Below are 57,212 nucleotides of genomic sequence, written 5' to 3' on the forward strand. Positions count from 1 at the left end.
TGAACTTTTGCCTTGGAACGGGTAAGCTCTGTCCCTCGCTGAGGCAGCGTGGCCAGCCGCGCATCGTCCAGAGTGTCGAATATCTCCTCATTCAGCAGCTCATCGCGCAGGCTGCCGTTGAACGACCCGATTGAAGGATTGCCTTGAGCAGGACGGCGCCTACGATCTGGCCCCATGTATGTAACCGGGAAACCTCATATCCAGTGCTATAGCCACTTTGCCCGGAAAAGAGAAATACTGATACCTATGTACTTTAGAGGGTCGACGTTAATGCCTATTGATACATATATGGGGCGTATCTGAAATAGAGGCTGGTATGTTTACGAAAAATGACCTGAAGGCAATGTCGCGAAAAGAGCTCGAGAGGCTTCTGTCTGATGTTAAAAAGGCATTGCAGGCGGCTCGAAACAGAGATCAGCGAGAGGCAAGAAAAGCTGCTACTAAAGCGGCCGCAGAATTTGGATTTTCCTTAGGCGAAATTTCAGAGACGCAACCCTCAGCTCCTGCGCAAAAGCGGGCCAAGATTAAGAAAACTTCGAAGCCCTCAAAACCAATGTATGCCAACCCAGACGATAAGAAACAGACCTGGACAGGTAAGGGCCGACAGCCAAATTGGTTCCGTAGTCAGGTCGAGAGCGGCACTGCACCCGATGCTATGCGTATCTGACCGGTGGAAACCTAGAATTTCAACTATCTCGGGACCGAAAAGTAACTAGACATCCGGGGAGCGAGACTGATGGTTAGCTGCGCATTTCAGATTGGTTTTTCCCTAATGCGCAGCTACCTGCATTTCGACCACCCCGTCTATACCGATAGGCATAAGGTCTCGGGAGAGAAATCCTCCTTCAGCGTCACGTCTACAAGGCGCCTACAGAATGACCTCATTAGGCCTACAGGACAGCTACAGACGGGCCACAACAAGTACCTCTAAAAAGCAGAGATATGGGCAAAAGTTGGTGATGCCTGATCAGGCGGCAGTTTGAAGCTGGCGGATCCCATCGCGGAACTCAACCCCTTGGATGATCTCGGGCAGACGGTTCTGTCCATCGAGTTTGCGCCATTTCTTCTGCGCTGACATCATTAGCTTGAAGGCCATGGCCAACCCGGTCGTGCGGCTGAGGCATCCTTTGGTGCGTTTCGTGCGGTGCCGGACAGTGGCGAAGGTGCTCTCGATCGGGTTTGACGTCCGGATGTGCTTCCAGTGTTCCGCCGGATAGTCGTAGAAGGTCAGCAGCGCATCCCGGTCCTTGACCAGCTTGGTGACCGCCTTGTCCCATTTCACGCCGTAGGTTTCGACGAAGAAATCGAAGGCGACGTTGGCTTCGGCTTTTGTCTCGGCCTGCCAGATGTCGTGCAGATGACCCTTGGCCTTGGCTTGCACAGATTTCGGCATCGCGTTCAGCACGTTCATGGTCTTGTGGACCCAACAGCGTTGCTCCCGCGTCGTGGCGAACACCTCGCGCAGGGCTGTCCAGAACCCCAGGGCACCGTCCCCGATGGCGAGCTTGGGGTCCTGTTTCAGGCCACGCCGCTTGAGATCAAGCAGCACCTCGCGCCAGCTTTGGGTGCTTTCACGGAAGCCATCGGTCATGGCCAGAAGTTCCTTGCGGCCATATTCATCAGCACCCACGATTACCAGAACGCATTGTTTTTCCTCAGCCATTCGCGGCTTGAAGTAGACACCGTCTGCCCAGATGTAGAGAAAGCGCCGCGAGCCAAGATCGCGTTTCTGCCAAGCCTCGTAGTCCTGCCACCAATCGGCTTTCAGGCGCGTGACGGTCTTAGCGGATAGACCCTTGGCATTCGGGCCCAGCAGCGCTTCAAGCGCCTCGGTAAAATCGCCCGTAGACACGCCCTTGAGGTAAAGCCACGGCAGGAGTTCTTCGATAGATTTCGCTTTGCGCAGGTAACGCGGCAGGATGCTGGGCGTGAAGGTGATCTTGTCTTCGTAAGCACCCCGATCCCGAACCCGCGGCACCTTCACGGGCACCGGACCAATGCCGGTCATCACATCGCGTTCCGGTAGGTGACCATGACGGACAAGACGTGCCCGCCCATCCTGAAGCTTTTCATTGGAAAAGGCCGCCATGAGGGTGGCCAGCTCGGCCTGGACCGCCTGTTCGATCAGCTTGCGCGCGCCATCGCGGATGACATCCGTGAACGGATCAGCGCTAAATCCCGATGGATCGGGCAGTTGGGTGATGGTAGACTCTGACATGTGGCATATCCTTTTCTCAGCAGAGAATCGACGGCGTCTGAACACCGCCATGATATGCCGCCCCTCAGGGCATCACCAACTTTCGCACGTTTCTCTAAAAAGCAATCTCGTTAACGGTCTGCTCTGAGCTTTTAGGTGATCATAGAGCTTTTCAGGTCATCGGAGTGCCCGCTCATGTTCCCAAACTTTCTTTGAATACTGAGTGGCGCTTGTAAGGCTGTTACCCTAGCTGATTACTGCGCAGGGTGTTCTGAGGCGCCCTGGTGTTGTTGCACCTCGGCCGAGGTTGCGCTGAATAAGGATTAAACCCGTGTGGCAAGAAGTCTGGGCAACCATCATCAACGAATTTTCCGATATTCCCGATTTGTCCACCATGACGCGTATAACGCTGCGTTTGGTATTGGCCGCGTTTTTGGGCGGGCTGCTTGGCTATGAACGAGAACTCAAAGCGCGAAGCGCCGGGGTGCGCACCCATATGCTGGTGGCTGTTGGGGCGGCACTCTTCGTGATCGGCCCATTACAGAGTGGCATGCCCACTCCAGACATGTCACGGGTTCTGCAAGGTATCATTCAGGGTATTGGCTTTTTAGGGGCAGGAGCGATCATTATACGCGCAGCAGAACAAAAGGTCCAAGGGCTGACGACTGCTGCAAACATTTGGGCTACCGCTGGGATTGGTATCGTCGCGGGGCTCGGTCTCGAGGCAACTGCGGTCCTAGCGACGGTGATCGTGCTGATCATCCTCGCCGTTATCCCGCGCATCCTACCATCTTCTGCTATTCACAGCGGGGTCCAAGAAGGACGGTAACCCTGTTAACGTTCGGCTTTGCCATGCTCGGTGGGCTAATGCTCCAAAGGACAGTACCCGACGTAATAGGTATTGGGTCTAAATTTGCATAGGACACCCTCAATGCATAATGGCATCCGCCCCGGCTGCAACTGACAACGCGACGAGAACCGTCAGGACTATCGAAGCCAGCCCCATGCCGATACCAGCAAGTACAACAAGTCCATCGCGCTCAACAAAACCAATACCTGAGACGAAAAGTGAAATAGCAGGAAACCACCCGCTGAGCGGTAAAGGAACAAACAGTGCCAAGGCAATTGCTAAGAGAAGCAATCCGATTAGACGCTCAGTTTTGGTTTGGAATACGCCTTGCAGGCGCGGTCGAGTCAGGCGCTCAACGCGTCGGGAAATCGGCCGTAGACGCAGCACAGTATTTCTCAGAGCGGAACGGGACAATGACCGTTTGGCAATCCAAGGCGGCAGCCAAATATAAGAACGCCCGAGCACCAATTGAACACTAAAGAACACCAGGGGGATGGCCGTTACAAGCGTGGCGCCCGGAGGCAGCGGCAACAGGTTAATTAGGGATGAGAGCAGAATGGCCCAACCGAATGACCGCTCCCCCAACTGTTCTAAGAGATGACCAAGGGGTATCGCGTTGCGCGGGCGCTCACTCCGAAGCACGCAAAGCAAATTGAACGATAGAGAACGACTTTTGACGGTCCTTTGCCTTTTCGACAGTGGATAACTGAAGTCGATTGTCACGATTTTCCCAAGCCCCGATGGGGAGGAGTATAGAAAAGTGTCTCTCGGATGGTGGTCATTGGTCTGCCTTTAACTTGGGGGCCCATCTGCCTGGGGTATTGATTGGCAGGTCCCTTCGGAATGCGCCCTGTTCCACTCTTGTAGGGAGCTGAATGGAACTCTATTTGGGTATGAACCTGAGGGAACCAAGAGCCTATGCAATATTCTTATGAACTGAGACCGCATGGGCATTGATCTGATCTACATCGCAGCCGGCCTCGTTTTGCTCTTCGCAGGGGGCGAAGGTCTTGTTCGCGGTAGCGTTGCGATTGCCGAACGGGCCGGACTCTCCAAAATGGTCATTGGCTTGACGATCGTTGGGTTTGGCACATCAGCACCAGAGCTGCTGGTCTCCTTGAAGGCCGCTTTCAGCGGATCCCCCGAAATTGCTCTGGGCAATGTGGTCGGAAGCAATATCGCCAATATCCTACTTATCATCGGGGCTGGGGCCTTGATCATGCCGATCGCCGGTTGGGATAGGTCTGCTGTACGGGAAGCGATGGTAGCGGCCTTGGTCGCTTTCGCGCTGTTTGGCCTGCTCAAAGGAGCGTTTCTAAACCGCCTCGAGGGCGCACTTTTGCTCGCGGTTCTAGCTGTCTACCTCGGTGCGACGTTCTGGATGGAAAAACGCAGCCGGGACTCCCAGATGTTCGAGCATGAGACCGAGGAGTTTGAAAGTTCCGGCATCACCAAAACGAGCGTTGCCACCGTCTTTGTTCTAGGCGGCATCATAGCGCTCGTGGCGGGTGCTAATCTGCTGGTGTCCGGGGCCGGGTCCATCGCGAAAACGTTCGGGGTTTCCGATGCTGTGATTGGTCTGTCCCTCGTAGCCATCGGCACCTCCCTGCCTGAACTGGCCACATCTATCTCTGCGGCCCTCAAAAAACAGTCTGACGTGGTCATAGGCAATGTGATTGGGAGTAATATTTTCAACGTCCTAGCGATCCTTGGGATCACATCCGCAATCGTTCCGATTGAAGTCAGTGAACGGTTCCAGGGGCTTGATATGGTGCTCATGCTACTACTGTCCTGCGGCCTGGCTGTGATCTTGTTTGCAGCCAAGCGCATCGGTCGAGTAGCAGGCTTCCTGTTCATAGCGGGTTATGCAGTTTACATTGGATACCTGTTCCAAAGCGGCGCGATCAGCTAGCCTTCCTGAATATTCCCGGCCGAGGCCGCATGAAGATGTAGCTCAAGCCAGACCGATTAGATGGCCGCTCAATCGCATTCGGTGCTGACCATCGTCTCATCTGGCACCTGCGTGTTGCAGTAGATCCCAGCATCAAGATCAGTGTCGATGAGAATGGCATCTTCGAAGACGGCTGCTTTGAGAACCGCGTTCTCGAATGTTACGTTGATGAGCTTGGCACCGGTAAAACTGGCGCCCGTCAAATCGGCAGAGGCAAACGAAACATTCTCGAGGGTAGCCTGGTCAAACAGCGAAAGGTTGAGACCTGCTTCCGAGAAGTCGACGTCCCTTAATTGAGCTTCGGTCAGGTCAATTCCGGTCAACTTCCGACCTGTGAGGTCCATCTGCTCGAAGGTACAACCGGAACATCTGCCGAGCATGCGCAATTGCTTCTCCTGCTCCGGTTCCTGCCCGATCGCGGAAGTGCCAAAGAGAGAAGCGACAGTCAGAAGCACGCCAAGGCAGCTCGTCGGAAACGCATGATTTTTCAAGAAGTACCACCTAAGCCCATCAGGCCTTTCAAAAGTCAAAAAGCTCGCTCAAAAAGCCTTCGCGACGCTTCTTTTTATAAGGCTTGCCGTGGTCGCGATCTTGTCCCGAACTGCGCAGGGAGGCGACCTCACGGGGGGCAGGTTCGGGATCCGACCGTTCAATGATCTTGTCCAGCTCGCCTCGGTCTAACCAAACCCCACGACATTGAGGGCAGTAGTCAATTTCTACACCGGAGCGGTCTGTCATCACCAGTTGGGTTCCATCGATCGGACATTGCATAGGTAGCCTCCTGCGTTTTAGCTGAATTGGGGATACTAGCGGCAAATTGCAATCTATCTGCGCTCAAACATTCATGTCATCTGGAGCAACGGTGTCACAAAGGGCTCGATGTCGGAGCTTTCCTTGCCAGGTCAGCTTGCCGTATCCATCTGATCCAACTGCAGCCCTATTGTCATCGTCTCAATTGTATGCGGCGTCCACGCCCCATTGTGAATCTACTTGCGGTCGGGTTTTCGCTTTCGTGAGTGCTCAGAATGAGCTCACTGGGGACTACCGGATGAGCTCATTATGAGGGGATGAGGCCGCAGCGTAGGCCCATGGCATTAAAGCATCGATGTCTTGGTCGAGATGACCGTTGGCGAGCTTGGTGAAGAGGTCGCGCAAGTAGGCATAGGGCTCCACGCCGTTCATCTTGCAGCTGCCGATCAGGCTTGCGAAGCGCGCCCAAGAACGGCCGCCCTCATCGTGGCCAGCAAAAAGCGCGTTGCGGCGGTTCATGGCCGGGCTGCGGATAGCGTTCTCGACAAGGTTGGAGTCCATGTCGACATGGCCATCTTCGAGGAAGAGCTGGAAGCCGTCTTGTCGCCGCAGCATGTAGGCAAGCGCCACACCGAGGTCGGATTTGCGCGAGACGCGCGCGGCCTGAGCGGCCAACCAGGCGAAGAACTGATCCACCAGAGGGCGAGACAATTCTTGGCGGACCGCCCGACGATGCTCAGGCGCTGACCCGCGGATGGCATCCTCGATCTTGTACAGCGCCGCGATGCGCACCAACGCCTCATCGACGATGGGCGAGCCTTTCTGCGGCGTGGCCTTGATCAGCTTGCGCCGCCCATGGGCCCAGCAGAATGCCAGCTTCAATGGCTCACCCCCCTTGCGGTTTGGCTTAGCCAGATGGGTATAGCCGCCATAGGCGTCGACTTGGATCGTGCCATTGAAGCCAGTCAGGAGTTCATTGGCGTATTCGCCCTTTCGGCCGGGCCGATAGTGGAACACCACGCCCGGTGGCGCCGGGCCGTTCCAGCCGCGATCGTCGCGCAGCACCGCCCAAAGATAGCCGGTCTTGGTCTTGCCACGTCCGGGGTCCAAAACGGGGGCGGTCGTCTCATCGACATAAAGCCGGGTGCTGCCCTGTTTCAGCAGCACCGCCATTCGGTCCACCACCGGCGCGATCAGCGCACCGGTCCGACCCATCCAGTCGGCGAGGACCGATCGGTCGATCGGCACACCGTGCCGCGCCATGACCACAGCTTGGCGGTTCAGCGGCATGTGCTCGGAATGCTTGGACACGGCGATCTGCGCCAGCAGCGCCTCGGTGGGCCAACTGCCCTCCAGAAGATGCGCCGGAGCTTTCGCCTGCACCACGCCTGCGCGACCTTTGGGACAGGCGTATTTAGGGCGGATTGTGACGATCACCTGATACCGCGCCGGGATGTAATCCAGCCGGTCGACCCGATCCTCGCCGATCTTGACCATGTCGCCACAACCGCAAGGGCAGACGATGCTGTCTGGCTCAATGATGCGCTCGACGCGCGTCAGGTGTTCCGGCAAGGCGCGCGCTTTGCGCTTCTTGCGCGGCGCCTTCTTCTCGGGATTGGCCTCACTGGCCGCAATCTTCGCCTCGACAGCGTCAATCTGTTGCTGGGTCTCGGCGATGGCGGCTTCCAGATCCTCCAGCGCCAGTTCGAGCTGCGCAGTGTCCAACTTCTCGGATTTAGGCCCAAACTTCGCATGTCGGTATTGTCCGACTTGACCTTGCAGCTTCTCGATCAGGGCCTTCAACTCGGTGATGAAGGTGTCCTTTTCGGCGACGACCGCCTGCTCATGCTGGCGGGCCGCACGCTCAACCGCCAGCTCAAACTGCGCGGCCTCGAACGCCTTCACAACTTCGGGCGGAAGGTCTGGAAATAGGCTGAGATCGAAGGGCTGCGACATGTGGATTTATAGCTGTTCCCGCAAGGAAAGCCAATAAAACAAAGCCAAAACAGCCTAATAAATCAACCCGCAGCAACGGGGGCAGCGACCCGCTGCGCAATGATCCGGCGCCAGTCCAAACCTTCAAACAGAGCTTCGTGCTGGGCGCGCGACAGCCGCATTGTCCCGTCCTGAACCTTCGGCCAAGCAAAGCTGCCTTGCTCCAGAACTTTGTAAACCATCACAAGACCTGTTCCATCCCAAACCAAAATCTTCAGCCTGTCACCGCGTTTCGAACGGAACACGATCGTTACCCCCGAATGAGGATCGAGCTTCAGCTCAGTTTGTACGATCAACGCCAACGCCCGATGGCCGCAGCGGAAGTCTACCGGCCGCGTCGCGATCAAGATAGGCTGGCGCTGCCCCGCGACAATCATGTCGATCCTCGCAACGCATGCGCCACCGCTGCTGCTCGCTCCGCCGGAACATCGCCCGGCACCCGCAACACCACATCGGCCCCAATTTCGATCTGTGAGCGATACCTGAACTGCGACTCTTATCGAGCTCAGGGTAGGGGCGTCATCGCATTTCCTCCAACATCTTTTCGCGGAAGACCTCGGCTGGCGTCTTCCATCCGAGGCACTTGCGCGGCGTGTTGTTGAGGCGATCACAGATCACCTTCATATCGTGATCTGTGCATTGCCGGAGGTCGCGTTTGCGGGGCAACCACCTTCGAAGGCGTCGATTTGTGTTCTCGACTGTGCCTTTCTGCCAGGGGCTGGAGGGGTCGCAGAACCACGTCTGGGTTCCGATCTCAGCTTGTAGGTGTGGCCAACTGACAAACTCAGTTCCGCGATCAAAAGTGATGGACCGACGGGCGACGAGGGGAAGATCTTTGAGAGACCTTATGATCTTTCCCATGACCGGCTTGGTGCGCCTGTTCGGGTTTTTCAGGATCACGGTGAAGCGGCTGACGCGCTCAACCAATGAGGTAACGTTGGACTGGCCAAGCTTCTGTTTGAACAGCATTAAATCAGCTTCCCAGTGGCCAAACTGACGGCGATGAGCGACATCATCGGGTCGGAACAGGATACTGACATCGCGGTGGAATTTGGGTTCTCTGCGCCTTCTGGTGCGACGCGGTCTGCGGGCGACACGGTGGGTCGGTAGATACCACCACAGGTCTTCGCGCTGACCTTCCTTGGAATAGATGTAGCGATAGATGGTTTCCTGGCAGACCCTGAGGGAAGCGCGCTCGTGGATCATGCGGTTACTGATCTGCTCTGGTGTCCAACCGTTCTTGATACGCTCAATCACGCGCTTTCGAAGCTCAGGATGTTTGATCAGTTTGCGCTCCCGAGCACGGCGTTCCGCTTGTATCAGGTGCGCAGCTGCACCGTAATAGCCATCGCATCCGGGCATGTTTTCATCCGAGAAATGGTTGCGCTTCAGCTCACGGAATATCGTGGATCTGCAGCGCTTCAGAACGCGCGCCATCTCATCGACGGGGACCTTTGCGTGTCTCCAGCGTTCTATCTTGCGTCGTTCTGTGATACTCAGTTGGCTGTAAACGGCTCCCATACCGATTCCTCTCACTAGATAAACTACTGTTTTCTAACAAGAGTCGTACTTGAGGGTAGCGCGCGCCCCTGGAATCTCAAGACACGTTGCGACGCGTTCCTCTATCTCATTTTCATCAGTTCTTCTCTGAAGGCTTCCGTTGGCGTGCGCCAGCCCAGGCACTTTCTTGGCGTGCCGTTCAAGCGATCGCAAATCGATTTCATGTCTCGATTTGAGAGCGCGGCCACGGGTGCATCGCGTGGTAGATACCGCCGTGCGCGCTTATTCAGATTCTCGACTGCACCCTTTTGCCACGGAGCCTGCGGATCGCAGAACCACGCCTCGGTTCCGATACCGGGCTTCAGCTTGCGCCAGTCGCGGAATTCGATCCCTCGATCAAAGGTGATCGATTTTCGCGCCGGCTGGGGCAGGGGTTCCATCACACTCATCAGCTTGTTCATCAGGTGCGTCGTACTGCGGTCGTTGTTGCGGAACAGAACGGCAAAGCGCGTTTTGCGTTCCACCAGAGAAGCAACATTGGTTTTACCGTGCGCTCTCTCAAAAATCATGAGGTCGCCTTCCCATTCACCAAATGTTTCGCGGGTTTTAACATAGTCAGGCCGCTGGTGAATCGACCGATCTGGTGGGAAAGCAAGACCTCGAGGTGTTCGCCTGCGTCTTGGTTGCCGCTTCTTACGGCGATGCGGTAGATACCGCGCCAATTCTTCGGACTGGCCATCGGGTCCGTAAATGTAGGCATAGATCGTCTCGTGGCTGACACGAAGTTTCTGGCCGTCCAACTGAAGTCGACCCGCGATCTGTTCCGGAGACCAGCCAACTTTGAGCTGTTTAATCACGGCATCTCGCAATTCAATAAACCGCACCAGCTTGCGCCGACGCGCGCGCCGGTCGACGGCGGACCTCTGCGCGGTCACACCGTAATAACCACTAAGATTGGGGAGCTCTTTATCAATGTATCTGTTCCGCTTGATCTCACGAAACCCGGTCGAACGATGTCTCCCAATCTCAACTGCAATCTTGTTCACTGACATCTTCGCGTTCAACATGTCTTCAATCGTGCGTCTTTCACGCAATCCTAACTCTGTGTGGGCCGTGTCCGTTCTTCTTGCTTTCCAGCAAGATAGGGGATTTGTCGCAACCCACGTGTGGATGCCCCGGTTTATGTGGGTGATTGTTTCGACGTTTAGATAGCATGATCGGGTGCAGTCACGTGTCCGGCCTGTTTGTGCAGCACACTTGGCTGCTGGCCCTTATGGAGATGCGCGAACTTGGCTCCAAATCAGTTTATCGGGCTCGAAGCCGCGAAGGGTTGCACTGGTTTTTCCATGTTCGTTCTCGTCGATCCGCTTTCCTTAGTCGATCCTTTCGTCCTCACATACCTGCCGGTATCCGTGGGTCTGCCGCTAAGCGACGGCCCCGCGAATGCGATAAATCTGGCCCGTCATCAACATGGCCCAAAGCCTCCGAGCCATGCGGTTTGCCAAAGCAACAGCAACAACCATACGGGGGCGTGTTTCAAGCATACGCGCTAACCATGGTTCGGCACAACGCTTCCATCGTTCGATGGAATTGATGACGGACATTGCACCGATGATCAGCAACCGCCTCACATCTTTCTGGCCCATTTTTGTAATTCGCCCCAACCGTTCCTTACCACCTGTCGAATGCTGTCGAGGTACAAGACCAAGCCATGCTGCAAAATCCCGCCCCGTGCGAAAGTTTTTGGCGGGAGGACAGAAGGCCGAAATTGCGATGGCGGACATCGGGCCGACGCCAGGCATCGTTTGCATAAGCCGCGTTTCCTCTGACGTTTTTGCATGCATCTTGATGGAATGATCCAGACCTTCGACTTCTGCGCTGATAGTCTCGATCTGCGCTAGGAGCCGTTCCGCCAAGCCTTTGGCTTCGTCGGGCAGTTTATGTGCCTGTTCCTCTACTTCTCGTTTGAGAATATCAGCGTTCCGAATGCGTAGCCGCAGCACAATCCCAAACTCCGCCAAGTATCCGCGAAGCGAATTGATAAGCTGGGTGCGCTGCCGCACGAACAATTCGCGCGTCCGAAACAACATCGCCTGTGCTTGCTGTTCCGGGGCTTTCACTGGGACGAAGCGCATTGAGGGACGCATCGCGGCTTCTGCAATGGCCTCTGCATCGACAACATCACTCTTGTGGCGTTTGACAAACGGTTTCACATATCGTGCCGGTACCAATCGAACCTCATGACCTGCAGCAAGCGCTTCACGCCCCCAATGATGGGCGGACGCGCACGCTTCCATCGCAAAAATGCAACTTGGGTGCTCATTTAGAAACTTATTGAACTGAGGCCGGCTCAGCTTTCTACGGTATAAGACTTTACCTGCGGCATCAGCGCCGTGTATTTGAAAAACGCGCTTCGCCAGGTCGATACCGATGATAAATGCTTCTGACATTTGTTCCTCCTGCAAGACGTCCGCACCACCATGGCTCGGACGGTTCTATAATGAACCAGCAGGAGGGGCATCCAATCCATCAGTTTAGAATGTGCCCGAAACAAAATATAAAGGCGCATAATGAAGTTTATGTTAATTATGAAAGTGCTCCTTCAAAAATCCGAGAGTCCATCTTATGTTAAATCTTTAATAAAATCGGCGCTGTTTGAATAGGCAACAAATTTAGAATCAAGTATTCTTCGCACCCACGCCATGGATGATTAGTTCCAGCATTTCATCTGCAATACTCTCTGGGTTAAGCGGCCCTTTCGGATTATACCAGATCGGCATCTGGTTGAAGGCCGAAAAAAGCACATGTGCGAGGCGCTTTGAGTCGCAATCGCGGATAGAACCGTCTTTGATCCCTTCTGCGATAATACTTTCAAGAAAATTCTGACCGTGTATCAGTGTCTGACGCAAATTCTTCTGATTTTCTCCGGTCAGATTGCGCCGCGCTTCGCGCATCAAGGCAGAGCCGAATTCGCTCACAACCATGTTCGCATAGACTCTAAAGAATACGCGGATACGATCAAGCCCGTTACCCTGAACTTCCTGTGCCGATGTGAAGCATAGCTCGACCCGCTCCAGCGAGATGCGGGCGCATTGCATCAGGATATCTTCTTTGCTTTTGGCGTAATAATAAAGCGCGGGCTTGGTGACTGCGAGTGCCGCTGCGATGTCATCCATCGATGTCTGTTTGTATCCGACTGTTGAAAACGAATGCGCGGCCAGATTGAGCATGGCCCGCCGTTTCAGCTTTTGCTGGCCTTTGGCATCTTTGGTTTTTTTGTGCCAATGGATTCTAGTCAAAGCTACTCTTTCAAAACCAACGGGCGGAACCGAAGCACCGCCCGCATTTATCACTGACAGATTAGTAGTCGAGCCCGCGGGCCGCAATAGTCCATTTACCGTCTTCGACTTTTGCCATAATCAGACTTTCGATGCCCTGATGGTCTTCCGGGCCAAAGCTGACCGACTGGCCGCCGATCGGATCAACATAGCTAGTGATCGCGTCGGTTGCGGCCAGAAATCCTTCGGTCGTCAGATCGCGACCAGCAGCTTCGAGCGCCACGGCAATCAGGTCGATGAAAACGTAACCAAGCTGCGCTTGTGGGGCCATCTTTTCACCGTAAATTTCGCTGTAACTCTCCAGGATACGTTTTGCTTCCCCTTCGGAGTCTCCTGCGTTCGCAAAAACAAAAGGCGATACCAGATATAGACCATCCATCGCGCCATCAGCGGCAGTCGCAACTGCATCCATATAGGACACCATTCCAGTCACGAAAGTCGGTTCAAAACCAAGCTTTTTAGATGTTGCAACAACTAGAATTGTATCGCGCACCCCACCCGCCAGAAACACGATATCGCAACCGGCGTTTTTCAATGTGGTTACAGACGAGAGCATATCGGATTCGGTTGCCGAATGCTCCGTTTTGGCCGCGACTTTCATGTCATACTCTGCCAATTGCTGCGTGACGCCAAGCGCCATTGATTCACCAGCTTCATTTGCGAGTTGCGCAATGCAGGGTGTTGAGAAATCACCATTTTCCTTGAAGTATGCAACGCCCGCGCGAAACTGGTCTGTATAGCTGCGAAAAAATGCGTATTTCATCGGATCCAATGGTTCATACATCTCGACCTCGGCCGACATCGGGAACATGTTGGGAATTCCCGCTTCAATTTGTTGCGGCATGATCGCTAGGTTCATCGGTGTGCCAAGCGCGCCAACCATCGCAAAAATCTGGTCGCGGCGCATCAGTTTGTTTGCAACCTGAATCGCGCGGGGCACCTGATATTGCGTGTCCTCGATTATAATCTCAAGCTGGCGACCGTGAATGCCGCCCGCCGCATTGATCTCGTCCACGCGCATGCGCAGGCCATTCGCCTCGGGCACACCCCAGACTGCCAACGGCCCGCTTAGGTCCGTATAGGTGCCAAGCGTGATCATGTCGTCGGTCACGCCCTGCAGCCCCTCGGCCATCGCGCCGGTGGCTGTCATTGCGGTAAACGCAAGTGCTGTTGCTAGTTTCTTCATTGGTCTCTCCCTTTGGTGTTTCAATACATCGTTTCGATCAGGTCTTTGTATTTGCGCTCGATCTCGTTGCGCTTAAGCTTCATCGTCGGAGTCAGCTCGTCGTCTTCGGCTGTCAAAAGTACGTCGATCAGCCGGAATTTCTTTACCTGCTCGACCGGCGCGAAACCGCTGTTCGCCTGTTCCACCTCGCCTTCGATCAAGTCCTGGATTTGGGTGTTTGCGCACAGGGATTTGTAGTTGGAAAACGGGATACGCTTTTCCTGCGCGTATTTTTCAACGTTTTCGTGGTCGATCATGATCAGCACGCTCAGGTATTTGCGCTTGTCCCCGATGATCACCGCATCAGAAATATAGGGCGAGAATTTGAGCTCGTTTTCCAACTGCGAAGGCGTAATGTTCTTGCCGCCTGCGGTGATGATGATGTCCTTCTTGCGGTCCAGAATAGTTAGGTCACCATTGGCATCCATCGTCCCAACATCACCCGTATAGACCCAGCCATCGACCACGGTTTCCGCCGTCTTTTCAGGCTGGTTCAGATAACCCGAAAAATTGCTGGATGAGCGAATGAGGATTTCACCGTCATCGGCCAGTTTCGCTTCGACATTGCGCATTGCCCGGCCGATGGAACCGATCGGTGATCTGCCCGGTATGGTTGCAGTCACAATGCCGGTTTCGGTCTGGCCATATGCCTCTTGTACTGTCACCCCAAGGGCATTGAACCAGCTGAGCAGTCGGGCTGAAATCGGTGCCGCACCCGATACGATCGTATGCGCGCGCGCCAGTCCCAGTTCGACCCTGATATTTCGAAGCACCAGAAAGTCCAGCACCTTATGCCTAAGCCTAAGCATCGTCGGCACAGATTTTCCCGCAGCAATCAATGCCTCCCTGCGTCCAGCCGTTTTCAGGGCTTGGTCATAGGCAAACCGGCCAAATGCGGTGGCATCATTCATCACAAAATTGATACGGGAATAGAATTTTTCCCACACGCGCGGCACCGCAAAGATGAATGTTGGCGCGACTTCCTGAATGTCAGCGGCAAATGTATCGCCGCTTTCCGCGATGTTGATGGTTATGCCGTGACGGATCGGCACGCAGACAGACAGGATCCGTTCGGCCGCGTGACACAGCGGCAGGAACGTCAAAACTTCATCGCCCGGTCCGAGCGGCAATTCGGGGTAATTATCCGATTGCGCTAGAAAGAAGCGGTGCGACATCGCGGCACCTTTGGGAGCACCGGTTGTGCCGGACGTATAGATCAGCGTTGCGATATCTTCGGGATCGCCCGCATCAACGCGGCGCTCAAATTCAACGCTCAGTTCTTCGATTTTAGCGTCCGACAGTGCGAGAAATTCTTCCCAGCCTATGACTTTGTCATGCTGGAAACTGCGCAACCCTTCCATATCAAATACGATAACTTTTTCGAGATGATCAAGCTGGTCCTCCACACCCAGATACTTATCTAGCTGCTCTTCATCCTCAACGAATAGCACCTTCGCTCCGCTATCGTTCAACTGATAGGCAACTTGCTTTTCCTGCAAAGTAGGATATAGCCCGTGAGTCGTGGCCCCGATGCACTGGATGCCAAGGTCGGCAAACACCCACTCCTTGTTGTCTTCACTAATGATCGCGGCCACGTCACCTTCACGGTAGCCCAACGCCATAAGTGAACACCCGACCCTGCGCGCGGATGCGTAATAGTCCAGCCAGCTGAATTCTTTCCAGATGCCGAAATCCTTTTCGCGGATTGCGATTTTGTTGCCGAACTTCTTGCAGTTCTGCCGGAACAGTTTGGAGAACGTGTCACAGCCGTCAATCTGGACCGGCGGCGGCGTCCATCCTGCGGTGGATTGGTCTTGCATTGTGTTCATCGCCACGTCTTTCTTGCTTTCCAGCGGCGGTCGCCGCGCGCACTTTCTGCTTTGATGCCAAGGTAGAATTCGCGAATGTCAGCACTTTTCATGAGAACGTCGCGTTCACCTTCCATAACGATCCGGCCGGTTTCAAGGACGTACCCGAAATCGGCGGCCGGCAGCGCAACACTGGCGTTCTGTTCAACCAGCAACATGGTCACGCCTTCTTCGACGTTGATCCGTTTGATGATCTGGAAAATCTCGGAAATCAGGAGCGGTGACAGGCCCAGCGACGGCTCGTCCAGCAACATCACGCGCGGACGCTGCATAAACGCGCGACCCAAAGCCAACATCTGTTGTTGCCCGCCAGATAGATAGATCGCCTGCTTTTCCAGAAAGGTGCGCAGCACGGGAAACCAGCCCAGCACCTTTTCCAAGTCACGCGCCACTTCATCGCGATCCTTGCGGCAATAGGCACCCATCATCAGGTTGTCCTTGACCGACAAGAGGGAAAACACTTCGCGCCCTTCGGGTGAATGGGCGATGCCGGCGCGCGCGATGACATCTGGGTCAAGCGCGGTGATATCGCGCCCTTCAAATTCCACCTGCCCCTTGAACGGATCAAGCGCGCCGGAGATGGTTTTCAAAATCGTCGTTTTGCCCGCCCCATTGGAGCCCATGACCGTAACGACCGACCCTTCCTTGACCGTCAGGCTGATGCCGCGAATGGCCATCACCCTGCCATACATCGTTTCGACGTTGCTGGCGCGCAGTACCTCGGTCATGCTGCCTGCCCTCCCAGATATGCCGCCTGAACATCGGGATCGCTTTGAACTTCGGATGCGCTGCCGCTTGCAAGAAACCGGCCTTCGTTGATGGCCAGCACCATGTCCGAAACTTTGTTCACCAGTTTCATGTCGTGTTCGATCATAACAACGGTGACACCCAGGACCTCGCGGATATCTTCAATCACAAAAGCAGTATCGTCGGTTTCCTCGCTGGTCAGTCCGCTTGACGGTTCGTCCAGCAACAGGATCTTTGGCTCCGACACCAACGCGCGGGCCATTTCGGTCTTTTTGCGCACGCCATACGGCAAATCCGCAACCCGTGCATGACGGTAGCCTTCGAGATCAAGAAACTCGATTATTTCTTCGGCTTTGCGGCGGTGGGCCAGTTCCTGACGCATCTGCGAACGGGTAAAAAACAGCTCACTCAGAGGCCCGAATTTGCCGTGACGGATGCGCCCGATCAGCAAGTTATCAAGCAATGACGCATGTTCGAACAGTTCGATATTCTGGAACGTCCGCGCAATGCCGTGGTTGATTACCTCATGGGATTTCGCTTTTCGCAGGCTTTTGCCGTTGAACCGGATGTCGCCTTGCGACGGATCGTAAATCCGGCAGATGAGGTTGAACACCGTGCTTTTGCCCGCGCCATTGGGGCCAATGATGGTGAACACCGACCCCGGTTCAACTGAAAAGCTCAAGCCATCCACCGCTTTCAAACCACCAAAGGAAAGCGATACGTTATCTATCTCCAACCCGTTCATCTTAAACGCTCCGTTTTGAGGAATGTCTTCTGACGCTGGAAACTGCGCTTCTTGTACATCGGGAACACGTTGAAATAGTGATGGATCTTGGTCCAGCGTCCATAAAGTCCGTCAGGTTCGAACAGGATGAACCCCAGCAGGATCAGACCGAATGCAAGACTATCGAAACCGCCGGACGTGGCGACTGCACTGGGCAGCACGATCTTGACCCAGCTCAACACGGTTGGCAGCAGCACGATAAAGAACGCCCCAAAAACCGCGCCGTGGATGGTTCCGATCCCGCCGACGACGATCATCAACAGCAGACGGATGGATTCCCCCATTCCGAAGGTTTCCGGCGTGATGTAGAAGAAGGCGTGCGCCAGCAGCCCGCCCGCGAGGCCCGCAAAAACTGCCGAGATGAAGAACGCATATGCCTTGAAGAAGGCCACATTGGTTCCCAACGCCCGCGCCGACACTTCGGAGTCGCGGATCGCAATCATGGCGCGACCCGACCTTGTGCGTGTCAGGTTGCGAACGATCAGGATACAACCCACGAAGATGACAAAATTCAGCAGATAAACTTTCCAGCTTTCGTCGATGGCCAGCCCGAGAATATTGATTTCCGGCACCGAAAGGCCACGATGACCGCCTGTGAAATCGCCCGCACCACCGATGAGCCGTTCGGTCACAATCGCAATCGAAAGCGTGGCAATCGCCAGATACAGCCCGTGCATCTTTCCGCAGATCCGTCCGACGGCCAACCCGACCAGCCCAGCCACCAACGCCGCTATCGGCAGCGACAAAAGCCACGGCACGCTGTAACGGGTCAGCAGGATCGTGTGAGTGTAGGCACCGATTGCGACAAACGCCGCCTGTCCGAAACTCACCTGCCCGGAAAATCCGGTCAGCACCATTAGCCCGAGACCCGCGATAGCATAGATGAATACGAATGAGAGTTCATCCAGAAAATAGCCGTCCAGAAACAGCGGCGCGGCCAGTGCGATCGCGGCAAACAGCAGATACCAGAATGCCTGTCCACGGTCGCGGAAAAGCTGGATGTCCTGAACATAGGATTTGCGAAAAATTACGCGCATGGCTTAGACCTTCTTTGCATAAATTTGGGCCAGCAGGCCTTGCGGACGGATCAACAGCACAAGGAACATGATCAAGTAGGCACCAATTCCTTTGAGGGTCGGGAACATGATATCGAAAAACGGTTCCGTCACACCGATCAGCAAGCAACCGATCACCGCACCGGGGATGGAGCCGAAACCACCGACAATTGCCCCTGCAAATGCCTTGAACCCGATAAAACCCATCTGCGTCGAAACCAACGTCATTGGCCCCAGGAGCAGTCCGGCAATCCCGCCAAAGATCGCGGACATTGCCCAGATCGAGGATGTCAGCCGTTTCACAGGAATACCCATGTAGAACGCTGCTAACTGGTTCAGGGACAACGCCTGCATGGCGACACCCTGCCGAGCGTAACGGAAAAACAGGTACAGCGCGCTGGCGACAACCGCGGTGACAACAATCGACAACACGCTGGTCCAAGAAATGATCACTGGGCCCAGTGTAAGATTGCCATCAACCGGAGCAGGCAACGAATAGTTGCCAAACCCCCAAATTATCCCTGCAACCGCCCTGAGCGCGATACCCAATGCCAGCGTCAGGATAAAGACAGTGAACACCGGCTGGCCCGTCAGGCGCCGCACCACAAGCGCTTCGACGCCGTAGCCGAATGCGCCCATGAAGACCAATGTCAACATCGCACCCAGCCAGTAGGGCATCCCCATCAGCACGATGAACTGATACCCGACAAATGCCCCCAGCATCATGAATTCGCCTTGGGCAAAATTCACCTGCTCAGTCGCCTTATACACAAGCACCAGACCAATCGCGATCAGGCTATAAAGGCACCCTTGTGACAGGCCGACCACAAAAAGCTGCATCGCATCGGCAAAAGACAAGGCAGTCATGCGTTGTTCCCCCAGTGTTCAAGGATTTCATCAAGGCTGATTTCTCCCGCATCTCCGGTCGTCGGTGTGTCGGGTTGTGTTCGCGAGAATCGCGGTGCGGGCGTCGGCATCTCGATGCCACCTACTGTGACAAAGCTGCCCCGGGCGCGATTATGCGCATGATCCGATGCGTCAGCCAGAGAAACCACAGGTGCGAAACACGCGTCGCTGCCTTCCAGAATATCGCACCATTCCTGTTGGGTCGCAGTCAGGAAAATCTCCGTAAGCGCGTCCATCATACTGGCCTGCGCGGTGGGTGCGTATTGATCGGCAAAGCGCGGATCGTCTGTGAGGCCCAGAAGTGCCAGAAGTTCGGCAAAAAATTGCGGTTCGAGACATCCAACGGACACATATTTGCCATCGCCCGTTTCGTAACAACGATACCACGCAACGCCGCCGTTGATAAAATCGCCAGACCGTTTATCAGACCAAGCGCCACATGCGACCAACCCGTGCTGCATGGTCATCAGCAGGTTAACCCCGTCCGTCATGGCCGTATCGACCACCTGCCCCTGCCCCGTGGCGCGCGCATGAGTCAGGGCTGCAAGGATACCAACGTTCAGCATCATCGCGCCGCCGCCCTGATCCGCGATCAGGTTCATCGGTGCAGGTGGCGGGCGGTCCGCATCGCCCAAACCCCAAACCGCACCGGTTATGGCGGCATAATTCATGTCGTGGCCCGCTGCATGTGCCAGCGGCCCTTCCTGTCCCCATCCGGTCAATCGGCCATAGACCAAGGCCGGATTGCGCGCCTGCACCTGTTCCGGACCAAATCCCAGCTTTTCCATTTTGCCCGGCCTGAACCCTTCGATCAGCACCTCGGCACGTTCGATCAACTGCCAGAGCCGGTCGACATCTCTGGCCTTTGTCAGGTCAAGTGTCAGGCTGCGGCGCGAGCGGTTGAACAGATTGTATTTCGCATCAATCGGCAACGGAAATTTCTGACCGGGCCGCGCGATGCGCACCACTTCAGCGCCCAGATCAGCCAGATGCATCGCAGCAAACGGCGCAGGGCCAAGACCTGCCATTTCAACAATGCGTACACCTTTGAGGGGACCTGAGCGTTGCAGCATCGCCCTATCTCGCCTGCAGGCGCGTGGCAGCATCAAGCCGCACGGTTTCGCCGTTCATATATGAATTCTCGATCAGAAAGGCACAGCAATGAGCGAATTCTTCCATCCGGCCGACACGCTTGGGCGCTTCGACAGAGGCTTCGAGGTTTGCGATCACGTTGTCGGGCAGCGACATGACCATCGGCGTGCCGAACAGGCCGGGTGCAATCGCGTTGACGCGAATGCCCTTGGCACCCAGTTCGCGCGCGGCAGGCAGGTTAAGGCCCATCACCCCCGCCTTTGACGACGAATAAGCCGGCTGGCCGATTTGCCCTTCCATCGCAGCACCAGAGGAGACGTTGACAACAACACCGCGCTCTTCGCCGTTTTCGGGTTCATTCAACAACATCCGCTGAACAGCTTTGCTCATTACGTTGAATGTGCCTACAAGATTGATATCAACCGTGCGGCGGAATGTGTCGAGCGACGCGGCCTTGCCGTCACGGTCGATCACTTTCATCGGGCTGACGACCCCGGCGCAGTTGATGCACCCATGCAGCGCACCGAATTTTGAAACCACGGCGTCAACTGCCGCGTCCACGCCTTCATCGTCGGTCACATCGACGTTGCAGAACATTGCGTTTGAAGCACCCAGTTCCTTGACCAGCGCATCGCCAGCGCCCTGCGACATATCGAAAATACCAATCTTGGCACCGCGTGCTCGCAGATATTTCGCCGTCGCCGCGCCAAGACCCGATGCCCCGCCGGTGACGATGATTGTCTTGCCTTCGATTTCCATGACCGCTCCTATTTGAATGCCTGCACGCCGGTAAGCGTCCGTGCGATCAGCAATTTTTGTATTTCTGTAGTCCCGTCCGGGATCGGCCCGATAATGGCCTCGCGCGCCAGCCGTTCGACGATAAAATCGGTGGTGACACCATTGCCACCGTGGATCTGCACTGCTTGGCGCGTTGCGTTCACTGCGATTTCCGTGCCGTACCATTTGGCCATGGCACATTCCTTGTCGCAGCGTTCGCCGCGGTCGATCATGCCAGCGGCACGGAGGGTCAAAAGCCGCGCAGCATCAATCTCTGTGGCCATTACGGCGATCTTGTCTGCGATGAGCTGGTGACCCGCTATCTGCTTGCCGTGCTGGTTGCGTTCCTGCGCATATCTGATCGACTCTTCCAACGCGCGCCGTGCCAGGGAGATTCCCCACATGGCCATGTGAACGCGCGCCCGTTCAAACACCACAAGCGTTTGCTGCAAGCCGCGGCCGACCTCGCCTATCGTGTTTGCAATCGGCACACGCACGTCATCAAGAAAGATCTGTGCCGTGGATTGTGCGTTCAGACCCATTTTTTTGATGTCGCGGGTTTCATAGCCATGCTCTTTGCGATCCACTAGAATATGGGTCAGGCCCTCATCGGTGGCGCAGGTGCATATCAGGAAATCCGAAAAGCGACCATTGGTGATCCAGGTCTTTTCGCCATTGATCACCCAGTCATCGCCGTCCCGCCGCGCTCGGGTTTTGACAGCGGCCACATCGGACCCGACATTTGGTTCCGATATGCCCATCGACGCGGTAATTTCACCGGCAAGCAACGGACCGATATATTTTTTGCGAATCTCATCAGACCCGAGCTTCAGCAGAATCTCACCTGCCACCACGTTGATCAGAATGGGCAGCGCGATATCTATTGCCGTAACACCAACCTCTTCGAACAGCATCAGGTGGGTGGTCCAATCCAGCCCCATACCGCCCGCTTCTTCGGGATGCGGGGCCGATGTCAGACCGAACTCGGCAAGTCGCGTCATGAAACCCTGAATGACTTCTTTTTCGAACGGCGCATCCTTAACCTTCAGGTATTCCGGTTCGATCTGGTCATCCAGAAACCGGCGCAAGGAATCGCAAGCCATTATCTGCTCTTCGGTTTTGAACATCTTTCGCTCCTAGCGCCCGAGAATAAGGATGGAGGCCACGGCCTCTTCGATACCGATCAAACCGCCGCCATTTTCCGCGATGGCGATCCGCGCACCTTCGACCTGTCTAGGTCCACATTCACCGCGCAGTTGCGATACCAGTTCGTAAACCTGGCCCAACCCAGTCGCGCCAATCGGGTGGCCTTTGCATTCCAGCCCGCCCGACGGGTTCACCGGCACCCGCCCGCCGATGGAGGTGTCACCGCGCTCGGATGCAGCACCCCCTTCGCCAAATGGGAACAGCCCAAGGTTTTCGATCTGGATCAACTCACCCACCGCTGTTGCGTCATGCACTTCGGCAACTGATACGTCTTGGGGACCGATACCGGCGATTTCATATGCCCGCCGTGCCGCAATCGCGGTCAGGTGGTTCTCATAATCCTCCGGCGCGCGGTTTGATCCGGTCTGGATCACGCTGGCGCGCACTTCGATGGCACGATCCCGGCTGATCCCGAACTTTTTCAATCCGGCCTCGGTCATCAGAACCGCAGCGGCACCGCCATCGCTCATCGGGGCGCACATTGGCAGGGTCAAAGGATAAGTGATCGGTGGTGCGCTTAATATTTCGTCAACGGTATAAGGCGCGCGGAATTGCGCCTTTTCATTTTCAACCGAATGCATGTGGTTCTTTGCTGCAATCGCAGCAATCTGTTTTTGGGTCGTGCCGAACGTGCGCATATGCGCCAGCCCGAACGCTCCGTAAATCGCCATAAAGACTGAAAACGGCTTGTCCGAAGTGGTGTCATTCGGCACGTCGATGCCTTTGCCCAGCGCCATCAGTTTTTCGGTATTTTCCTCAACGGTGGACACATCCCACGCGCCATCGAAAAAGCTGAACATCTTAGCTTTGTCACCTGTCCACATTTTTTCGGCCCCAACGGCCAAAGCCACGTCACCCTCGCCTGCTTTGAGAAATTGAGCCGCAAGGTTCAACGCGGTTGACCCGCTGGCACATGCATTTTCGACGTTTACCATCGGGATGCCCTCAAATCCCATCTCGCGCAGGGTGATCTGGCCCGGGATCATCAACTGCGCCTCAAGATGTCGCTGTGTTGTGTTCGCGTAGTAGGCAGCCTGAATGTCATCCTTGCCAATGCCGGCGTCCGCCATCGCGCCATCGACAGCCTCGCAGGTCAGCGACTTTACCGTTGCCCCGTCGAGGCGTCCCATTTTGGTCATCGCGACCCCGGCAATGTAAATTTTTGTCATTTCAATCTCCGCTCATGTGCCGGTGAAAACCGGCTTTCGTTTTTCACCGAATGCGGCAAGTCCTTCGGCCGCATCGTTGGATTTCAGATGTTCGCGCAGCACGGCAAGTTCCTGTTTCAGCGCCTCCACCTGCGTCATTTCGATGGATGCATTGGCTACCCGCTTCATCTGCGACAGGACCAGCGGGCTTTTGGTCGCCAGCAACTGGCTGAACTCGTGCAGCCGCGCTTCAAGCGCGTCATCACCAACCACTTCCTGCACCAGCCCCATGCGCATCAATTCGCGCGCTGGTAGACTTTGGCCCGAAAACAAGAGGTATTTCGCGTTTGCGAGTCCGATCCGGCACGGCAAGACAGCAGCGCCGCCTGCGCCAGGGAACACACCAAAATTCGAATGAGCATCGCCAATTCTGGCGCTCTCGCCCGCAATCAGCACATCGCAACACATCGCGAGTTCCAGCCCGCCCGCAACGGTAATGCCATTCAGCCCGCCGATCACCGGTTTCGGCAAATCACGCAGCGCTTGAAACGTCGCGCCGATAGCGTCAAGAAAATCACCCTTTTGCGTATCGGCATCATCCAGACCAGCGAGGACTTCCTTCAGATTGGCACCGGCGCAAAACGCACGCCCCGCAGCCGTCAGCACAATTGCGCGCACCTGTTTTGCCACAGCGATCTCTCTTATCGCGGCGCGCAGTTCCCCAATGAGGTCGACAGAAAGTGCATTAAGACTGTTGGCCCTGTTCAACGTCAGCCACGCAACCGGACCACGGTATTCGACCAGTACATTCGCTTGAGTCATGCGTGCGTCTTTCTATTTACTTACCAATAAGTAATCAAAAATATATAATCAAATCAAGAACTAATTTACGTTAGGTTACATAGGCTTGTAGGTTGTCGGTTTCTCCCGTCCGATTTGATCGGAGAATCAGCAATCCGGCGACATCAAGATAGTGCGTTCCCCGATGATGCGCGCGACATGAAAAAATGCCTCGCCGCGCGACACCTTGTGTTCAGGACGAACTTTTTGTGCCCAGATCCAGCGAGCCAGTCTGCATCATGCCGCCACAGACATATCCACCATCAACGACCAGTGTTTCACCGTTCACATATCGCGCATCAGGCGAGCCCAGATAGGCAACTGCCGCCGCGATATCCGCAGGGTCGGCCATGTAACCCGCCGGAATCATCGGCAACAGGCGCGCAACCGTTTCTTCGGTATAGGTGCTTTCGGTGAGCGGAGTTGTAATGGCGCCCGGTGCAATCGCGTTTGCCGTGACGCCATGCGCCGCAACTTCAAGCGCAATCTGGCGTGTCAGCCCCACCAAGGCCGCCTTGGACGTGCCGTAAGCCGTGCGCCCGACCCCTGCGCGGATGCCGCTGACCGACGTGATATTGATGATCCTGCCATATCGCTGACGAACCATTTCACGCGCAGCAAGTTGCGCGCACAACATGCTGCCTGTCAGGTTGATAGCCATAACGCGGTTCCAGTCTTCCAAAGGAAAATCGAGGAACGGATTAATCCCGACGATACCCGCATTGTTCACCAGCACATCCACGCATTTGTCCCAGCGTTCCGTCTCGTCAAATGCCGCATTCACCGATGCCGGATCCGACACATCAAGCTTTTGCCCAAGCGCTGTACCACCTGCCGCTTCGATCTGCTTGACCGTATCGGCTATGCCTGTTTCGGCAATATCAGTGACAACAACCCTCGCGCCCAACTCCGCCAGCCGCAAAGCAATCCCCTGTCCGATGCCAGAACCTGCACCGGTGACAAGTGCCACGCCGAAATCGTCACGATCTCTCATTGGTGGTTTTGTCATGCTGTAATCCTTTCATAAAGTGTAACAACCGCCGCACCGCCCAGCCCAACGTTATGCTGGAGGGCAAGCCGCGCATTATCGACCTGCCGGTTCTCTGCCTTTCCACGCAGTTGGTTGGTCAACTCAAAACACTGTGCCAGCCCCGTAGCACCCAGTGGATGCCCCTTTGACAGCAGACCACCAGACGGGTTCGTGACGTATTTCCCGCCAAAGGTGTTGTCGCCATCATCGACCAACTTTTCGCCATCACTTTCGGCACATAGCCCCAGGGCCTCGTAGGAAATCAATTCGTTCTGCGCGAAACAGTCATGCAATTCGATCACGTCGATATCGTCAGGACCCACGCCCGCCTTTTCATAGACCATGCGCGCGGCATCACGGCTCAGCCTGGCGCCAACCACTTCGATCATGTCGCCGGTTTCAGGGTCCAGCAGTTTATCCGTTGTCATTGCCTGCGCGCGGATTTGTACAGTTGTATCAAGGCCCATTTTTTCAGCGAACCCTTTGGACACCACAAGCGCCGCCGCAGCGCCGCAGGTGGGCGGACAAGCCATTGGCCGTGTCATTACACCGGGCCAGATCACCTGCGCACCCATTACATCCTGCGTGGTCATCTCCTTGCGGAAAACCGAGAGTGGGTTGTTCGCGGCATGGCGGCTAGCCTTGGCCCGAATTTTGGCGAATGTCTCCATCTTCGTACCAAATCGTTCCATATGCGCCTTGCCCGCACCGCCGAAATACCGAAGCGTCATCGGCAGATCGACGTCCCCTATCAGCCGGTCCGTGGCGGCATCAAATTCCGCCAGCGGTGACGGGCGATCGGGAAAGACAACACCCAACGCACCGGGGGCCATCTGTTCAAAACCCACCGCCAGCACACATTCTGCCACACCGCTTTCGACAGCCTGCCGTGCGAGGAAAAGCGCTGTTGAACCGCTCGAACAATTGTTGTTCACGTTGATAATCGGGATGCCCGTCATGCCCACGCGGTAAATCACACGCTGCCCGCTTGTGCTGTCGCCGTAAACATAGCTGGCATAGGCCTGTTGCACGTCTTCGAACGCGATACCGGCGTCATCCAGTGCAAGACGGATCGCCACCTCGCCCATCTCGTCGTAAGGTGCCGATGCGCCCGGTTTTGCAAAAGGGATCATGCCGACACCGGCAATAATGGCAGTCATTTTGGGTCTCCTTTTTTATGGTTTTTCGAATTGTGTATCGGGGTCGGTCAGCATCTGGCGCAACTCTGTCTTAAGTATTTTGCCGTAGCTGCTTTTGGGCAGTTCGAGAACAAAGCAATAGGCCTTGGGTCGCTTGAACCGCGCAATGTTATCCAGACAAAAACGGTCCAGCGCCTGTGCGGTCACGCCCGGCTCTGCCACGACAAACGCGATGACTTCCTCGCCCCATTCGGCCTCCTCGCGGCCAACAACATTAGTTTCGACCACGCCGGAATGACGCAGCAGCACCTCTTCGACCTCGCGCGGATAAATATTTGACCCGCCAGAAATGATCACGTCCTTGGACCGGTCCTTGAGCGTCAGGAAACCGTGGGCGTCCACGCTGCCAATGTCGCCGGTATGGAGCCAGCCGTCCCGCAAGGCTGACGCCGTTGCCGTTTCATTGCCCCAGTATCCCGCCATCACCACATCGCCACTGACGATCACTTCGCCCGCGACATCTGGGGGGCATTGTGTGCCTGTTTCATCCACCACACAGACCGTGACGCCGGTGCGTGGAATGCCGACGGATCCCAGCCAACTATCCGGAATTTCCCAGCTCAATATATGCGGTGGTAGATAAGTGATCGTACATGGTGCCTCGCCTTGTCCGTATCCGATCCAGATGCGGTTGCCCAACAGCGCCATCGCCCGGCGCAGGTCTGCGACATAAATCGGCGCACCGCCGCAGAACAACAGATCAAGGTTTTCGATGGCCGCCGTGTCAAGCGCAGGACAGGCCGTCAGACGCGTCAGCATCGTGGGTGCGACAAAAAAAGATGAATGGGGATATTCATGCAGCAACGTCACGATTTCATGCGGATCGAATCCACCGCTTTGCGGCACAACATTCGCCGCGCCCCGCTGCGCAAACGGTAGCATAAACAGCCCTGCCGCATGAGACAGCGGTGCCGGATGCAGCGCCGCCGACATTTCCGTAACCGGACACATATCGGCCAGAAAACTCGTGGTCATGGTCCAGAGGTTGCGGTGGGTCAGTATCGCCCCTTTCGGGCGGCCCGTCGTGCCGCTGGTATAAAAAATCCATGCTGGATCGGTTTGCGCAGCGTGTGCAGGCTGCAAATCCGCTGACGCTTGTAACGCCGCATTATATTCCGGTCCACCGACCGCAATGACTGCTGAAAACCCTTCGACGTCTTCCGGCCGGTCGGTAAAGGCAAGTGCGGCATCACAGTTAGCATGGATATAGGTCACTTCGTTAGGGTGCAGTTTGGCATTCAACGGAACGGCAACACATCCGGCAGTCCAGATGGCAAACAGGATCTCGATATATTCGGGCCGGTTGCCCATGAAGATCAGAACACGGTCACCTTTTACCAGATTGCGCTGTTTCAGCGCAGCGGCCAAGGCCGCGCTGCGGTCCTGTAATTGGGTGTAGGTGCTGAACGTCGACAACCCCAAGCAGACGGCAGGTCGATCGCAATAGGCGCGCGCGGACTGTGTCAAAATGTACGCGATGTTCATAATTCTGCTCCCTAAATTCTGCGCGCTTGCCCCTGCCAGAACGTATCCCTGATGTCCTTTTTGCGCACTTTCCCAACGGGGCTGCGCGGCAGTTCATCCCAGAAGTCAACCGTTTTGGGGGCCTTTACGCTGCCAAGGTTTTCCTTGCACAATGCAATGATTGCTTCGGGTTCCACCGTTGCATCGGGTTTGAGTTCGATCACCGCCTTGATCGCTTCACCCCATTTTTCGTCAGGCACACCGATCACCGCGCAATCCTGCACGGCAGGATGCGACCAGATCACCTGCTCGACTTCCGAGGGATAAACGTTGAAGCCGCCCGAAATGATCATGTCTTTCTTGCGGTCCACGATATAAAGGTAACCCTCGTCATCCAGATACCCGATGTCGCCGGTATGGTGCCAACCGAACTGGGAAACCTCTGCGGTTGCTTCGGGGTTTTTGTAATACCCCTTCATCACCAGATTTCCGCGCACAACAATTTCACCATGCTCACCACGCGGCATAATGTTACCGTCATCATCCATGATCGCCATCGGTGTCAAAAGTGCGGGCCTGCCGCAACTTGCAAGCCGGTGTTCGCGGGCCGGATCTCCGATAACATTGTGATCCTCTGCCGTCAGCAGCGCGCAGAACATCGGCGATTCTGCTTGTCCGAAACACTGCGCCATGACCGGCCCAAAAATCTTCAGGCATTGGCGCAGCTTGTCAATGGCCATAGGTGCGGCGGCATAAAGAAAGAACCGCAATGACGGAAAGCTACGTTGCGCAACTTCCGGTTGCGACAACAGCATGTAAACGGCGGTCGGCGGCAGGAACAGATGGGTCACTCCCTCGCTTTCAATTGTGTCTAGAACGTTGGCGGCATCAAATCCCGGCAGGATGACGCTGCGCGCACCAGCGGCCATCAACGCAATGGCAAGCACCCCTGACGCGTGGGTCATAGGCGTGATCAGCAAATGCACAGGGTCAGGTCCGGCATCAAAACTGGCATAATAGTTCGCGATTAGCGTGGTCCAGTTCAACTGCGTCAGCATGATCCCCTTGGGCCGCCCCGTTGTCCCACCAGAGGATAAAATTCCGACAAGATCATCAGGGCCAAGCGGCACATCGGGATCGGTTGAAGGGGCCGCGGCCATCCAGTCTTCCAGCCATGGTGCCGCGCCGTCTTGTTTATCCAGACAGATGAATTTTTGTATCTTTGGGCAAAGTTCACGCAATTGTTCCAGCGCCGGTGCAAGATCGCTGTGATAAAACAGAATCTCCACATCATTATGATCCAGGATATACGCGTTTTCTTCTACGCCGTTCTTGGCATTGACGGGAACCCAGATCGTGCCGGCACGAAACAAGCCCAGCATAACTTCAAGGCCGCTCACGCAGTTGGGGCTGTAAACGCCGGCCATCTTGTCGCGTCCGTACCCTTCGGCAGTGATGGCATTGGCGAAACGATATGTGCGTTCCTGAACTTCGCCGTAACTCCGGCCGATTTTAGCATCTTCCAAAGCGATCACGTTAGGGTTGATTGCGACACCCCTGTCGAAGAAATCGATCACACGCATAACGGTTTCCTATCTTGGTTTCCGGGATTTTCCCGCCTTGCCAGTCTGAACTCATACACTGATGAGCTTTTCGATCTCTTCGCGGTTGGCCAGCAAATCTGCTGTCGTGCCGCTCCACTGGACGGTCCCGTTGTCGACAACGTACTGTCGATGGGCCAATTTCATCGGCACGCGCAGGTTCTGTTCAACCAGCAAAAGCGTCATACCTTCTTCGTTGATCCGCCGCATCGAATCGACCAATTCATCAACGATCAGCGGGGCAAGGCCTTCAGTCGGTTCGTCCAGCAGCAACAGTTCCGGATTAGTCAAAAGCGCGCGCGAAATCGCCAGCATTTGCTGTTCGCCGCCCGAAAGCGTGTTTCCCGCCTGTGACGCGCGATCAAGCAGCACCGGAAACATTTCAAAAATCCGGGTTTCGGTCCATGCGCCAGTGCGTCCCATGACGGTTGCGATGCGCAGGTTTTCATGCACTGTCAGATTGTCAAAAATGCGCCTGTCTTCGGGGACATACCCAATGCCCAGACGGCCCAGTTGGTTCGGGAGTCGCGCGGTAACGTCGTCCCCTTTCCAGACTCTGCGCCCTGAAACCGGTTGCTTTAAACCGATGATCGTCTTGAGAATGGTGCTTTTGCCTGCGCCATTGCGCCCGATCAGCGAAACAACTTCGCCCTGTGCGACTTCGATCGACACGCTATGCAACGCCTGCGCCTTGCCATAAGTGACATTGCAGCTTTCCAACGCAAGCAGCTTCATTCCTCTTCTCCCAGATAAGCCGCTCGCACCTCGGCGTTTGCGCGGATTTCTTCAGGGCTGCCAGACGCCAGAATTTGCCCTTGAACCATCACGACCAAAGCACTGGAGACCCGCATTACAACGTCCATGTTGTGTTCGATCAGCAGCACGGTGCGGCCCTTGACGATCCGTTTTATCAGCTCCATCGCAGGCCCGATCTGGTCATGTCCAACACCGGCCAATGGTTCATCGAGCAACAGGACCGATGGGTTGCTCAGCAATGCCAGCCCGACTTCCAATGCGCGTTGATCGCCGTGAGACAAGGTTTCGGCGGGGCGGTGCGCCATCACCGTCAGGCCGATCTCTTCGAGAACGCTTTCGGCCCGTTCCCTGACTGCAGGAAAGCGGCCCGCCGGAAGCCAGAAGGGCTGCAACCTGTACAGATGCGCAAAAGCAGCAAGTTGAAGGTTCTCAAGCACCGACATGCCGGCGAAGATCTTGGTGATCTGGAAACTGCGGCCCAGACCGATGCGGGTCCGTTTATGCACCGACAGGCCCGTTACATCGCGCCCGTCCAGCATCACTTGACCACCGCTTAGCTTGGCATGACCCGAAAGCGCATTCATCAACGTGGTCTTGCCCGCACCGTTAGGTCCGATAATCCCGTAAAGCTGACCCGGCTGGAAGTCGAACGTCACACCGTTGACAGCTTTCAACCCGCTGAAGGAGACCTGAATATCGTTGCAACTCAATGATCCGGCAGTCATTGCATGTCTCCTTCGTCCTGATCACCTTGGAACATTCCGGCAATACCGTTGCGTAGGAAGATGGTGGCAAAAATGAACACCAGACCAAGGATGCCGTACCAATATTGGGTGATTTGGCTCAGTTCTTCTTTCAGTAATTCAAACAAGGCCACGCCAAGAATCGGACCTAGCAATGTGCCTTTGCCGCCCAGCACGGTCATGATCAAAACGTCGCCCGATGTGGACCAATGCAGCATTTGCGGAGAGATGTAGAAGATCAACGATGCCAGCAGGGCTCCTGCAACACCTGCATACGCACCCGAAACGATAAACGCCGATTGGCGCAAGCTATGGACGTTGTATCCGAGTTGCGCGGCGCGCACGTCGTTCGCCTGTACCGCGCGCAATGCCCGCCCGAATGGCGACCCACGCAGCAATGCCATCAGCGCCAGTCCGATCAGGAAAACCGCCACGATAAACCCATAATAGTTGTGGTTGTCGTAGAAATTGATCCCGAACAAGTCAGGCCGCGGCACGCCTGGAATACCGTCCAATCCGCCGGTGATTGCGCGCAGCTTGTTGGACGCAAGGATGTACATCATCTGCGCCAGGGCCAGTGTCAGCAGTGCAAAAAAAAGCCCCGAAACCCGAAGCGCAAAAAGCCCCATCAGGTAAGCCAGCACCGCTCCGACAATCGCCGCTGCAAAAAGGCCCGGTATAAAACCGACGCCATAGCTGAGGGTGAGGATTGTGAGCGCATAACCCCCTGCCCCGAACAACGCCGCATGGCCGAATGACAGCATACCTGTCACCCCGAAGACCAGATCAAAGCCGATTGCGAACAAGGCCCAGATCAGGATCAGGCTGACAAGGTTCACCCATTGCTCATCCTGCACAAAAAACGGAACGATAATCATAACTGCGATAATAATGCCCATCAGGGCCTGACCGATAATCCTGCGTGTCATGCCGAACGCCCCTTTGTGCTAAACAAGCCCGCAGGCCGGAACATCAGCGTTCCGATCAACAGGGCAAAGGTAAGTAGTTCGACCCATTCAGTTGCGTAGGTATATCCGGCCGCCCGCGTCATGCCCAACAGCAACGACGCAAGGATTGCGCCGCGAATGTTCCCAAGCCCGCCGATGATCACCACGACAAAACAGTCGATGATAACGCTGAATCCCATGCCCAGTTCGATCGGCACCAACGGTGCGCTAACCACGCCACCAAGAGCCGCAAGATACGCACCAAGCGCAAAGACGCCGGTGCGAACCTGGTTTACATTTACACCGAGTGTCTGAGCCATTTCCGGATCGGAACTGGCGGCGCGAATAATCATGCCCCATTTGCTACGGTCCAGCAGCAAGAACAGTGCCAGAGAAACCGCTGCACCAAAACCGATTACAAAAAGCCGGTATGACGGTATTTGACTGCCAAACATGGAAATCGGTGCCATGAAGATTTCTGGTGTCGGCACTTGCTTATAGTCAAATCCCCAGATCATCTTTGTCGCGTCGTCGATGACCAGAATGAATCCGAAAGTGAGTAAAAGCTGAAAAATGTGGTCGCGGTCATAGACCTGTTTCAGCGCCAAAATTTCGATCAGCGCACCAACACAGGCGACGATCAGCGGCGCAAACAGCAGTCCCAACCAGAACGATCCGGTCATATGAACAATTTGATACCCGACAAACGCGCCAAGCATATAAAGCGCGCCATGGGCAAAGTTGATCACCCCCAACATGCCAAAAATAAGGGTCAAGCCCGCTGCCAGCAGAAACAGCAGAAAGCTGAGACTCAGCCCGATCACGATAATGGACATATTCAGGGTTCCTCAGTTTCACCCCAAAAAAGCGGGCGACGCATGTCGCGAGGGAACAGCGCCGCCCAGTTCAGGGAGGATCGATTAACAGTCGCTAAACAGGCTATTTGCCGAAAACTCTTCGGTGATTTTCATGGTGAGGTCCGGCAATGGTGCCTCGCCCTTCACAACTTCACCCCAAAGACCGACCTGTTTGGCCTGATGGTCACAAGCGCGCATTTCCTTGCGCCCTTCGACCGAATTTTCATAGACCGATGTTTCAAATGCATCGACCCAGGTTTCCACATCCCAGCTGTCAGTCGCTTCGATGACATCCATCCACCAGCGAAGACCGTCAAATGCCTCGCCCGCGAAGGCCGAAGGGTAGTCACCGTTTGCGTCACGGTAGGCCGTCACGAATTCGGCGTTTGCCGGATTGTCGAGCGAGAAGTGATAACGCACGCCGGAGTTCACGCCCAATGCGGCCTCGCCTGTCGCGGCTGCAAAGATTTCATCCTGAAGCACGGGGCCGAACAGCACTTTGTTCTGACCCATCCCAACCTGACCTGCCTGCTTGCAGAAGGTGACGCCGTCATTGCCCGTTGCCACAACCAGAATACCATCGGCGTCCGAACGCGCCATCTTGTCGATGATGACCGAAAAGTCGCGGTTGCCAAGCGGGGCAAAGTCATTCCCGACGATCTCGACACCGGCGGCTTTTGCTTTTGCGGCAAAGTCGTCAAAGGCGCTGCGCGTGGCCTGATAATCAGCCGTGACCGCGTATACTCTCTTGATCCCGCGTTTCTTTACGAATTCAACACACATGTTCATTTCCATGGCCAACGTGTTGGACGTACGGAATGAGTAACGCGCACCGTCCATCTTGGTAATGCTGTCGTCTGCGGAAATCGTGACCAGATGCGGCACCTTGCGCTGTGTGGACAGGCTTTGCAGTGCCAGAGTCGACGCTGAGCTGACCGCGCCAAACATCAATTGCGTGCCTTCCGCCAACAGCCGGCTTGCTTTTTGTACGGCGGGCTGGGGTTTGGTTTCATCGTCTTCCCAGCTGAAGCGGACTTTTTTGCCCAACAATTCGCCACCCCGCATGGCCACGGCAAGTTCCGCGCCTTTGCGCATGTCATTGCCGATCAAGCCGTATGCGCCCGAGAAAGACAGAATGCCCGCAATGTGATAATCTTCGGGCGTTGCGGCCCGCAGAACCATTGGCGCAGGCAAGGTACTGGCCAAAGTTAGCGCCCCGGCGCTGCGTAGAAAATTCCGACGTTTCATAGTTTTCCTCCCGGTTTCACGCCCCAAGAAGTTTCTCCTGCAAGGCGAATGATGCGCTGCCCGGGATAAATCGTTCCCGGAAAAGCAGAATACTATCAGCAAGTTTGGCGGGTTTTATCATACGTCGGATCAGCAATCGGGCGGTAACAAATCATGGATTTGCAAATGGCGCAAAAGTGCATCTGATCGCGACCGTGTCCCTAACCCTCCCCCATCTCTTGCATCAAGCATCGCAGGGTTAGGACTGGCAGGGAATGTCCGAAAACGCCACAAATTTGACATTTTCTGCCAAATCGATATTATTTACCCATCAGTAGAATTTTGAGGTCATCGTCATGAAGGTGGGCTTGCTCCAAAACCTGCGTCTTCCCAAACATAGCATCCAGTTCATGTGTGACGTGCTGATCGAACACGGCATTGATCCTGACCCATTGCTCAAAGAAGCAGGTTTGCAGCTCAGCCTTCTCTCGGATCCATGGGGCACGCTGGACGGTATTCAGGAACTCACATTCCTGCGTGCCTTTTGCCGGAGTACAGCGCATATTGAAGGTGTCGCTTTTGTCACCGGTCTGCGTTACAGCCTGATCTCGTATGGCCCTATCGGGCTTGCCACGCTAGTTTCAGAGAATGTGACAGCGGGGCTGAGGGTTTTCACGCAAATGCAGGGGCTGGGATACGCACTGCTGGCATATGACATCACAGAGGACGATGAAGGTTTTGCAACAGGGTTTGTTGCCGACGACCAGTATGTACCGCCCGATCTTCTGGATTTTGTTCATGAACGGCTGCTTGGGTCCGGCCCGACCTTCTTCCGGGACCTGCGTCAAGAAAACCTGCCCATCCGTCTGATCGAATGCCCGTTGGACCGCCCGAAAGGCTGGATGAACCTAGAAGCGCGCTGGCAAACCGAAATCGTGTATCGCGCACCGCGCAGTTGCATTCACTTTCATCCTGGAACAGGCGCGCTGAAACTGCCGCTGGCGAATGCCCTTCTTGCGGTAAACTATCGTGTTTTGTGCGAGAATATGCTTGAAACCGGCCCCAAGCATACCGGAACAGCAAATTCGGTTTATCAGGTGTTGATGCAGGTGCGCGGCGTTTTTCCCAATGCGCCGGAAGTGGCCGAAACGCTTCATTTGTCAGAACGCTCTTTACATCGAAAACTTGCCAGTCAGTCGATGAGCTATCGCCAGATTATCGATAGCGTGCGCTTGCGCCGCGCACGGGAGCTTCTTGATACATCCGAGTTACCGCTGGCTGAAGTTGCAGATCGCCTCGGTTTTTCGGAAACTGCCAGCCTGTCGCGATTTTTCCGGCGGGTTTCAGGGGATTCGCCGTCCGCATATCGAAAAACCAGCAAAGGGTTATTCGCCAGTTCACGTTAGGATTAGACGACGAGACGCTAACACGACCATATATCAGAACGGAGTGACGCCATGAACAAGTCCGATGACGAAACGCTCACCTTCAAAGAGATGGTCGGGAAATTCGACGTCACCCCCCGAACCCTGCGGTATTACGAATATCTCGAACTTCTCAAACCCACGCTACAAGGGCGTGAACGAAGTTATGATCGCAAACAGATCGCGCGGTTCAAGCTGATCTTGCGAGGTCGTCGGTTCGGAATGAAGCTTGAAGATATAAGAGTTTGGTTAGAAATATATAAAAACAGGGGCTCAAGAGCGCAGCTGTCGCGTTGCCCTTTAATCGGTTCTGCCTCACTTTGTGTGGCGCAACTATCCTGAAACTGGAAAATTCAGGAGGTATAGTTGTGAGTTCGAAGAAGCACTGGTCGCCCGGGAGCGATGTTGCCGTTCAAAGCGTTGAGCGAAGTGAAAGAGGCGGGTGGATTGTATCTGGCGTCTTGGCTCCCAACGGCATTTGCCCAGACTGTGGATTGCATTCACGCCGACGTCACGGCTGGCGGCGTCGGCGGCTGCAGGATTATCCCGCGCATGGAGACGAGGTAACGGTTGATCTCGCAATTTGCCGTTGGCGATGTCAGGCACCCGCTTGCCCACGCCGGACATTCTCAGACCAAATCGCCTCGATTGCGCGTCCATTTGCACGTCGTACTTCGCGTGTCGGGGAGATTGTCACCCATCTTGGGCATGCGAGCGGCGGACGGCCAGCCGAGCGGTTGTTGCATCGTTTGGGCCTTGGAGTCAGCGATGACACGGTGCTTAGGCAGCTGAAGAACCGTGCCCAAGACAGTGGCGAGTCGCCGACAGTCATCGGGATCGACGACTGGAGTTGGCGGAAATCGCAAACCTACGGCACGATCATTGTGGATCTGGAGCGTCGCGTGGTGATCGACATTCTTGAGGATCGAGATGTCGTCAGCTGCACCAACTGGCTGAAGCGACACCCCGAGGTGGAAGTGATCAGCAGAGATCGCTGCGGTCTCTACGCCCAGGCAGCACGGCAAGGGGCACCGCAGGCGAAGCAGGTCGCTGACCGGTTCCATATCGTACAAAACCTGCGGCAGGCCATCGAGGAGCAAATGAACCTTCACGGCCGTGCGACCGGCAGGGCGCTGCTGTCCGACGCCGACAACATCACCGCAGCCGGCAGCCTTCTGAAGTCACGCCTGGCGCATAGGACGTCTCGGGAAGAGATTTTCGCCACCATTCATGCGCTCCGAAATCAGGGGCTTTCATGCAGCGAGATCGGGCGGCGAACAGGGTTCCCGCGTCGCAGCATCGCGAAATGGCTGCAGTTCGAGACACCACCGGACCGCAGGCGGGCCGCTTTGAAGCCGACATCGCCGTGGTACTTTGAAGAGTTCCTGAGCCAAAGCTGGAAGGAGGGCATTCGAACTGGCAGCGCCCTGTTCCGTCTGATCCGAGAGCGCGGTTACGAGGGGAGTCAGTCGCATTTGCAGCGTCTGTTGGCGGGCTGGCGAAAAGCAGAACAGCAAGGGAGCGACTCCAAGGTAGAGCACGAAATCCTTAAGCCAGTCCGGGACCCGGAAACGGGGCACGCGATTTCCCCGGTCATCGCAGCCGCGCTGTGCATCAAACCCCGCGGAAAGCTCACCCCGGATCAAGCGCGGAAAGTCGACGCGCTCAAGGCCGGTTCTCCCGCCTTCGCAACGATGCGAAGTCTCGCCATGCGGTTCAACGGTATCCTGCGCAGCCGCCAAGCAGACCCGCTCCCAGCATGGATCGACAACGCGATCGAATGTAGCGCGACAATCTGGGTGAGAAGAGCGCGTCAATCAGGATGAGAATCCTTGGTCGCGACACTGGTAACGATGGTGGCCTTTTCAGCCGCGATCAAGGGATTTGTGTTTTTGATTGTCGCGGCGCGTCAATCAGCTTTCATATCTGTCGGTGAGGCCCTGTGCGCGGGCCGCCCCGGCCCCTTTGCCTTTTCGGCGGCTCTCCGGCGGTAGCTTTCGACATTCATCTCGAAGATCGTCGCGTGGTGGACGAGCCGGTCGACGGCGGCCAGTGTCATTGCCGGGTCAGGAAAGATCGTATTCCATTCCCCGAAAGGCTGGTTGGCCGTGATCAGCATGGAGCGGCGTTCGTATCTTGCACTGATGAGTTCGAAGAGCACGCTGGTCTCGGCTTGGTCCTTGGTGACGTAGGTGATGTCATCGAGGATGAGCAGGTGGAACTTATCGAGTTTCGCGATTGCACTTTCGAGGACGAGATCGCGGCGCGCCTGCTGGAGCTTTTGGACCAGATCGGTGGTGCGGGTGAAGAGGACGCGGTAGCCTTTCTCGACAAGTGCGAGCCCGATGGCGGAGCCGAGATGCGACTTGCCTACGCCCGGCGGGCCAAACAGCATGATGTTGCTGCCCTTTCCGATCCAACTGTCACCCGCGGTGATGGCGCTGACATGGGCCTTGGACAGCATGGGGACGGCTGAGAAGTCGAAGGTCTCGAGGGTCTTTCCGGGCAACAAGCGGGCCTGTGCGAGATGTCGCTCGATACGGCGGCGAACGCGTTCGGCCAGCTCGTGCTCCACCAGGGTGCTGAGCAGCCGGGCGGCGGGCCAACCTTCCTTGTCGGCCTGTTCAGCGAAGCGCGGCCAGAGCGCCTTGATGGCTGGCAGGCGCAATTCGTTCAGAGCGAGGGTGAGACGGGCGGTGTCGATCTGCGACGACGTCATGCTGCAACCTCCTCGGCGGATGCCGCATTGCCGACCAGCTGGTCGTAGGATGACAGGTCGGCCAGGCGCACCTCGACTTGGGGGAGCGCCTCGGTCGACGGGCTGAAGAGCACGCGCAGGGCTGCCATGTCAGGCAGGCGGTTCTGACGAAGATCCTCCTCGATCTGAGCGGCCAATTCGGCCTCGCACCCCCGGTCGTGGGCCAGCGCCAGAAGATCGACGGTCATGCGACAAGCCTTCTTCTCGCCGGTCTGTTCCAGCAGGACTGCGAACATGTCGCCGAACGCCCGGCGCGGAAACAGCTGGTCACGATAGATCAGTCCCATCAAGGCCATCGGCTTTTTGCGCAACGAATGGATGACATGGTGGTAATTGACCACGTGACCATGGCTGCCGTTGCTCGATGCGCGCCCGCGTGGCAGCGTCAGCAGGGAGGTGCCTCCGAGAAACAGCTCCAGCCGATCATCGTAGAGCCGTATGCGCAGATGATGACCGATCAGCCGGGACGGCACGGTGTAGAACACCTTGCGCAAGGTGAAGCCACCGGAGGACGTGACGCGCAGCCTGACCTCTTCATAATCCGTGGTGCGACGCGCAGGCAAAGGCCTGAGGCTGGCGCGCTCCACATCGATGCGTTTTGCATTGCGCGCGTTGATCCGCCCAACGATCTCATCGATGAAGCGGCGGTAGTCCGGCAAAGTCTGGAAGTCGCGCGACCCACGCATGAGCAACGCATCTTCGATGGCGCGCTTGAGATGGCCATTGGGGCTTTCGATCGAGCCGTTCTCGTGCGCGACACCTTTGGTGTTACGCGTTGGCGTCATGCCGTAATGACTGCACAGAGCATCGAAACGGTCGGTGAGATCAGCCTGGGCGGACTTGTCCAAGTTCTTGAAGGCCGCCGACAGGCTGTCGGTCCTATGTGCGTGCGGCACACCACCGAGCGCCCAGAGGGCGTTCTGCAATCCCTCAGCCAGCGCCACATAGCTTTCGCCGCCCAGCACAACATGGGCGTGCTGAAACCCGCTATAAGCAAGCCGGAAGTGATATAGCCGATGATCCAACGGCTCACCGGCCACGGTCACCCCCAGTTTGCCCATGGCGGTGAAATCCGACAGGCCCATCTTGCCCGGCGTGTGGACCTGCCGGAAAATGACTTCCTGTTCGGGGCCATGCTCGGCGTTCCAGGCGCGTATCCGCCGTTCCAAAGTGCGCCGGATGCCGGTGCCCAGCTCGGGGTGTCGCCGCAGCAGCTCTTCGTAAACGGCGACAGGACGGAACCCCGGTGAGGACCGCAGCAGCGGCACGACATCCGTATCGAAAATATCGGCAAGCGGATCCGGGCGACGTCGGCCACGCGGGGTCTTCTTCTGGGATGGTAAAGTTGGGTCGGCTTGCAGCCGATAGCCAGTTGCCTGGCTGATCCCCGCCTTGGCCGCGGCCACAGGAACGGTGTGGGTCTGTCTGAGCGTCATGAAAAGCCTCATCTGTTGGTCGGTGACATGACGGCCCGGCATGAACGATCTCCTTACGCAGAAAATCATTCCCTATCCGAGCCGGCCACGACCGTCAGACCCACCCATTCTGGGCGCAACGCGGGGATTGGACCTCTCCAGTCGGGCTACGCCCTCCCTGCGAGCCCCAATCCCCGCGTTCTCATCCTGATTGACGCTGGATTCTCACCTTGTTTGTCGCGCGGCAATCGAAACCGATCTGGCGCCCATCGTGCGCTTTGCCCGCACATTGAACCGGGACTTCGATGCAGTCAAAAACGCCATCGAGATGCCATGGAGCAACGGCCAAGCAGAAGGTCAGATCAATCGCCTGAAGACGCTCAAACGCGCCATGTACGGTCGAGCCGGTCCAGAATTGTTGCGGGCGAGAATGCTACCGTTCCGCCACACAGATTGAGGCAGAGCCCAATTAAGGGCTACGCGACAGCAGCCCTTCAAGGGCATTTGGCGCATACACATGTTAGGTTGCCAAATAGCGGAGCCGATACCTCAGACAGCAAAACCGGCCTCAATCCTCACCAGAAGATGCTCTACGCGATCACGACCAAAATGGCTGCTCAGCAGATCTTGGGGTGCATGCATGTTCAATAACGGATGCTGGCGTGACAGCCATTCTTGTGCACGATCTTCAGATTTCAGCACGCGCTTCGCCATCTCAATCAACTGATCTCTAGTCATCGGCGCCCTCCTCTTAACGTCCTAAGATCATGGTGAACCTAACGCTGTCACAGCATGATAACTATAGGCACAAAAATATGAAGTCTCAGGCAGTTTATGACCTTGTGACACCTGAGACAGTCAAGAAGCGCACACTCTCCGCGTCTTCACGGGCAAAGCATGAGTAGGATATGAATGGGCATGATAATTTTTCTGATGCGTATAGGGAATGGATTGGCGCGCTGTTTCATCCAGGGCGCTCTCCTCGCGGAATTTTCCCATGACGCGACGGCATCCAATGAAAACCTCGAATTAGGGGCGGTTCAAGGTGATCACGCCTTCTCGAATGGCGGGCCAAATAAGAATCATACGAAAGGTAATCTTGCAATAAAATGGCTTAGTGAAAGATAAACGTACAATGCATCTAACCTTGGATACCGCCACTTGCATCCAGCTCACCTCAGCACAGTCGCAAACGCTGCATTCTTGACGGTTTTCCAAGTGGATTCTTGCCCACCCGATGCGCCTGCATTTTTTGGCGACCGAATCGACGGAAGCCAAAGTTTGTGTTGTTACCAGCCAGCGAACCTAACAACTTCAGCATCGCTCACCCGTCCTGCCAACGCGTCTTCGACCGCCTGCGCCAAGATCGCTGCGCCGCGCTTGGCCTCAGCCTCGCTCAAGATCAAAGGGGGCGTCAGTTCCAGCACGTTCGAATGCATCCCGACGTAGTAGAACACCGCATCCAGTTGCCAAGCCCGGAACACAGTCTTTCGGGCCAAGTCCGCATCAACCGCGTTGCTATCCGCAGCTATCAGCTCAACGCCGATGGCCAAGCCGCGGCCCCGGATATCGCCAACCTGCGGCAGATGCGCCGTCGCGCTGGCGATCTCGGCCATCAGAACATCGCCCACGCTTTGCGCCCGAGCCGCAAGACCGTTATCTTCAATCGCGGATAAAACCGCCAGCGCCGCTGTAGCGCAGACGGGATTGCCATGGAGCGTCTGCATTGAAAACGCTGTTGTGTGATCCATAATTTCGGCCGGCCCGATCACTGCCGAGATTGGCAGCCCGCCGCCCAGCCCTTTTCCCAGAACCACGATGTCGGGCATAAAATCCTCATGCTCGAAACAATGCAGCCTGCCGGTTCGCGCCAGCCCAACTTTGACCTCGTCGCAGACGGTCAGGATGCCGTAGCGCTCGCAGATTTCTGCCAGACGCTTCAGGAAAGTTGGAGGCGGCACGATCAACCCGCCGTCGGCCTGTATCGGTTCAATAAAGAAACAACCCACGTCCTCTCCGGGGCAAGTGGTGGTAAGCAAATGTTCGATATGCGCCAGCAACGCGGCGCCGCTGGCATCACCCTCAAGGGGCCGAAATGGATCGGGGTAAGGCACCAATGTCAGGCCACCTGATTTCGCGACCCCCTCTTGCGCGGTATGTCCGGAAACCGCCATCGAGCCTTGCGTTCCGCCGTGGTAGGCGCCGGAAAACGCCATCATCCGCGTCCGCCCGGTTGCTGCCGGCACCACCCGTGCCACGGTTTCATTGGCATCGCTGCCAGAATGCCCCAGCCAGACCCGTCGCTCCCCCGCCCCCGGGGTCAGCTGCAATAGCCGTTCAGCCAGCGCCACCGCCGGTTCGTTGGTTCCCGACAGGATCGACGCACCCGCTTGATCCGACAGCGCACCATCCACGGCCGCGCGCAGGGCCGGATGACTATGACCAAGACTTACAGCCCCCAGGACGCCGACAGATCAAGCAGCTCGCGGCCGCCCTCCTCAATCAGGGTGCAGCCCGAACCGCCCGTGACAGCCAGCGGAAAAAACCGAAGTTTTTGCAATGCCGACAATGCGGCCCCATCCCGCGCGATCAGGGCGACGTCGGTCATAGGGCCTTCAACTCTTCGAGTAGTTCTTGCGTGGCCACCTGGCGGCAGTACCCCTTAATGGTAGAAATCGAATTATCCTGTCGGGCCTGGCTTTCGGTGGCGCAGGCATCGGTCACTTGGGTTACCAGATAGCCCAGATCACAGGCATCGCGGATCGCACCTTCAACGCATTGATCCGTCAGCAACCCGCAGATCACCAGTTGCTTTACACCCAGATTGCGCAGCACATAGTCGATATGGGTCGAAACAAAGACAGAGGAGGAGGATTTCGGGAACACAATCTCGTCCTCGCCCGGCGCAATCTGATCGATCACTTTGCCATCCCATGAGCCCTTGGCCACGTTGAAGCCGGTGATCTTGTAATCAAGGCTGCGGTCGCGCCCGTCCAGCGTCAGGCTTTCGATCGTGGTGTACATCACTTCGATCTGCTTTTCGCGGAAGGCCTTTTGCAGCGCCTGCATCCGCGGAATCACCTCTTCGAGCTGTTCAAACAGCCAGCCGTGCTTGGCTTGAAATTCTTCCTCAGTCAGGCCGTCGAATTCAGCACCGTCTCGATGAGCCGAAAAATTCTGGACATCCACGTACAAAAGCGCCGATTGCGCCGGAACGAGGGGAACATTGCGTGTCAACGTCATGTTAGACTTCCTTGAGATAGCGGTTAATGGCTGTGCTTAGGGTCTCTGCCCAAGCCGCCCGGCCTTGGGAATCCCTGATCTGGTCATTGCGAATTTCAATTAGCGAATGCGGCAGACCGCTGGCCTCGCCGTGCTGGGGCACGAACCAGTCGGACTCGTCGTCAATCTGATAGGGCTCATTCATGCCGATGGTTAACTCGGGTCGCGCCTCTTGAACCAATCGCGCCAAATGGGTCGAGGCATGGGTCTCGTGTCGGAACAGAAAACCAATTTCCCAAGGACGCGAGGTCTTGCCCAATGTCGGGGTGAAACTGTGGATTGCCAGCACCATCCGGCGCGACGGCTGACGCAGGTATTCCGCAACCTTTTCCTGGAAAGGCTCAAAAATCTCCCGCACCCGAGCGACGCGGGCTGCGTTGTCGAGTGCACGGTTGCCCGGCACCGACACCCCATGGTTGCTTTCCGGGATCGCATCGGGGGCCTCGGGCGGGCGGTTACAGTCGATCACCAAGCGGCTGTAGGATTGCAGCACCGCCGGCGCGTTGAGCGTCTCGGCCATCAGCCGTGTCACCGCTTCGGCACCGATATCCCAGCCCACGTGACTGTCGCGGTCGTCCGCCTTCATACCAAGCCCGTTCAGCGCCTGCGGCACCGCTCGTCCGGCATGTTCGCACACCAGCAGCACCGGATGGTTGCTATCGGGATTGAGCACCGTGACCGGGGCGGGATCATCCGCCCCCAGCAGGGGCCGTGTCGTGTCCAGCGTCATCGTCAAACCTTTACACTTTTAAGGGAAGCCGCCGGGATCAATCCGTTAGGCCTGAACAGCAGGACAAGCACGACGATGCTCAGCCCAATGGGGTCGCGGAATTCCTGCATCGCCGGCGGCAGGAAGGCGGCCAGATAGATCTCGATGAACCCCAACAAGAACCCTCCTGCCACAGCCCCACGAAGGCTGCCGAGCCCGCCAAGGATCGCGGCGATAAAGGCTTTTACCACCGGCAGGAAGCCCATATGCGGTGCCACAGAAGATCGCTGTGAAACCCAAAGCACCGCCGCCACCCCGGCCAGCAGCCCCGACAGGGCAAAGGCGCCCGCGATCACCGTATTGGCGCGGATGCCCATCAGCCGCGCAACGTTGAAATCCTCGGCCGCGGCCCGCATCGCGATGCCGGTCTTTTGCCGCTTCATGAATATATCGAGAAAGATCAGCATCACGATCGTCGCCACGATCGCCGCAATCTTGTTCACCCCGATCACCAACCCACCAAGGGTGATGGAATCCGAAAGCACCTGCGGCAAGATCACCGGTTGCGACCGGGTCGAGATCAGGTTCTGGAACAGCACTTGCAAGATCATCGAAACCGCGAAGCTGGTCACCAGCATCGTCGCGCCGGAACTGTTGCGAACGGGGCGGAAGGCGATCCGCTCCATCAACACTGCGGCGATCATCGCCACCGCAATCGCCAACGGCACAGCCAGCAGGAACGATACACCGGCAATGCCACAATACATCAGCGTATAGCCGGAAATCGTCATCAATTCACCGTGGGCAAAGTTAATCAGCCCCATGATCGAAAAGACCACCGCGAGCCCCAACGCCAGCAGCGCATAGGTGCCGCCCAAGGCGAAGGCATTGACCGTCTGTTGCAAAAGCAAGTCCATCATTCGCCTCCCAGATAGGCAGATTTTAAGGTGTCGGACTGCGCCAGATCGGCGGCACTGCCCGCGGCCACGATCTGGCCATTGGCAAAGACATAGCCGCGGTCAGCCACTTCAAGCGCCATTGCGACGTTCTGTTCGACCACCGCGAGCGTGACGCCCTGCCCGCGCAGCCGTTCTATCAGCTCGAACACCTGCCCGATGATCTTCGGCGCGAGCCCCAGCGAGGGCTCGTCCAGCAACAACAGTTTGGGATTACTCATCAGCGCCCGCCCCACGGCGAGCATCTGTTGCTGCCCTCCCGACAGGGTACCCGCGAACTGGTCGCGGCGTTCGTGCAGAATTGGAAAAAGGTCGTAGACCCGATCCCATGCGGACTTGACCGCCGCCTTGTCGGTGATCGCAAAGGCCCCCATCCGCAAATTTTCCGCTACGCTTAAGGAGCCAAACACCCGCCGCCCCTCAGGCGACAGCGTCATTCCCGCCGGCGCTAGCAATTCCGGCGCCCAATCGGTGATGTCTTTGCCCTTGAAATAAACCGCGCCGCTGGCCACGGGCACCAGCCCCACCAGTGCATTCAAGGTCGAGGATTTGCCCGCACCGTTGGCGCCAAGGAAGGCCACGATCTCGCCTTCCTTGATCTCAAAGTCGATCCCCCGCACCGCTTCAATCGGGCCGTAGCTGACCGCAAGGGACTGGACAGATAGAAGCGATGTCATGGCCATTGACCCTTATTGCATCCGCGGTGCTGGAATCAGCTCAGCGGTCGGGCTCGGCTGGCCCACAAGCTCACGTTCACCATCGGTGACACGGATCAGAGTCACCTCGCGCACTGGCATGCCGTTGGTGCCTTTGTAGGTGATCAGACTGGTCGCGCCGCGCACGTTCTCCAGCTCGGCCAGGGCATCGCGGATGGCAATCGGATCGGTTGTCCCCGCCGCCTTGACCGCCTCGGCGACCACGATCACCAGATCATAGCCCACGGCATTGAACACGGTTTCCGACGGGCTGCCGGTCGCGGCCTCATATTTGGCGTTAAACTCAGCCAGCGGGTTGCCCTCGGTTGCATGTCCGGCAGTGGTGAACACCACCCCCTCGCCGACATCGCCCAACGAAAAGGTCGTCGGGCTGTCGATGCCGTCCGAACCGATCATCTGACTGGTTACGCCCGCCGCGCGCAGTGCCTTGAGCATCGACGGAAAGTCGGGCTCGTAAGATGAGGTCATGATGACATCGGGCTGCGGATCAAGCGCCGCGATCCGGGTCGCAATCGCCGAAAAATCCTGCTGACCGATGGAATGGGTGTCCTGGCCGAGAACCTCGCCGCCCAAAGCCTCGAACACGTCGCTGAAGTATAGCGGCATGGTGGTATACTGGCTGTCTGGCGAATAGATAATATAGGCTGTCTCATGGCCCTGCTCGCGCGCCCATTCGGCGGACACCGTGGCTTGCACGTTGTCGCCGGGGAAGTTGGCAAACATGAAGTCGCCGCCGATCATCGGCAGGGTGGGCGAAGAAGCACAGGTCGAAATCGCTGGAATCTGCGCTGAAGTCACTGTCCCAATCGAGGCCAGCGCCGGGTCGGCGTCACACGGCAGCACGATCACTGACACGCCCTCGTCGGCCAGTTCCTGCACTGCGATGGCGGTCTGCGCTGCATCCGAGCGCACGTCTTTCTCTACCAGTTCGATCTTGATGTTGCCGTTGATCCCGCCTTCGGCGTTGATCTCGTCCACAGCAATATGCACGCCCTCGATCACCGGCCCGTCATAGCCCGCCAATCCGCCAGTCTGAGCGGTTGCCAGCCCAATCTTCAGGGTTTCAGCAAAGGTCGGTCCGGCAAGGGCCGCCGCCACTAAGGTTGATGCAAGTATTGTCTTTTTCATTGAACTTCCTCCAGTTGGTTGCCGTTGTCTTCTTGTTTTGGGCCGAGATAGGCCTCAATTACGGCCGGATCGTTCTGAATCTCTGCCGGGGTCCCTTCGGCGATCTTGTGCCCTTCGTTCAGCACCACCAACCGGTCGCAAAGCTGGTTGATTAGTTTCAGATCGTGATCGACCAGCAAGATCCCCAGCCTGAGATCACGGGTCAGACCGCGCAGGGTTTCCATCAAGTCATCGGTTTCATCGCGGTTCATCCCCGCCGCCGGCTCATCCAGAAACAGCAACGACGGCTCACAAGCCAGCGCGCGGGCAATCTCGACCCGTCGCTGATCGCCATAAGACAGCGTACCCGCATCTGCGTTCGCATGGCGGGTCACGCCCATCCGTTCCAGCGCGGCGCGTGTGCGGGCCTCGGCGTTGTGCCCGCCACGTGTCGACAGTGCCGCCACCAGCACGTTCTGGAACACACTCAAGGTTTCGAACAGTCGGATATTCTGGAAGGTCCGCGCGATGCCACGATCGGCGATGTCTTGCGACGCAAGCCCGGTCAGCGCCTCAGAGCCAAGGTGAACCTCACCCTTGGTCGGCACCAGCACTCCTGACAGCATGTTCATCAGCGTCGTCTTGCCCGATCCGTTCGGCCCGATCAGCCCGGTAATCTCGCCGGGAGTCAGCGTTATATCCACATTATTCACCGCCGTGAGCCCGCCGAACTGCATGGTCATGCCCTTGGCCACCAACGGTTCGGTGCTCGCGTTCTTTGCAATCTTGGATTCTTCCTCAGGCATAGGGCGGTGTGGGAACAGCCGTTCCTCCCATTCCTTCAGGCCCGCCAAACCGTCAGGCTTGCGGAACATCGCGAAAAGAATGATCAGGCCGATGCCAATCTGAGTGGTGCCAAAGACCGCTGGAACCTCAAGCCCGGCCAAGGAGAACCCACTCTCGAACCGGCGAAGAACCTCGGTCACCAGCGTGATCGCCACTGCACCGGTTATTGCCCCAGTAACGGTCGTCATGCCGCCGACAATCAGCATCGCCAGCAACAGGAAGGTATCGGTGAAATAGAATTTCTTGGGGCTGATCGCACCCAGAAAATGCGCGAGCAAAGCGCCCGATAAGGCCATCAGGGCCGCACTCAGCACAAAGGCAAACAGCCGCTCGCGCCGGATCCGAACCCCTACCGCACTGGCAGCGATCGCGTTCTCCCGTCCGGCCCGTAGCCGCAGTCCCGACACTGAATCGCGATACAGCCGCGCTACGATCAACGCCAGCACCACGCCCCCGGCCGCGACCCAAAGCGTGGTGACTGCTGGGATGCCAAAGAACGTTTGCGATCCGCGAGTAACATCGCGCCAACCAATGGCGACCCCATGCACGATGATCAAAAGCCCCAGCGTCGCGATCACCGCGGCCGACCCTTCTAACTTGCCGATCGCCAGACCGATGACCGCCGCCACCACGCAGGTCAGCAAGATCGCAACAATCGTCGCAGAAAAAATCCCCACCTCGGTCGTCGCGAGCCAACCAGGCAATTTCGGCAACGTCGCGATCTTAAGGTGTGCCGGAAGCGTAAGTAACGAGGCCGCATAAGCGCCAATCGCCATGAATGATAGATGCCCAAAGCTGAGGATGCCCGAGTTGCCGCTGTAGACCCCCATCCCGACCACCGCAATCAGCGAGATGTAGAACACGGTCAGCACCCGCTCACTCGCCGCGCCGACCGACGACGCGATCAGGGTCGCCGCGATCACAAGCGCGACAATCCCCAGAACCGAGGCGAATATATGCTTGCGTGGTGCAGTGATCATATCGAATCTCGCAGGTCAATTTCGGCCAGCATAGTGACCGTATTTTTTCAAAGTCAATAATATTGCCAGTCTTGACAAGATGTTTTCACAGGTGCTTCCTTCTTTGGAAAGGGAGAGCCAATGCAAGTTCGCGAACGCATAGAAAAATTGTCGGGCGATCTGACCGCGACTGAGCGTAAGCTTTCGACTGCGCTCTTGCTTGACTATCCATTTGCCGGACTGGAACCGATCCAGGAACTCGCCCGTGCCACCAACACCTCGCCGCCCACGATCTCGCGTTTTGTCAGCAAACTGGGATTTCACGGCTATCAAGATTTCCAGCGCCATCTGATCGGCGAGCTGAAACAAGGCCAGCGCTCCCCCGTCGATCTGCAGGCGTCCAGCGCTCCGATTGAAGGCGCGTTCCTCGAGAACTTTCTCGAACGGGTCTGCACCCTTGTAAAAAGCGCAAACAAGGCTGTGTCCGAAGCCCAATTCGCACGCATCGCCGAAATGCTGGCAGATGAGAAACGCAGCATCTTTGTAATCGGCGGCCGGATGAGCGACCCGCTCGCGCAATACCTCTCGCGCCACCTACGTCAGATCCGCGCCAAGGTGTTCCATCTGCCCCCCGACCCCGACGTTTGGCCGGAATACCTGTTGCGAATGCGCGCTAAGGATGTGCTCTTCGTGATCGATTTTCGGCGGTACCAGCACAATCTGTCCGCGCTGGCGCTGAAGGCTACTCAGGCGCGCAATGTTCAGATCGTGTTGATGACTGACGAATGGCTCTCACCGATTTCAGCACAGGCCAGCGAAGTCCTCGCCGCCTCAATTGACGTCAGCACCCTGTGGGACAGCTACACCGGTGCCCTGGCACTGCTCGAGGCCCTGTTGACGCGCATCGCGGGCGACAACTGGGACCTCACGAAAAGCCGGATCGAGGAATGGGATTCCTTCCGGTTGGATTTTGGAGTTATCAAAGATGATTAAGACCCCCCTGATTTTCGCCGCCACCTCAGACCTGGCCGGCAAAACTCGCGGCAAGGCGTTCCCATTGGCAGACCTTGCCAAACGCGCCAAACGAGGCGTCGGCTGGACCCCGACCAACGTGATGATCACCTGTTTCGATACTATCGCGGAAAGCCCCTTCGGCTCGCTAGGCGATCTGTTGCTGATCCCCGACGAAGAGGCCGGCGTCGAGCTTGATTTCGAAGACGGCGGCCCGGTTGAGCGGATCATGCTGGGCGACATCACGGATCTCGACCGCAAGCCCTGGGATTTCTGTACGCGCTCTTTGCTCAAGACCGCGCTAAAAAGGCTCAAAGATGCGAGCGGCCTCAGGCTCGTCTCCGCGTTTGAGCACGAATTCCAGTTCAAGACGAGCGGCGATCAACCCGGCGGTGCCTTTGGCCATTCGGTGTTCTCCGAACGCCGGGTTTTCGGCGAAACGCTAATGGCCGCGCTCGGTCAAAGCGGACTGGGGGCCGACACCTTCATGAAAGAATACGGTGCCAACCAGTTCGAAGTTACCAATGATCCGGCGCAGGACCACCGCTCCGCCGATCAGGCCGTTATTCTGCGCGAAGTCACGCGGATGACCGCACAACGGTTGGGCGAAGATGTGACTTTCACCCCGATCCGCAATCCTGCGGGCGTTGGCAACGGCGTGCACATCCATCTGAGCTTTCTCGACGACGCCGGCGAGCCGGCCACCTATGACGCCCAGGGCGTCGCTGGAATGTCGCAGGCTACCGGCGCATTCATCGCTGGGGTGCTAAAATACCTCGACAGCATCATCGCACTGACAGCGCCCTCGGACGTGTCCTACCTGCGGCTGACGCCGCACCGTTGGTCCGCCGCCTACAACAACCTGGGCTTCCGTGACCGCGAAGCCTCAGTGCGGATTTGTCCGGTGACGGCGCAGGACAGCTCCAGCGTCGCGCGGCAATATAACTTCGAATACCGCGCCGCCGATGCCACCGCCTCACCGCATCTTGCCCTCGCGGCGATCATCCATGCCGGGGCGCAGGGCATCGAAGATGCCCTGCCCGCGCCGCAGGTCACAGAAGAAGACCTGTCCACCCTCTCCGCCGATGCCTTAGCAGAGCGCGGCTATATACGGCTGCCTGAAACCCTGACTGAAGCTCTGCAAAGATTCGAAGACAATGCAACCGTGCGGGGATGGTTCCCGGCCGACTTCGCCGCTGTCTATACCGCCCACAAACGCGGCGAGCTAGCCGCATTGGAGGGTAAAGACACCGCCACCCGCTGTGTCGCCTATGAAGAAGTTTACTAATGAAGCGCCGGCAATATTTGCGTCTTCGCGCGGGTTGGCAGCCGCAGGACAAAGGAATGCGGACGGATAAGCGCATTCCACCAAAGCAGCGCAGCAGATACGCGGCCATGTGGCGTCTAGGTTCCCGGTAGAAAAGCGTTGGTACAACTGCGCCCTCAGGAGCGCGGCTATAGCCAAGTTGTGGACTATTGGTTAAATTGATGCCCTTGGAGCTGCCGTCGGCAGCAGCGGCTGCGGCTACGTCGAGAGTGCGCCCGGACCGAGGTTCGTCGTCGTTATGGTGGCGACCACCGGATGCACTTTCACGACCATGTCAGCGGGCGGCCGCGGCAGTTCAACCTGTTTGCAAACGGCCACACCATTGACGATGTCGGAGACAGCGCAAGTTACGGTCTGCATACCGCCTTGCGCTTCAGCGCCAAAGGGCAGCGTGGCTTACGCTGCGTCAGAACAATAAGTCCGGCAAGAATGTAACCAAGGGCGGCACGAAGGTCAGCAAGAGCAAAACGCAAATTAGGCTGAGAAGAAATGGCAAAAACTCTTTGGAAAACTCTTCAATTGAACATCGGGTGATTGAGCAGACTGTATAGAGCACTGTTCCGACGGGCGGCGTAATGGAGCCGATCGTCGTGTTGAACACGAGCACGATCCCGAAATGCACCGGGTCAATCCCCAAGGTCCGCGTGACCTCAATCAGGATCGGCACTAGGATTACCATGAGGGCCAGGCCTTCTAGCATGGTCCCAAGCACTAGCAGCAGAACGTTTAGGATCAATAAGACGACATATTTGTTGTCTGATAAGGTAAGCAGTCCGGAGAGCAGAGTCTGCGGCACCTGTTCAAGGGCCAAGACAAGAGAAAATACGGCCGCCGAGGCCACGATGAACAAGACATTCGCCGTGGTCAGAGCGGACTCGCGTAGCAGATCATAGGTCTCGTACAGATTAAAGCCGCGATAGATGAACATGCCCACGAGAAAGGCATAAAGCGCAGCAATGGCACCAAGCTCAGTGGGGGTGAACCAGCCCCCGCGCAAGCCGACAATCAACAGGATTGGCATGGCGAGGGCCCAAAGAGCCGCGCGCGCGCGGGTTGCGATCTGACGGACTGGCAGCCTTCTTTCACGTTCAGGCCGATACCCACGGCGTTTCGCGACGTAGCGCACAGTTAGAAGCAGTGCCAAGGTGATGATCATGGCGGGAATGACTCCGCCGATGAACAGGCGCCCAATGGAAGTCTCCGTGAGCAGGCCGTAAACGATCAGCCCGATTGACGGGGGCATGATGGGCGCAATGGCCCCGGATGCGGCGCTGACGACCGAGGCGAAACCATTGGAATATCCTCTTTCGCGCATAATCGGCGCGATGGTGCGCGCGTCGATCGCAGCATCAGCGTTGGAAGATCCAGACATGGCTCCCAGAAACAGCGAGTTCATCACTGCGACCTGGGCCAATCCGCCATGCCAGTGGCCAACCAGCCCATCTGCGAAATCATAGAGCCGCCGGGCAATTCCGCCCCGCGCCATGGCCGCGCCAGCAACGATAAAGAACGGTACGGCTAGCAATGGAAAGCTTTCGAGGGAGGAGGCCATACGTTGGGCCACTGTGCTGGCCATCATCGGGTTCAAGGTGAAGTAGAACACCGAAGCACCAAGAATGACGAAAGCAATCGGGACGCCAAGCACCAATAACAGAATAAATACTATGCCTGAGATGATCATTCGCTGCGCCTCCGCCAAAGGATCACGATATGTAGCAGCTGCGTCACGATGATCGCCCCCATGGCAAAAGCAAGCCCGGCAGAAACGATCCACTTAGGCCAGCCGAGCGCCAGAAAGGTTGTAAATCGCGCCGTTGCGACCTGTGCTGTGGCTGCGTGCAATACGGCACTTGATATTGCGATCACTAACAGGTGCGACAGTAAAAGAGCAGGGCGCTCAAGTGCGCGCGGCAGACGGGAGAGAAAGTAATCAACGCCGAACATCTGTTTGTTCAGCGCAGCGCCAATTATGCCGAAGAAGACGACGCCGGAAAAGCACAGGACGGCAAGTTCATTAGCGGTTTGAAACCCTTCGCGCAGGATGGTTCGGGAAATGACGTTTGCGCCCACCACAACGAGAACGCCCGCCAGAAGCAAAGTCGGGATCACTTCGCCGATCAGGCGCAGCAGGGCTCGTAGAAGGGGTTCTATGGCGCTCACCTTTCAGGAGGAGGCTTCCGGCGCGGCAAGGCGCCGGAAGCAATGGTCAACCTGCCGCTGCGGCGCGAATTTTGTCAAATAGACCTTCGGGCAGGTCATCGAAGAAGCTTGCAGTGGCGGCGCGATAAGCCTCAAGGTCGGGATCGTGGAACGTAACCCCGGCGGCTTCGAATTCCTGCCGGATCTCGTTCTCCTGTGCCATTGATTGCTCTGTAAGCTGTTGCCCGCCGCGCCGGAACTCCTCAATCATAATCGCCCGGTCATCTTCAGACAGAGCCTGAAATGCCTTTTCTGACGTAATCCAGCCGAGGAAGAGGTTGAAGTGGCCCGTGAGGGTGATCTCTTTGACAACTTCATACCAACGGTTCGCGCGCAGGCCTGTAAGGGGCGATTCACCGGCGCTCACCACGCCTTGCGACAGGGCGGAATAGGCCTCAGCGGCCTCAACGGTCGTCGCCACGACACCCATAGGCTCAAAGGTGTTAAGCCAGGTTTCCAAAGGCGGTACGCGCATTTTGACGCCTTCGAGATCTGACGGGCTGGTATAGGGTTGCGTGCCGATCATATGGCGGGCACCATCGAACCAGTTCAAAGCCAGCACGCGCAAACCGGCGGTCTGTGCCAGCTGGTCATAGTAGCCCTGCATCAACTGGGAATTTGCAAGACGCTCTGCTTCTTCCGCATTGCCGACGATAAAGGGGCCTTCGACGGCGGCAAGTTCTGGCACGCCAAATTGGGACAGGAAGCTGGCCGATGCATAGGCGATGGTGGGCTGACCCTGGCTTGCTTGTTCAATCGTATCGGTGGTGGTGCCCAACTGGGCGCTTGGGAACATCTGGAATGTCACGCGGCCTTCAGTGCGGTCCTGAATGCGTTTGCCTGTCTCCTCGGCAAGTTTGTTTGACAAGGCCGTGGGGGCGTTCACCGAGGCGATGCGGAAGTTTGCAGCCTGGGCCAGAGCGGATGTGGCGGCCATGCCAAGCGGCAGGCTGGCCAGCATCGCAAGAGCTTGGCGGCGGCTCAGAGTGTTCATTGGGGTTGTCATATGGTCCTCCTCCTGACGGATTATGTTGCCGGGACGCTCTTGTTGGCGTTGCGCTGCATGGCCCGGGCCGCCAGTTTGGCAGCATGCGCATGGACTTGGCTGATTGGCATTGCATGGCTGTCGTCGATCTCGATCGGTGCAGGATATCCGAACCCTCCATGTTGTTCGCAGGTCTCGGCCGCTGTTTGTGCGGCGGCGTCCATAAGGGCTTGAGCCGGCTCTTCGCGCAGGAGCCCGACGAGAACACGTGCGATGAAACTGTCGCCTGCGCCCAATGTGTCGACCACTTTCGCTGCGACCGGACGGACCGAAACCTCGGTCTCAGGGCCAAACAGAACAGCGCCTTTTTCGCCCCGTGTGATCAGGCACCATATTGCCCCCAGAGCGCGGATTTGCGTTTGCAAAGACATGACGTCAGCGTCGCTCAACCCTCCGCCTGACAGGCTGGCAAGATAGCAAAAAGGGGCCACCTGGGCGATATAGTCAGGCTCCGTTTGATCCGCGAAATCGAAGGAAAGTCGGCTGTGCTCCGCAAAGGCGGGCAGATGCGGCACAACATGAGAAGAGCGACCGGTATGGACGGCATGAGCGTTTGTGATCATTTGCAGATCCTCTGGCTCAGGCGCGATAATTGAGACGCCTAGGTCGGCGGAAAGAAATTCCCGTTCGCCTGTTGGGGAATTGCGGATCATGCAATGCGCACTGCGCCCGGCCCCGGTCCGCAAGCGCGAAATATCCACATCCTCAGCGCGTAGCGCGGCGCGCATATGGTCCCCCGCGGGGTCATCACCCATCGCGCCAATAAAGGCTGCATCGGCCCCTGCGCGGCGCGCAAAGACGGCAACATTCAATGCATTGCCCCCAGGATACATCATGCCAGTGGTTTCATAGCAGTCCACGTCATTGTCGCCAAAAGCGATCAGTCGAGGAGAGGTTGCGCTTTTAATTCTCATGTGAGAACGTTCACACAATCCTGTTCGCGCTGTCAAGAGATACGCTTCCCAGGCCAAATTTTAGCTAATGGACCTTGCCAATGACCGAGACCCTTTCTCCGCACCCAGACGTCGCCAGTGCTCTCAAAGCACTTGAGGGAAGCAAGACGGACCATGTTTTCTTCGTGGCTTGCGGTGGCTCTCTATCGATCATGTATCCGGCAAAATTCATGCTGGATCAGTTGTCGCGCAGCCTACCGTCAGACGTTTACAACGCGGCTGAGTTTACCCACCGCGCGCCAAAGCGGCTCACCTCCGATTCGATCGTCATTCTATGTTCAATGACGGGCACGACCGCAGAGACCGTCGCGGCAGCCGAGTTCGCACGCAAGGCAGGCGCGATGACCATTGCATTAAGCGTTGAGCCCCAAAGCCCCTTGGGCCGAGGGAGCGACCATCTGGTATCTTTTGAGGCCCCCTATACGACTGGCGTGCCAATCGATGCGAAAAACAGCAACTATGCTCGCATCTACCAGATCGTACTTGGGCTTGCGCAGCACTATGACGGCGTGGAACATATGGGCGCCCTGATGCATAGTCTTGAGGCGCTCCAGAGCGTAATCGACAAAGCGCAAGATGTTCTGGCCCCCCGTTTTAACCAATACGCGCCGCATTTTGCGAAGCAGGAGGTGATCTACACCATGGCCAGCGGCGCAAGCTACGGGGCCGCATACTCCTACGCCAATTGCGTCTTAATGGAGATGCAGTGGATCAACAGCTATCCGATCCATGCCAATGAATTCTTCCACGGTGCTTTCGAGGTTCTCGACCAAAGCCGCTGCTATATTCTAATGAAAGGCTTAGATGACACCCGACCCTTGGAAGATCGCGCGGAAGTATTCCTGTTGCGCTTTGGCGCCCCGGAAAACATCCTTGTGCTCGATGCGGCTGAGTTCGACTTTACCGGTGTGGATGAGATGTTCCGCGGGGCACTGGCGCCATTGGTGTTCTTCGATACGCTGTGGCGTTTTGCTTACCGTCTGGCCGAGCTGCGTGACCATGAGATGATGGAAGCACGGCGCTATATGAAAAAGCTCAATGACTATTGAGGAGAACCCGATGCGCTTTGCTGATGCCGAAACGGTTCACCGTTATCTGGACTACCCCTATTTGATGGATGCCTTGCAAGCGGCCCATAGAGATGCACCGCCCACAGCAGAACATATGGTCAGCAACGAACCGGGCGGAGGAGAAAATCTCTTTGTAACGCTGGTGGGTTGGAAACGCGCCAAAGGCATCGCGGTCAAAATGGTCGGGGTGTTTCCGGAAAACCTGTCTCTTGAGCCGCCGCAAGCCTCTGTTCAAGGGCTCGTGGCATTGTTTGACCCTGGTACAGGGGCCCCGCAACTGGTCGCTGATGGAGAGGCGATGACCTTTCGCAAAACGGCCGCCGATTCCGGCTTGGGGGCCCGGCTTTTGTCGCGCGAAGACAGTGAAACATTGCTTATGGTGGGCGCAGGCGGGCTTGCGCCTCATCTGGTGCAGGCCCATCTCGCCGCACGTCCCTCACTGCGGAAAATCCGGGTCTGGAACCGCACCCAAGAACGGGCGGAAGCGCTGATAGAACGGCTTGAAGTGCCAGGCGTGGACGTGGGTGTTGCGCGGGACTTAGACAGCGCTGTGGCACGGGCGGATATTATTTCTTGTGCGACCATGGCCCAGGAACCACTGGTAAAGGGCGAGCTTTTGAAGCCTGGCGCGCATCTTGATCTTGTGGGGGCCTATCGACCCGACATGCGGGAAGCCGATGATGCGGCTATGGCGCGAGGCACTGTCTTTGTGGATTGCCGCGAGGGGATGAAAGGAAATGGTGAGCTTTCCCGGCCTGTCGACCGAGGTGTGATCACCTGGGGAGATGTCAAAGCTGATTTTTACGAACTGGCCCAAGGTGACCGCCCCGGCAGGCAAACAGAAGAAGAGATCACGGTGTTCAAGAACGTCGGAGGGGGACATCTTGATCTGTTTGCTGCAATCGCTTTGAAGCACCGCCTGGCATGAGAGACGCAGAATTGACCTGTGTATGCTCCCGTCAACTTCGTCTAGCTTAAGGGGAGCGGTTGCGAGCAAGGATTATATGAAGACCCAGAAAATCACCATAGTCGAGGTCGCGAAAGGGGCGGGTGTCAGCACTGCAACAGCCAGTCGCGTCCTTGGCCAGTATGGTTATGTGGGGGAAAAAACCAAAGAACGAGTGCTCGCTGTTGCGGCGAAACTTGGCTACCAGCCAAATAAAATCGCCCGTGGTCTGATCACAGGTCAGACACGGACTATAGGGGTTATCGCCGGCGACATTTCCAGCCCCTTCTACGCTGCTGTCCTGCGCGGAATTTCGGATGTCGTGGAGGGCCATGGTCTTGGCATGCTGATCACCAACAGCGACGAAACGCTGGATCGCGAAGTTGCTGCCACCAAGTTGCTGCGAGAAAATCAGGTGGATGGGTTAATCGTATCG

The 57,212-nt window shown here is 56.8% G+C and carries 53 protein-coding genes and 4 pseudogenes (1 of these 57 only partly in view); 12 read left to right on the forward strand and 45 right to left on the reverse strand.

Annotation, left to right across the window (positions count from 1 at the left end; all coding sequences use genetic code 11):
* Positions 1-56: 56 nt before the first annotated feature.
* Positions 57-146: pseudogene (locus B5M07_RS17705) on the reverse strand (integrase core domain-containing protein); the annotation flags it as partial.
* A 170-nt stretch (positions 147-316) separates the two neighbouring features.
* Between B5M07_RS17705 and B5M07_RS17710 the strand changes: the two are divergent.
* Entirely contained in the window at positions 317-667 is a 351-nt protein-coding gene (locus B5M07_RS17710) for an H-NS histone family protein (protein ID WP_120352498.1), read from the forward strand.
* Between the two features lie 300 nt (positions 668-967).
* Here B5M07_RS17710 and B5M07_RS17715 read toward each other — a convergent pair whose 3' ends face one another.
* Positions 968-2,218 carry an IS256 family transposase gene (locus B5M07_RS17715; RefSeq protein WP_120350724.1) on the reverse strand — a complete coding sequence of 417 codons (1,251 nt, stop codon included), beginning with the start codon at positions 2,216-2,218 and terminating at the stop codon, positions 968-970.
* A 310-nt stretch (positions 2,219-2,528) separates the two neighbouring features.
* On the opposite strand from B5M07_RS17715, the gene B5M07_RS17720 reads away from it, so the two are divergent.
* Positions 2,529-3,026, forward strand: coding sequence for an MgtC/SapB family protein (locus B5M07_RS17720; RefSeq protein ID WP_206054330.1), 498 nt, complete (start codon positions 2,529-2,531; stop codon positions 3,024-3,026).
* A 99-nt stretch (positions 3,027-3,125) separates the two neighbouring features.
* Here B5M07_RS17720 and B5M07_RS17725 read toward each other — a convergent pair whose 3' ends face one another.
* Complete coding sequence (locus B5M07_RS17725) at positions 3,126-3,770, reverse strand: exopolysaccharide biosynthesis protein (RefSeq protein WP_240791655.1); 645 nt, start codon at positions 3,768-3,770, stop codon at positions 3,126-3,128.
* A 223-nt stretch (positions 3,771-3,993) separates the two neighbouring features.
* Between B5M07_RS17725 and B5M07_RS17730 the strand changes: the two genes are divergently transcribed.
* The gene (locus B5M07_RS17730; protein ID WP_120352499.1) at positions 3,994-4,959 is read left to right on the forward strand and encodes a calcium/sodium antiporter; all 966 of its coding nucleotides are present in this window, start codon (positions 3,994-3,996) and stop codon (positions 4,957-4,959) included.
* Between the two features lie 68 nt (positions 4,960-5,027).
* Here B5M07_RS17730 and B5M07_RS17735 read toward each other — a convergent pair whose 3' ends face one another.
* The 28 genes from B5M07_RS17735 to B5M07_RS17880 all read right to left on the reverse strand — a co-directional run bounded on the left by B5M07_RS17735 (position 5,028) and on the right by B5M07_RS17880 (position 34,074).
* On the reverse strand, positions 5,028-5,489 hold the full coding sequence (locus B5M07_RS17735; RefSeq protein WP_240791654.1) for a pentapeptide repeat-containing protein: 462 nt from the start codon (positions 5,487-5,489) through the stop codon (positions 5,028-5,030).
* A 28-nt stretch (positions 5,490-5,517) separates the two neighbouring features.
* On the reverse strand, positions 5,518-5,769 hold the full coding sequence (locus B5M07_RS17740; RefSeq protein WP_120352500.1) for a TFIIB-type zinc ribbon-containing protein: 252 nt from the start codon (positions 5,767-5,769) through the stop codon (positions 5,518-5,520).
* Positions 5,770-6,039: 270 nt separating this feature from the next.
* Entirely contained in the window at positions 6,040-7,704 is a 1,665-nt protein-coding gene (tnpC, locus tag B5M07_RS17750) for an IS66 family transposase (protein WP_120352501.1), read from the reverse strand.
* Between the two features lie 62 nt (positions 7,705-7,766).
* Positions 7,767-8,120: an IS66 family insertion sequence element accessory protein TnpB gene (tnpB, locus tag B5M07_RS17755; protein ID WP_120352502.1), complete on the reverse strand. Its 354-nt coding sequence runs from the start codon at positions 8,118-8,120 to the stop codon at positions 7,767-7,769.
* Between the two features lie 142 nt (positions 8,121-8,262).
* Positions 8,263-9,264 carry an IS30 family transposase gene (locus B5M07_RS17765; protein WP_120352504.1) on the reverse strand — a complete coding sequence of 334 codons (1,002 nt, stop codon included), beginning with the start codon at positions 9,262-9,264 and terminating at the stop codon, positions 8,263-8,265.
* 101 nt (positions 9,265-9,365) lie between these two features.
* Positions 9,366-10,337, reverse strand: coding sequence for an IS30 family transposase (locus B5M07_RS17770; protein WP_302649204.1), 972 nt, complete (start codon positions 10,335-10,337; stop codon positions 9,366-9,368).
* A gap of 330 nt (positions 10,338-10,667) precedes the next feature.
* Entirely contained in the window at positions 10,668-11,693 is a 1,026-nt protein-coding gene (locus B5M07_RS17775) for an IS110 family transposase (protein WP_120350619.1), read from the reverse strand.
* 228 nt (positions 11,694-11,921) lie between these two features.
* Complete coding sequence (locus tag B5M07_RS17780) at positions 11,922-12,542, reverse strand: TetR/AcrR family transcriptional regulator (RefSeq protein WP_120352506.1); 621 nt, start codon at positions 12,540-12,542, stop codon at positions 11,922-11,924.
* 61 nt (positions 12,543-12,603) lie between these two features.
* On the reverse strand, positions 12,604-13,767 hold the full coding sequence (locus B5M07_RS17785) for an ABC transporter substrate-binding protein (RefSeq protein WP_120352507.1): 1,164 nt from the start codon (positions 13,765-13,767) through the stop codon (positions 12,604-12,606).
* 20 nt (positions 13,768-13,787) lie between these two features.
* Complete coding sequence (locus B5M07_RS17790; RefSeq protein WP_009808039.1) at positions 13,788-15,635, reverse strand: AMP-dependent synthetase/ligase; 1,848 nt, start codon at positions 15,633-15,635, stop codon at positions 13,788-13,790.
* Entirely contained in the window at positions 15,632-16,402 is a 771-nt protein-coding gene (locus tag B5M07_RS17795; protein ID WP_064223630.1) for an ABC transporter ATP-binding protein, read from the reverse strand. The genes B5M07_RS17790 and B5M07_RS17795 overlap by 4 nt, the downstream gene beginning before the upstream one ends.
* Positions 16,399-17,166 (reverse strand): ABC transporter ATP-binding protein, encoded by a 768-nt coding sequence (locus B5M07_RS17800; protein WP_009808037.1) that lies wholly within the window; start codon positions 17,164-17,166, stop codon positions 16,399-16,401. Before B5M07_RS17800 ends, B5M07_RS17795 begins: the two co-directional genes overlap by 4 nt.
* The gene (locus B5M07_RS17805; RefSeq protein ID WP_009808036.1) at positions 17,163-18,242 is read right to left on the reverse strand and encodes a branched-chain amino acid ABC transporter permease; all 1,080 of its coding nucleotides are present in this window, start codon (positions 18,240-18,242) and stop codon (positions 17,163-17,165) included. Before B5M07_RS17805 ends, B5M07_RS17800 begins: the two co-directional genes overlap by 4 nt.
* A gap of 3 nt (positions 18,243-18,245) precedes the next feature.
* Entirely contained in the window at positions 18,246-19,127 is an 882-nt protein-coding gene (locus tag B5M07_RS17810; RefSeq protein ID WP_120352508.1) for a branched-chain amino acid ABC transporter permease, read from the reverse strand.
* Positions 19,124-20,272, reverse strand: a complete 1,149-nt coding sequence (locus tag B5M07_RS17815; protein WP_274576058.1) for a CaiB/BaiF CoA transferase family protein — start codon at positions 20,270-20,272, stop codon at positions 19,124-19,126. Before B5M07_RS17815 ends, B5M07_RS17810 begins: the two co-directional genes overlap by 4 nt.
* Positions 20,244-21,017 carry an SDR family NAD(P)-dependent oxidoreductase gene (locus B5M07_RS17820; RefSeq protein ID WP_009808033.1) on the reverse strand — a complete coding sequence of 258 codons (774 nt, stop codon included), beginning with the start codon at positions 21,015-21,017 and terminating at the stop codon, positions 20,244-20,246. The genes B5M07_RS17815 and B5M07_RS17820 overlap by 29 nt, the downstream gene beginning before the upstream one ends.
* An 8-nt stretch (positions 21,018-21,025) precedes the next feature.
* Positions 21,026-22,162 (reverse strand): acyl-CoA dehydrogenase family protein, encoded by a 1,137-nt coding sequence (locus tag B5M07_RS17825; protein WP_009808032.1) that lies wholly within the window; start codon positions 22,160-22,162, stop codon positions 21,026-21,028.
* A gap of 9 nt (positions 22,163-22,171) precedes the next feature.
* Positions 22,172-23,410 (reverse strand): thiolase family protein, encoded by a 1,239-nt coding sequence (locus tag B5M07_RS17830; RefSeq protein ID WP_009808031.1) that lies wholly within the window; start codon positions 23,408-23,410, stop codon positions 22,172-22,174.
* Between the two features lie 12 nt (positions 23,411-23,422).
* Positions 23,423-24,211: an enoyl-CoA hydratase/isomerase family protein gene (locus B5M07_RS17835; protein ID WP_009808030.1), complete on the reverse strand. Its 789-nt coding sequence runs from the start codon at positions 24,209-24,211 to the stop codon at positions 23,423-23,425.
* Positions 24,212-24,422: 211 nt separating this feature from the next.
* Complete coding sequence (locus tag B5M07_RS17840; protein ID WP_229678646.1) at positions 24,423-25,238, reverse strand: SDR family NAD(P)-dependent oxidoreductase; 816 nt, start codon at positions 25,236-25,238, stop codon at positions 24,423-24,425.
* Complete coding sequence (locus tag B5M07_RS17845) at positions 25,235-26,419, reverse strand: lipid-transfer protein (RefSeq protein WP_120352509.1); 1,185 nt, start codon at positions 26,417-26,419, stop codon at positions 25,235-25,237. The genes B5M07_RS17840 and B5M07_RS17845 overlap by 4 nt, the downstream gene beginning before the upstream one ends.
* 15 nt (positions 26,420-26,434) lie before the next feature.
* On the reverse strand, positions 26,435-27,943 hold the full coding sequence (locus B5M07_RS17850; RefSeq protein WP_074647007.1) for a class I adenylate-forming enzyme family protein: 1,509 nt from the start codon (positions 27,941-27,943) through the stop codon (positions 26,435-26,437).
* Between the two features lie 11 nt (positions 27,944-27,954).
* On the reverse strand, positions 27,955-29,505 hold the full coding sequence (locus B5M07_RS17855) for an AMP-binding protein (RefSeq protein WP_067296559.1): 1,551 nt from the start codon (positions 29,503-29,505) through the stop codon (positions 27,955-27,957).
* Between the two features lie 51 nt (positions 29,506-29,556).
* Positions 29,557-30,258: an ABC transporter ATP-binding protein gene (locus B5M07_RS17860; protein WP_176832926.1), complete on the reverse strand. Its 702-nt coding sequence runs from the start codon at positions 30,256-30,258 to the stop codon at positions 29,557-29,559.
* On the reverse strand, positions 30,255-31,004 hold the full coding sequence (locus tag B5M07_RS17865; RefSeq protein ID WP_064223626.1) for an ABC transporter ATP-binding protein: 750 nt from the start codon (positions 31,002-31,004) through the stop codon (positions 30,255-30,257). The genes B5M07_RS17860 and B5M07_RS17865 overlap by 4 nt, the downstream gene beginning before the upstream one ends.
* Complete coding sequence (locus B5M07_RS17870; RefSeq protein WP_082894733.1) at positions 31,001-31,951, reverse strand: branched-chain amino acid ABC transporter permease; 951 nt, start codon at positions 31,949-31,951, stop codon at positions 31,001-31,003. The genes B5M07_RS17865 and B5M07_RS17870 overlap by 4 nt, the downstream gene beginning before the upstream one ends.
* The gene (locus B5M07_RS17875) at positions 31,948-32,805 is read right to left on the reverse strand and encodes a branched-chain amino acid ABC transporter permease (protein ID WP_120352510.1); all 858 of its coding nucleotides are present in this window, start codon (positions 32,803-32,805) and stop codon (positions 31,948-31,950) included. The genes B5M07_RS17870 and B5M07_RS17875 overlap by 4 nt, the downstream gene beginning before the upstream one ends.
* An 84-nt stretch (positions 32,806-32,889) precedes the next feature.
* A complete protein-coding gene (locus B5M07_RS17880; RefSeq protein ID WP_067296557.1) occupies positions 32,890-34,074 on the reverse strand; it encodes an ABC transporter substrate-binding protein in 1,185 nt (394 codons plus the stop codon).
* A 335-nt stretch (positions 34,075-34,409) separates the two neighbouring features.
* On the opposite strand from B5M07_RS17880, the gene B5M07_RS17885 reads away from it, so the two are divergent.
* The 3 genes and pseudogenes from B5M07_RS17885 to B5M07_RS17895 all read left to right on the forward strand — a co-directional run.
* Entirely contained in the window at positions 34,410-35,459 is a 1,050-nt protein-coding gene (locus tag B5M07_RS17885; protein ID WP_064223623.1) for an AraC family transcriptional regulator, read from the forward strand.
* Between the two features lie 51 nt (positions 35,460-35,510).
* Positions 35,511-35,819 (forward strand): MerR family transcriptional regulator, encoded by a 309-nt coding sequence (locus B5M07_RS17890; protein WP_120352511.1) that lies wholly within the window; start codon positions 35,511-35,513, stop codon positions 35,817-35,819.
* Positions 35,820-35,845: 26 nt separating this feature from the next.
* Positions 35,846-37,291 (forward strand): annotated as a pseudogene (locus B5M07_RS17895) (ISL3 family transposase); the annotation flags it as partial.
* A gap of 95 nt (positions 37,292-37,386) precedes the next feature.
* On the opposite strand, the gene istB reads toward B5M07_RS17895, so the two are convergent.
* Positions 37,387-38,196 carry an IS21-like element helper ATPase IstB gene (istB, locus tag B5M07_RS17900; protein WP_120350673.1) on the reverse strand — a complete coding sequence of 270 codons (810 nt, stop codon included), beginning with the start codon at positions 38,194-38,196 and terminating at the stop codon, positions 37,387-37,389.
* A complete protein-coding gene (istA, locus tag B5M07_RS17905) occupies positions 38,193-39,713 on the reverse strand; it encodes an IS21 family transposase (protein ID WP_120350674.1) in 1,521 nt (506 codons plus the stop codon). Before istA ends, istB begins: the two co-directional genes overlap by 4 nt.
* Positions 39,714-39,894: 181 nt before the next feature.
* Between istA and B5M07_RS17910 the strand changes: the two are divergent.
* Positions 39,895-40,107: pseudogene (locus B5M07_RS17910) on the forward strand (transposase); the annotation flags it as partial.
* A gap of 92 nt (positions 40,108-40,199) precedes the next feature.
* Here B5M07_RS17910 and B5M07_RS17915 read toward each other — a convergent pair.
* From B5M07_RS17915 to B5M07_RS17950, 8 genes and pseudogenes are all read right to left on the reverse strand, one after another.
* Positions 40,200-40,388, reverse strand: a complete 189-nt coding sequence (locus tag B5M07_RS17915) for an MbcA/ParS/Xre antitoxin family protein (protein ID WP_120352513.1) — start codon at positions 40,386-40,388, stop codon at positions 40,200-40,202.
* A gap of 551 nt (positions 40,389-40,939) precedes the next feature.
* A pseudogene (locus B5M07_RS17920) lies at positions 40,940-42,258 on the reverse strand (aspartate aminotransferase family protein).
* On the reverse strand, positions 42,255-42,893 hold the full coding sequence (locus B5M07_RS17925) for an isochorismatase family cysteine hydrolase (RefSeq protein ID WP_120352514.1): 639 nt from the start codon (positions 42,891-42,893) through the stop codon (positions 42,255-42,257). Before B5M07_RS17925 ends, B5M07_RS17920 begins: the two are co-directional and overlap by 4 nt.
* 1 nt (position 42,894) lies before the next feature.
* Entirely contained in the window at positions 42,895-43,662 is a 768-nt protein-coding gene (locus B5M07_RS17930; RefSeq protein WP_120352515.1) for an N-formylglutamate amidohydrolase, read from the reverse strand.
* A 2-nt stretch (positions 43,663-43,664) separates the two neighbouring features.
* Positions 43,665-44,558 (reverse strand): branched-chain amino acid ABC transporter permease, encoded by an 894-nt coding sequence (locus tag B5M07_RS17935; protein ID WP_120352516.1) that lies wholly within the window; start codon positions 44,556-44,558, stop codon positions 43,665-43,667.
* Positions 44,558-45,274, reverse strand: coding sequence for an ABC transporter ATP-binding protein (locus B5M07_RS17940; RefSeq protein WP_120352517.1), 717 nt, complete (start codon positions 45,272-45,274; stop codon positions 44,558-44,560). The genes B5M07_RS17935 and B5M07_RS17940 overlap by 1 nt, the downstream gene beginning before the upstream one ends.
* Before the next feature lie 12 nt (positions 45,275-45,286).
* The gene (locus B5M07_RS17945; protein ID WP_120352518.1) at positions 45,287-46,441 is read right to left on the reverse strand and encodes an ABC transporter substrate-binding protein; all 1,155 of its coding nucleotides are present in this window, start codon (positions 46,439-46,441) and stop codon (positions 45,287-45,289) included.
* Complete coding sequence (locus tag B5M07_RS17950; RefSeq protein WP_120352519.1) at positions 46,438-48,246, reverse strand: branched-chain amino acid ABC transporter ATP-binding protein/permease; 1,809 nt, start codon at positions 48,244-48,246, stop codon at positions 46,438-46,440. The genes B5M07_RS17945 and B5M07_RS17950 overlap by 4 nt, the downstream gene beginning before the upstream one ends.
* Positions 48,247-48,366: 120 nt before the next feature.
* Here B5M07_RS17950 and B5M07_RS17955 point away from each other — a divergent pair, with 120 nt between their 5' ends.
* Together B5M07_RS17955 and B5M07_RS17960 are read left to right on the forward strand one after the other, a co-directional pair.
* Positions 48,367-49,218 (forward strand): MurR/RpiR family transcriptional regulator, encoded by an 852-nt coding sequence (locus B5M07_RS17955; RefSeq protein ID WP_120352520.1) that lies wholly within the window; start codon positions 48,367-48,369, stop codon positions 49,216-49,218.
* Positions 49,211-50,524: a glutamine synthetase family protein gene (locus tag B5M07_RS17960; protein ID WP_120352521.1), complete on the forward strand. Its 1,314-nt coding sequence runs from the start codon at positions 49,211-49,213 to the stop codon at positions 50,522-50,524. The genes B5M07_RS17955 and B5M07_RS17960 overlap by 8 nt, the downstream gene beginning before the upstream one ends.
* Positions 50,525-50,969: 445 nt before the next feature.
* Here B5M07_RS17960 and B5M07_RS17965 read toward each other — a convergent pair whose 3' ends face one another.
* From B5M07_RS17965 to B5M07_RS17980, 4 genes are read right to left on the reverse strand one after another with little or no spacing between them, the layout of a single operon-like run.
* A complete protein-coding gene (locus B5M07_RS17965) occupies positions 50,970-52,244 on the reverse strand; it encodes a TRAP transporter large permease (RefSeq protein ID WP_120352522.1) in 1,275 nt (424 codons plus the stop codon).
* Positions 52,241-52,723, reverse strand: a complete 483-nt coding sequence (locus tag B5M07_RS17970) for a TRAP transporter small permease (RefSeq protein WP_254694013.1) — start codon at positions 52,721-52,723, stop codon at positions 52,241-52,243. The genes B5M07_RS17965 and B5M07_RS17970 overlap by 4 nt, the downstream gene beginning before the upstream one ends.
* Positions 52,724-52,769: 46 nt before the next feature.
* Positions 52,770-53,768, reverse strand: coding sequence for a TRAP transporter substrate-binding protein DctP (gene dctP / locus B5M07_RS17975; protein WP_254694014.1), 999 nt, complete (start codon positions 53,766-53,768; stop codon positions 52,770-52,772).
* A 20-nt stretch (positions 53,769-53,788) separates the two neighbouring features.
* A complete protein-coding gene (locus B5M07_RS17980; protein ID WP_120352524.1) occupies positions 53,789-54,721 on the reverse strand; it encodes a PfkB family carbohydrate kinase in 933 nt (310 codons plus the stop codon).
* Positions 54,722-54,801: 80 nt separating this feature from the next.
* Between B5M07_RS17980 and B5M07_RS17985 the strand changes: the two genes are divergently transcribed.
* The 3 genes from B5M07_RS17985 to B5M07_RS17995 all read left to right on the forward strand — a co-directional run.
* Positions 54,802-55,809: an SIS domain-containing protein gene (locus B5M07_RS17985; protein WP_120352525.1), complete on the forward strand. Its 1,008-nt coding sequence runs from the start codon at positions 54,802-54,804 to the stop codon at positions 55,807-55,809.
* 10 nt (positions 55,810-55,819) lie between these two features.
* Positions 55,820-56,758 (forward strand): ornithine cyclodeaminase family protein, encoded by a 939-nt coding sequence (locus B5M07_RS17990; RefSeq protein ID WP_120352526.1) that lies wholly within the window; start codon positions 55,820-55,822, stop codon positions 56,756-56,758.
* A gap of 76 nt (positions 56,759-56,834) precedes the next feature.
* A protein-coding gene (locus tag B5M07_RS17995; RefSeq protein WP_120352527.1) for a LacI family DNA-binding transcriptional regulator crosses the window boundary here: on the forward strand, positions 56,835-57,212 show its start. It continues 708 nt past the right edge of the window; the window shows 378 of its 1,086 coding nt (coding positions 1-378); it begins with the start codon at positions 56,835-56,837; its stop codon lies beyond the right edge, outside the window.

Source organism: Sulfitobacter sp. D7 (assembly GCF_003611275.1).
In the GTDB taxonomy this organism is placed as follows: Bacteria; Pseudomonadota; Alphaproteobacteria; order Rhodobacterales; family Rhodobacteraceae; genus Sulfitobacter; species Sulfitobacter profundi.

Excerpts from the sequence above, each read along its gene's own strand:
- B5M07_RS17710 (WP_120352498.1), top strand. The coding sequence starts at position 317 with ATGTTTACGAAAAATGACCTGAAGGCAATGTCGCGAAAAGAGCTCGAG.
- B5M07_RS17715 (WP_120350724.1), bottom strand. The coding sequence starts at position 2,218 with ATGTCAGAGTCTACCATCACCCAACTGCCCGATCCATCGGGATTTAGC.
- B5M07_RS17730 (WP_120352499.1), top strand. The coding sequence starts at position 3,994 with ATGGGCATTGATCTGATCTACATCGCAGCCGGCCTCGTTTTGCTCTTC.
- B5M07_RS17740 (WP_120352500.1), bottom strand. The coding sequence starts at position 5,769 with ATGCAATGTCCGATCGATGGAACCCAACTGGTGATGACAGACCGCTCC.
- tnpC (WP_120352501.1), bottom strand. The coding sequence starts at position 7,704 with ATGTCGCAGCCCTTCGATCTCAGCCTATTTCCAGACCTTCCGCCCGAA.
- tnpB (WP_120352502.1), bottom strand. The coding sequence starts at position 8,120 with ATGATTGTCGCGGGGCAGCGCCAGCCTATCTTGATCGCGACGCGGCCG.
- B5M07_RS17765 (WP_120352504.1), bottom strand. The coding sequence starts at position 9,264 with ATGGGAGCCGTTTACAGCCAACTGAGTATCACAGAACGACGCAAGATA.
- B5M07_RS17775 (WP_120350619.1), bottom strand. The coding sequence starts at position 11,693 with ATGTCAGAAGCATTTATCATCGGTATCGACCTGGCGAAGCGCGTTTTT.
- B5M07_RS17785 (WP_120352507.1), bottom strand. The coding sequence starts at position 13,767 with ATGAAGAAACTAGCAACAGCACTTGCGTTTACCGCAATGACAGCCACC.
- B5M07_RS17790 (WP_009808039.1), bottom strand. The coding sequence starts at position 15,635 with ATGAACACAATGCAAGACCAATCCACCGCAGGATGGACGCCGCCGCCG.
- B5M07_RS17795 (WP_064223630.1), bottom strand. The coding sequence starts at position 16,402 with ATGACCGAGGTACTGCGCGCCAGCAACGTCGAAACGATGTATGGCAGG.
- B5M07_RS17800 (WP_009808037.1), bottom strand. The coding sequence starts at position 17,166 with ATGAACGGGTTGGAGATAGATAACGTATCGCTTTCCTTTGGTGGTTTG.
- B5M07_RS17805 (WP_009808036.1), bottom strand. The coding sequence starts at position 18,242 with ATGCGCGTAATTTTTCGCAAATCCTATGTTCAGGACATCCAGCTTTTC.
- B5M07_RS17810 (WP_120352508.1), bottom strand. The coding sequence starts at position 19,127 with ATGACTGCCTTGTCTTTTGCCGATGCGATGCAGCTTTTTGTGGTCGGC.
- B5M07_RS17815 (WP_274576058.1), bottom strand. The coding sequence starts at position 20,272 with ATGCTGCCACGCGCCTGCAGGCGAGATAGGGCGATGCTGCAACGCTCA.
- B5M07_RS17820 (WP_009808033.1), bottom strand. The coding sequence starts at position 21,017 with ATGGAAATCGAAGGCAAGACAATCATCGTCACCGGCGGGGCATCGGGT.
- B5M07_RS17825 (WP_009808032.1), bottom strand. The coding sequence starts at position 22,162 with ATGTTCAAAACCGAAGAGCAGATAATGGCTTGCGATTCCTTGCGCCGG.
- B5M07_RS17830 (WP_009808031.1), bottom strand. The coding sequence starts at position 23,410 with ATGACAAAAATTTACATTGCCGGGGTCGCGATGACCAAAATGGGACGC.
- B5M07_RS17835 (WP_009808030.1), bottom strand. The coding sequence starts at position 24,211 with ATGACTCAAGCGAATGTACTGGTCGAATACCGTGGTCCGGTTGCGTGG.
- B5M07_RS17840 (WP_229678646.1), bottom strand. The coding sequence starts at position 25,238 with ATGACAAAACCACCAATGAGAGATCGTGACGATTTCGGCGTGGCACTT.
- B5M07_RS17845 (WP_120352509.1), bottom strand. The coding sequence starts at position 26,419 with ATGACTGCCATTATTGCCGGTGTCGGCATGATCCCTTTTGCAAAACCG.
- B5M07_RS17850 (WP_074647007.1), bottom strand. The coding sequence starts at position 27,943 with ATGAACATCGCGTACATTTTGACACAGTCCGCGCGCGCCTATTGCGAT.
- B5M07_RS17855 (WP_067296559.1), bottom strand. The coding sequence starts at position 29,505 with ATGCGTGTGATCGATTTCTTCGACAGGGGTGTCGCAATCAACCCTAAC.
- B5M07_RS17860 (WP_176832926.1), bottom strand. The coding sequence starts at position 30,258 with ATGAAGCTGCTTGCGTTGGAAAGCTGCAATGTCACTTATGGCAAGGCG.
- B5M07_RS17865 (WP_064223626.1), bottom strand. The coding sequence starts at position 31,004 with ATGACTGCCGGATCATTGAGTTGCAACGATATTCAGGTCTCCTTCAGC.
- B5M07_RS17870 (WP_082894733.1), bottom strand. The coding sequence starts at position 31,951 with ATGACACGCAGGATTATCGGTCAGGCCCTGATGGGCATTATTATCGCA.
- B5M07_RS17875 (WP_120352510.1), bottom strand. The coding sequence starts at position 32,805 with ATGTCCATTATCGTGATCGGGCTGAGTCTCAGCTTTCTGCTGTTTCTG.
- B5M07_RS17880 (WP_067296557.1), bottom strand. The coding sequence starts at position 34,074 with ATGAAACGTCGGAATTTTCTACGCAGCGCCGGGGCGCTAACTTTGGCC.
- B5M07_RS17885 (WP_064223623.1), top strand. The coding sequence starts at position 34,410 with ATGAAGGTGGGCTTGCTCCAAAACCTGCGTCTTCCCAAACATAGCATC.
- B5M07_RS17890 (WP_120352511.1), top strand. The coding sequence starts at position 35,511 with ATGAACAAGTCCGATGACGAAACGCTCACCTTCAAAGAGATGGTCGGG.
- istB (WP_120350673.1), bottom strand. The coding sequence starts at position 38,196 with ATGACGTCGTCGCAGATCGACACCGCCCGTCTCACCCTCGCTCTGAAC.
- istA (WP_120350674.1), bottom strand. The coding sequence starts at position 39,713 with ATGCCGGGCCGTCATGTCACCGACCAACAGATGAGGCTTTTCATGACG.
- B5M07_RS17915 (WP_120352513.1), bottom strand. The coding sequence starts at position 40,388 with ATGACTAGAGATCAGTTGATTGAGATGGCGAAGCGCGTGCTGAAATCT.
- B5M07_RS17925 (WP_120352514.1), bottom strand. The coding sequence starts at position 42,893 with ATGACGTTGACACGCAATGTTCCCCTCGTTCCGGCGCAATCGGCGCTT.
- B5M07_RS17930 (WP_120352515.1), bottom strand. The coding sequence starts at position 43,662 with ATGACGCTGGACACGACACGGCCCCTGCTGGGGGCGGATGATCCCGCC.
- B5M07_RS17935 (WP_120352516.1), bottom strand. The coding sequence starts at position 44,558 with ATGGACTTGCTTTTGCAACAGACGGTCAATGCCTTCGCCTTGGGCGGC.
- B5M07_RS17940 (WP_120352517.1), bottom strand. The coding sequence starts at position 45,274 with ATGACATCGCTTCTATCTGTCCAGTCCCTTGCGGTCAGCTACGGCCCG.
- B5M07_RS17945 (WP_120352518.1), bottom strand. The coding sequence starts at position 46,441 with ATGAAAAAGACAATACTTGCATCAACCTTAGTGGCGGCGGCCCTTGCC.
- B5M07_RS17950 (WP_120352519.1), bottom strand. The coding sequence starts at position 48,246 with ATGATCACTGCACCACGCAAGCATATATTCGCCTCGGTTCTGGGGATT.
- B5M07_RS17955 (WP_120352520.1), top strand. The coding sequence starts at position 48,367 with ATGCAAGTTCGCGAACGCATAGAAAAATTGTCGGGCGATCTGACCGCG.
- B5M07_RS17960 (WP_120352521.1), top strand. The coding sequence starts at position 49,211 with ATGATTAAGACCCCCCTGATTTTCGCCGCCACCTCAGACCTGGCCGGC.
- B5M07_RS17965 (WP_120352522.1), bottom strand. The coding sequence starts at position 52,244 with ATGATCATCTCAGGCATAGTATTTATTCTGTTATTGGTGCTTGGCGTC.
- dctP (WP_254694014.1), bottom strand. The coding sequence starts at position 53,768 with ATGACAACCCCAATGAACACTCTGAGCCGCCGCCAAGCTCTTGCGATG.
- B5M07_RS17980 (WP_120352524.1), bottom strand. The coding sequence starts at position 54,721 with ATGAGAATTAAAAGCGCAACCTCTCCTCGACTGATCGCTTTTGGCGAC.
- B5M07_RS17985 (WP_120352525.1), top strand. The coding sequence starts at position 54,802 with ATGACCGAGACCCTTTCTCCGCACCCAGACGTCGCCAGTGCTCTCAAA.
- B5M07_RS17990 (WP_120352526.1), top strand. The coding sequence starts at position 55,820 with ATGCGCTTTGCTGATGCCGAAACGGTTCACCGTTATCTGGACTACCCC.